This window comes from Mesorhizobium sp. M1396, from assembly GCF_040317725.1.
Lineage (GTDB): Bacteria > Pseudomonadota > Alphaproteobacteria > Rhizobiales > Rhizobiaceae > Mesorhizobium.
The window spans coordinates 1-56,409 of sequence record NZ_JAMYLA010000013.1; the positions used below are offsets into that span (position 1 = coordinate 1).

The window sequence follows — 56,409 nt, forward strand, 5'->3', positions numbered from 1 at the left end:
CCCCAACCCCACCCCCGCGAGCTCTGTTCTCCCCCCCCGCCGTTGCTCTTACTCTCATCCCCCGCGCGCGGGGGGGGGGGGCCCCCCCCCCGCGGGGGGGGGGGGGGCGCCTCTTCGGCGCCGCCCCCCACCCCGTCTCGCAATCTTCGCTTCGCTCCGACTGCGAGCCGACCCTCCCCACAAGGGGGAGGGTGAAGCAGAGCCTCTCTCCGCAGGAGCACCCTTGCCCGCCCCCCTCATCGAAATGCGCGGCATCACCAAACACTTCGGCGCCGTCAAGGCGAACGAGGCCGTTGACCTTAGCGTAGCGCCGGGCGAGATCCTTGGGCTGCTCGGCGAGAACGGCGCCGGCAAGACGACGCTGATGAATGTGCTGTTCGGTGCCTATGCGCCGGACGCCGGCGAAATCCTTATCCAGGGCCGGCCGGTGCGGATCACCAGTTCGGCCGATGCGCTGGCCGCCGGCATCGGCATGGTGCACCAGCATTTTCACCTCGCGCCACGGCTCACCGTGCTGGAAAATCTTCTAATAGGCATTCCCGGCAAGAGCGGCCGGATCGACCGTGCCGGCGGGCTGGCGCGGCTGGCCGAGATCGGCCGGCAGCATGGGCTCACACTTGACCCGGCCCTGCCGGTCTCGGCGCTATCGGTCGGCGAACAGCAGCGGCTCGAAATCGTCAAGGCGCTGTTTCGCGGCGCCAGGCTGCTGATCCTCGACGAACCGACGGCGGCGCTGGCGCCGAGCGAGGTCGACGGATTGTTTTCGGCATTGCGCTCGATGGCGGCGCAAGGCCTCGGCATCATCTTCATCTCGCACAAGCTCAACGAGGTGCGTGCGCTGACGCATCGCTGCACGGTGCTGCGGCACGGCCGCGTCGCCGGCCGGGTGGACGATCCCGCCAACACGACGTCGGCCGCAATGGCGCAACTGATGTGCGGCCACGAGATCGTGCCGCCGGCGCGGGGACCATCGACGCCTGGTGCTGATGTGCTTACCCTCAAGGGCATCTCGACATCGCATCATTCGGGCACGCCGCTGCGCGACGTGTCGGTTGCCGTTCGTGCCGGTGAGATCCTCGGCATTGCCGGTGTGTCAGGCAATGGCCAGCGTGCCTTGGCGGAGGTGATCTCCGGGACGCGTGTGCCTGACGCCGGCCAGATGACGATCGCCGGCAGCAAGGTCACACGCTTCTCGCCGCGCGAGGTGCAGGCGCTTGGCCTTGGTCGCATTCCGGAAGACCGCATGACCACCGGGCTGGTCACCAATTTGCCGCTCGCCGATTCGATGGTGCTGCCGCGCATCGGCACCGCCGCTTTCAGCAGCAGGGGCCTGCTCAAGCCGGATGCGATCCGCGCCTTCGCCGAGGCGCAGATCAAGGCCTATGATATCAGGTGCCCCGGGCCGATGACCCGCGCCGGAGCGCTATCCGGCGGCAATCTGCAGAAGGCGCTATTGGCGCGCGAACTCGCCTTCGATCCGAAGGTGCTTATTGTCTCGCAGCCGACGCGCGGCCTCGACATCGGGGCCGCGCGTTTCATCCACGAAAAGTTCCTCGACATGCGGGCCAAGGGCTGCGGCATCGTCGTCATTGGTGAGGATCTCGAGGAGCTGCTGGTGCTCTGCGACCGCATCGCGGTGATGTATGAGGGGCGCATCGTCGGCACGCTCGACAGCGCCGATGCAACGATCGCGCGGCTCGGGCTGATGATGACCGGCGCGGAGGGGAGAGTCTAGATGAACCTTCTGGCGGCGCTGACCCCCACCCCTAACCCCTCCCCACAAGGGGGAGGGGGATGCTGCCGCGCTCCGTTCACACAGCTTCCGAGCCCAAACTTCAGCCGTTTTGTCGTGGTCAGCGCCTCCGAGAGTTCCCCTCCCCCTTGTGGGGAGGGGCTAGGGGTGGGGGTCCCTCTTCGTCAGAATCCTTGTTCGACAGACCGAACAGAGGGTGCCGTCTAATGTTCCGCCTGGAAGTCCGTGCAAGCACTCCTGCCTGGTTCAACCTCGCTTTGCCATTGCTGGCGATCGGAGCAACGCTCATCTTGTGCAGCGGCCTCATCGCGCTGGCCGGCGCCGGCGTGCTCGAGGCCTATGGCGTGATGTTCACGGCCTCGCTGGGTGACAGCTATGCGATCACCGAAACGATGGTGCGTGCAGCACCGATGATCTTCACCGGGCTGGCGGTGGCCGTCGCCTTCCGGGCAAAATTCTGGAACATCGGCGCCGAGGGTCAATTGCTGGCCGGCGCGGTGGCCGGCTGCTTTGTCGGCGCCATCCCCATGCCGGGACCGCTTGCCATGGTGTTGATGGCGGTGGCCGGTGCCGCCGCTGGTGCGGCAGTGGCGCTCGTTCCCGCCACGCTACGGGTGAAGTTCAAGGTCGATGATGTCGTCAGTTCGCTGCTGCTCAACTCGGTCATCTACTATGCGCTGATGGCGCTGATCGAGGGGCCGTGGAAGGACAGTTTCAGCGGCTACCCGATCTCGCCGCCGATCGAGGATTCGGCGAATTTCCCGGTGCTGCTCGAAGGCACAAGGCTGCATCTCGGCGTCGTCGTGGCGCTGATCGCGGCACCCTTGATCTGGTTCCTGATCGTGCGCACGACGCTCGGTTTCAGGATCAGGGTCATCGGCGAGAATCCCGAAGCCGCCAGATATGGCGGCATCCATGTCGAGCGCGTGCTGATCTCTACGGCGCTGCTGTCCGGTGCGCTGGCCGGCCTCGCCGGTGTCGGCGAGGTCGGCGGCGTGCATTTCCAGGTGATGAGCGACATCTCGCCGGGCTACGGCTATTCCGGCATCGTCGTTGCCATGCTGGCGCGGCTCAACCCGCTTGGCGTCGTGCCGGCTGCGATCTTCCTTGCCGCCGTGATGACCGGCGCCGAGGCGATGTCGCGGGCGACCGGCGTGCCGGCCTTCCTCAGTGACGTCATCCAGGGCACCGCATTGCTTGCCATGCTGGTGGCGCTGCTGTTCACCGCTTATCGCATCCGCCGCGTGGGAGCCGCCCGATGAGCGCGGTGTTCGAACAGATCTTTCAGGTCGGCTTCCTCGCCGCCATCATCCGCATCGCCACGCCGCTGGCTTTTGCCACGCTCGGCGAGATGTTCTCCGAGCGGGCCGGCGTGCTCAACCTGGGCATCGAAGGCATCATGCTGTTGTCGGCGATGACCGGCTTCACCGCCGCCAGCCTCAGCGGCAGCCTGTGGCTCGGGGTGCTGGCGGCCGTGCTGACCGGCATGCTGATGGGCGCGCTGCATGCGCTGTTCACGGTGGTGCTCGGCCTCAGCCAGCATGTCTGCGGCATTGGCGTGACGCTGTTCTCTTCGGGCCTTGCCTATTTCCTCTACCGGCTGATCTTCGGCCAGCAATCGGTGCCGCCGAACATCAAGGGTTTTCAGACACTCCCGATCCCAATCCTCTCTGACATTCCGGTGCTCGGGCCGGCGGTGTTCAACCAGTTTGCGCTGGTCTACATGGCGATCCTTGCGATCCCACTGGCCGCCTTCGTGCTCTACCGCACGCCATGGGGCCTGTCGGTCCGCATGGTCGGCGAAAATCCGCGCGCCGCCGATTCGGCCGGCGTCAGCGTCATCGCCACGCGCTTCCAGGCGGTCATTCTCGGTGGCGCGCTGATGGGGCTGGCCGGCGCCTTCCTGTCGATGGCGCAGTTCAACGCCTTCACCTTCGGCGTCGTCTCCGGGCGCGGCTGGGTGGCGATCGCGCTGGTCGTGTTCGGCCGCTGGGATCCGTGGCGCTCGGCTGGTGCGGCGCTGCTGTTCGCCTTCGTCGATGCGTTGCAACTGCGCATGCAGGCGAGCGGGCTCGGGCACATCCCCTATGAGGCGTTCCTGATGCTGCCGTTCATTTTCACCATCGTCGCGATGGCGGTGATGTCACGCAACGCGGTGGCGCCGTCGGCGCTGCTCAAGCCGTTTCGGCGCGAGGAGCGGTAGACGAGCAGGACTTGGTGTCCCTTCCTCTCCCTCCGGAGGAGACGTCGATGCCGAGCCCGTCGAGATCGGCGACCTCGCGCAGACCATGCGGCGTGCGGATGAAGCCGGGGCAGACCGCGTTGCAGCGGATGTTGCGGTCGCGGAACTCGACGGCGATGGCGCGCGCGAACATGTGGCAGGCGCCCTTGGTGGTGTCGTAGAGCACCTCGTTCGGAGTCGCCGCCACCGCCGAGATCGATGAAGTGCAGACAATCGAGCCGCCGCCGGCCGCAATCATGCCGGGCAGCACGGCGCGTCATCAGGAACATCGAGCGGACGTTGACGGCATGCAGCCAGTCCCATTCCTGGACCGTCGTCTCCAGGAACGCTTTATCACGATGATGCCGGCGTGGTTGAACAGCACGGTGACCGGCCCGAGCTTTTCGATAGCACCCTTCACTGCCACTTCGGCCTGGGCTTCGGCGGAGACGTCGGCCACCCAGTGTTCGGCTATGTGCCCCGCGCGCGTATCGCCGCCACGGTGGCCGCGGCCGCCTCGCCATTGCGGTCGATGATCGCCACCCTGGCGCCCTCGGCGGCGAACAGCCCCGAGGCCGCTCCACCCATTCCCGTCGCGCCGTCCGAAATGATGGCCCTGCGGGCTCCCTCAGCAAGCAGGTACCAATTTGTAACGGCTCAGCAGAAAATTTTTCTGGCGAGGGGCTGAAAATAGCAATCGACAAAGTCTACAAGTTTTATAGATTAACCAGCGAGACGGAGGCCGATATGTCCTATATCCAGAACGCCCAGACGGATCGCAACGGCCAAAGGCTGGCCAATGCCCAGACCTTCCGCCCGGCCTATGCCGGCGCTTTCGCCTATGTGGTCTTTGCCCTTGCGTTTGTGTTCACCGGGGCAGTTGTTCTGGGCCTCATCCCCTAGAGTTCGTCAGATAGGCCGGGGTTGGCTGCCCCACCGCTTCCAGGCAATCGGAGTTGAATGAACCGAATCCTCGGTGCGCTTGCGCGCGCCCGACACAACGGAGGAGATGGCAATGCCGATCGAGTTCACGCATGTTCCTGGCAAGACCGCCGACGCCGCGGTTCCCTTTTTCTATGACTTTGCCGAGACCGCGACCAAGCTCGGACTGATCGAGGACGGCGGTTTCCGCAAGATCGTGGTCGACGATTCGGCCGGGCTGCTGACCAATATGGATCTTGCTGCCCAGGTGCTGGACCGGACTTTGTCGCTGGAAGTCGTGCTAACGCATTGGGCGGGCGTGGTTGAACCGACCGTGGCGGCCCGCCAGCTTGCGTCGATCGACAGAAAAAGCGGCGGGCGGCTGGCGCTGCGGATGATCAGCGAGCCGCTGAGCGACGCCGATGCCGAAACACGGCCGGTCGGGCACACCGTCATCTGGCAGCGTATCGACGAATATCTGGTGCTGCTCAAGCGGCTTTGGTCGAACGACCGGCCCTTCGACCATGAAGGCGCGTTCTACAGCATCAAGGGCGGTTATGTGCCGCGCAAGGGTCCGCACGGCGCCGACCTGATCATCCGCATGGGCGGGCAATCCGGAACGGCGGTCAAGGTGGCCGGCCGGCATGCCGATGTCTTCGAACTGGCGCCAGGCTCGATCGATGAGGTCCGGCAGCTGATGGAGCGGGTGCGCGGCGCCGCCGCCGAACATGGCCGGGCCGGCAAGCTGCGCTTTGCGCTTCCGGTCAGGATCCACCAGAGTGCTTCCGCCCCCGGCCTCAAGGCGGTCGACGTGGCCGGGCCGCCGGCCCAGGCCGCCCTGTCGCTGCTTGCCTATGCGGCTCTCGGGATCGACGAATTCATGATTGTCGGCGTCGACACGCCGCGTGAGATCGCAACCGTCGGCCGGGAAACGATCGCCCTGCTGCGCAACTCGCTGGCGCGCCGCGAAACGGACGCATTCCAGCCCGGGGCGTTTGCGCCGGGCGCGGGCATGGAAACGCGGGCAGCGGGCTGAGGAGCCTTCAGCCTTCGTTGCCTCAGGCCTGTCGCTAAGCTGCGACAGGCCTTTGATAACAGCGCTCGAATCTGCCAGCGCGCCGAAGACGCCGTCTTCGACCGTCACCATGTGAAGCGCGGCTTCGTGGGCTTGTCTGTCGCCGCTGGCGCAGACGTCCGAGATCGTCAGGCATTGAAAATTGCGGTCGCAGGCCTCGCGCAGCGTGGTGTGGACGCAGACATCCGTGGTGCATCCGGAAAACAGCAGATGCGTGATGCCTTGCGCACGCAGCACAAGCTCGAAATCCGTATAGGTGAAGGCGCTGTTGCAGGTCTTGTCGACTATGATGTCCTGCGGCGACCGCCGGCGCGGATCAGTTCGCTGTGCAAACTCGGTTCGACAACGACGCGGTCGCCACCGTTGTCCGGGCGGGACCTGTTTGCGGCAGTCGCATTGATTTGTTGATCGTTGTAGTCATCTTCAATCTTGACTAATAATATCATGTTTCATAGTCAACCGGCATCGGCTTGCCGAAACCCGGAATCTGCAAATGCGGGCGGCCGCACTGGAGAAAAGCCATGACCGTGGCTGGAATTGATGCCCAGACTGCCTTCCATATCGACGCGGTGCGCTTTGCCGTCGGCGAGCGAACGCTGCTCGGTCCGGTTTCGCTCGAACTGGAGCGCTCGCGCGTCTACGGGCTGATCGGCCACAATGGTTCGGGCAAGTCGACACTGATCAAGCTCATGGCGCGCCAGCAGCCGGCAAGCTCGGGCGCCATCACCTTCGCCAGGCGCCCGCTGCTGCAATGGGGCGCGCGAGAACTCGCCCGCGCGCTTGCCTATCTGCCGCAGACGACGCCGGCGGCGACAGGTCTTACGGTGCGCGAACTGGCGACGCTCGGGCGCTATCCCTGGCATGGCGCGCTTGGCCGTTTCCGCGCCGAGGACAGGCAGCATGTCGACGAGGCGCTGGTCCTGACCGACATGGAAGGTTTCGCGGATCGGCTGGTGGACGAATTGTCCGGCGGCGAACGCCAGCGCGCCTGGCTGGCCATGCTGGTGGCGCAGAATGCCGGTGTCATGCTGCTCGACGAACCGATCTCGGCGCTCGACATCGCCCATCAGGTCGAGGTGCTCGGGCTGGTCAAGGATCTCAGCCGCAAACGCGACCTCTGTGTCGTCGTGGTGCTGCATGATCCCAACATGGCGGCGCGCTACTGCGACGAACTGATCGCACTGAAGGATGGCAAGCTGCTGACGCGCGGCACGCCCCGCGAAATCATGCGCGGCGATGTGCTGAAGGGCATTTTCGGCGTCGAGATGGGCGTGTTCGCGCACCCCGTCACCGGCCAGCCTGTCGGATACGTGCAGTGACGAGATCTGATGCGGCGGTGGGAAACAGAAAGCGGCCGACCGCTGTGAGAACAAGGAAGAAGCTGTTGTCGAAAAGTGGTTTGTTGGCGGCGTTGGTCGCATCCGTCATCCTGTCGGTCGGCAGCGCGACCGCCCAGGAGCAACCGGCCGGAGCCGCCCCCGCGATCGAGGCACCCGCCGCGCCGGCAGTCGCGCCGCCCGCCCCCCGCGCCCCCCCGCCCCCCGCCCACCCGCCCCACACGACCCAGCCGGCCGAGGCCGGACCTTCGCCGGCAATGGAGCTGACCTTGCCGCATGATCTGTCGCCCTGGGGCATGTTCATGGCCGCCGATATCATCGTCAAGGCGGTGATGATCGGGCTCGCCTTCGCCTCCCTCGTCACCTGGACGATATGGCTGGCGAAATCGCTGGAGATTTTTGGTGGCAAGCTGCGCATCCGGCGCGCCGTCCGGGCGATCGGCGATGCCGCCACGCTGAAGCAGGCCAGCCGCGCGCTCGATCGCAGCGGCGGCCCCGGTGCGCTTCTGGTGCGGGCGGCCGAGGAGGAGACCGCGCTTTCGGCCGGCGCGCTCGATCATGTCTCCGGCGATGGGCTGAAGGAACGGGTGACGTCGCGCCTGTCGCGCATCGAGGCGGCGGCGTCGCGGCGCATGTCGCGAGGCACCGGCGTGCTGGCGACGATCGGCTCGACCGCGCCCTTCGTCGGCCTGTTCGGCACCGTCTGGGGCATCATGAACGCATTCATCGGCATCTCGCAGGCGCAGACCACCAATCTCGCCGTGGTCGCGCCGGGCATCGCCGAAGCGCTGTTGGCCACCGCAATGGGCCTTGTCGCGGCGATACCGGCCGTGGTCATCTACAATGTCTTTGCCCGCTCGATAGCCGGCTACCGGCAGATACTCGCCGATGCCTCGGCGGGCGTTGAACGGCTGGTCAGCCGCGACCTCGATTATCGCACGGTCGCGCCGGCAACGGCGCTGGCGGCGGAGTAGCGCCATGGGCAGCAGAATCCGACCGACCATGGATGACGATCTCGAGGAAAGCCACGAGATCAACGTCACCCCATTCATCGATGTCATCCTGGTGCTTTTGATCATCTTCATGGTCGCGGCACCGCTGGCGACCGTGGATGTCAATGTCGACCTGCCGGGCTCGACCGCAACGCCGGCACCACGGCCGGAAACGCCGCTGTTCCTGACTCTGAAGGACGATCTGACGCTGGCGATCGGCAACGACAGCGTGCCGCGCCCGGCTTTCGCCGCCACGCTGGACAGCAGGACAAAAGGCGACAAGCAGACGCGCATCTTCCTGCGCGCCGACAAGGCAGTCGCCTATGGCGACCTGATGGAGGCGATGAACCTGCTGCGCGGTGCCGGCTATCTGAAGATCGCGCTGGTCGGCCTGGAGGCGGCGCCGGCAGCCACTCGTGCAGCGGCGCCATGACGCAAGCGGCCGCCTTGCCCTCGGTCCAGTTGTCGCGCTTCGGCTGGCGCGACCTTGGCTTGTGGGCCGGTGCGGCCGCGCTGGTCCTCGGAGCCCATGTCGCGGTCGCCTATGCCGTGCAGAACTTCACGATGGTCACCGAAGCAGACGGCGGTCCGCCACCGGCCCAGGTGATCGAGATGGCGCCGATGGTGGTGATGCCGGCCGTGGAGGAACAGATTGCCGCGCTGGACGCGGTGAAGCCCGATCAGGCCGAGCCGACGCCCGAAGAGCCGGTCGAGGAGGCGGAGGAACAGCCGGAAGCCGTCCCGCCCGACGAGACCGAGCCCACCCAGACCGAGATGGCCGAGCAGGTCGACCAGCCACCGCCGGATGAGGTCGTCCCGGATATTGTCGAGGCTGTAGCGCCCGAGGTCGTCATTCCCTTGCCGCAGCCGAAACCGGTCGAGGTGATCAAGGACAAGAAACCGGCCGAGGCCAAGGCGAAAAAGCCTGTCGAGAAGCCCAAGCCGCGTCCGAAGAAGGAGAAGGCGGCGCCGCCAAGGACGGCAACCGTCGCCAGTGCCGATGCAAAGCCGGCGGCCAGGACCGCCGCGCCGAAGTCGGCACAATCGACGTCACGCTCCGGCGACGCCAGCAAATGGGACTCCCGTCTGGGCGCCTGGATCAGGCGGCACACGCGCTATCCCAGTTCGGCCAAGGCCAGAGGCGTGGAAGGCAAGCCGTATGTCGCCTTCACGGTCGACTCGTCCGGCCGGGTCCTGTCCGCCAGGCTCTCTCGCTCTTCCGGAGATGCGGATTTGGACCGCGCGGCACTGGCCGTGCTGCAAGGCGCCACGGTGCCGGCACCGCCGCCGGAACTCGGCTCACGCCAGAGCCGAACGGCGCCATTCGTATTCAGCCTGCGCAACTAGAGGCTAGGGCAAACCCGGGCCAATAGCTCAGCGACAGGCAAAGGGCCTCGACCTGCTCCAGATGGAAGCGGCATTTCGTGCGTCTGAGGTTCGGGTCGTCGGCGCCGTCAATCTCGATGGTCTGTATCATGAAGTCGAAATGGGCGTGGAAGGCGTCCACCGCCCCAGAGACTGTCTGCCTGACCGGTGATGCCGAGCCGGCAACCGCGCACGCGGTTGACGAGTGCATACCGCTACGCCCTTCGGGGCTGGGCGGCACGATTGTCTTTTGCCCGCGCCTGGGGGTGCAGCGGGTTGCCGCTGAGCTGCGTATGCCTGGCCGGCCGTGCGCCGCGAAGCACGTCGAAGGCTTCCGCATAGGCCATGCCCAGCAGATAGGAGATCATGGGAAAACGGCTTGCTTCGGCCATCTGCACGAGCTCATTGGTCATCGACGAAATATATTGAAGATTATCGATTTCCGACTGACGTAAGGATTGATTTGACATGTTCTGCTCCTGTCTCTGGTGGAACCTAGGGAACGCGTTACCGACCATACTGAGCCGACTAATTGATCGATTGACTCGCGGAATACGAGGCTTCTTCCGGAGCGGCGTTCACTTTCCTAGCCATTTTCATCCGTTTCCTGACCCCATCGGGATCCGTTGAAAGGCCCCTCAAACCGGACCCACGCCAAGAAAGGTAAGGTCGAAAGAGTTAATGGTATGTTAAAATCGTAGTAAATCCGCGCGCCAAGGCAGGCGGATGAATTATCTTTCCTCGCGCTGAAGTGTAAAATATCGATTTTATCCAGATACAGAGCAGACAATCGCTAGCATACGCTTTTTCGGCATCATGCTTATTCTTATTTAGCGTAAGCCACGGCGATCGAAGGGATTAACCCAGTCCTTCCCGAGTGAGGCTGGCCACCAGTTGATCGACGCTCGGATCGTCGAGCCTGATGACATGTGCCATGCTGATGGCATCCCTTGGGCGGATGTTGGCGATGTCGCGCCGCATGATGACGGACACGAATGCCGGCCCGGCCTCTGTCAGAAGCATGGCCTTGCCTATCAGCACCGGTTCGGAGATCGGAGCCCATTGCACGGAGATCAGCGGCGGCTCGCCAGTCTGGCGGCGATTGATGCCGCTGAAATAGATCCAGTTCAGGCGCGAGATCGCCACCCCATAGTGATTGCCGCGCGCCCGCCCGCCCATGTCGGCCCCCGGCGCTCCGACCACCCGGTGACCCTTCTGAAGGTGACCAGTTCGGCTTCGCGCCGCACGAAGGTTACCGAACGCATCAAGAGGTCGCCGGGCCGGGATCGAGAAATAAGTGAAATAGGTGCCTCCCGCGATCGATGGGCTGGGCGGCCGGATCATCTGGTTGAACAAGCTCTCGGAAACCGGCGGCAGGCCGGGGACACTGGGTTCGGGGACAACTGACCACGGTTTTGTCAGATATCGCGAGACGGGCGCGCAGTAGCGCGTGCGGCCTTCACAGGCGTGTTGGCACAACAAATATCGCCGGCAGGCGAGCGCGGTGCGTTTCTCCTGTCGTGGAAAGCAGAAATCGATTATTCCGCTGGTGGAGCTGAGGAGGATCGAACTCCTGACCTCGTCATTGCGAACGACGCGCTCTCCCAGCTGAGCTACAGCCCCGTCCAGCGGATGGGGCATTTATCGGGCGCCGTGGTTTCCTGTCAAGGCGGCGCTTTGCCGAAATCGGCGGCCGCCGACATCGGGCCGGCATGCGGCGGAAGGCGGCCCTTGCCGGTTTCGCCTGCAATGGCTACATGTCGGCAACAATTGGAGACCGGCATGCTCGCCCTCATTCAAACAATCGTCATGGCGCTAGACCTCTACTGGTGGATCATCATCGCCTCGGCGATCTTCTCCTGGCTCTACGCGTTCAACGTCGTCAATTCGAAAAACCAGTTCGTCGGCAGTATCGGCAACATGCTCTACCGCCTGACCGAGCCGGCATTGCGGCCGATCCGCCGTTTCATGCCGGACCTTGGCGGGATCGACATCTCGCCGATCATCCTGCTTCTGGTCCTGTTCTTCCTGCGGCAGTTCATACTCACCACGGTGGCGCCTCTGATCCTGTGAGCCCTTTCCGCCTGCGCGATGGTGGTGTCGACCTGTTTGTCCGGCTGACGCCAAAGGCTGCGCTTGACAGGCTCGAAGGCGTCGAGACATCAGCGGACGGACGAAGCCATTTCAAGGCCCGCGTCCGCGCCGTGCCGGAAAACGGTGCAGCCAACAAAGCGCTCGAAAAGTTGATCGCCAAGACGTTGGACGTGCCGGTGTCCGCTGTCTCGATTGTCGCCGGTGGCACCGCCCGGCTGAAGACGCTGCGTATCGCGGGTGATCCGGCGGCGTTGGTGAAAAGGATCGAAGGGCTCGGCAAGCAGTCCTGATGCCTTCGGTGGGGAGTCAATCCCCCAGCGGCAAACGGGGATCGTCGACTTTCAACGTGTTCACGCTCTGCTTGATGCGGCGCAGATTTTCGAGAACGCGTGGTCCGCGCGTCTCGGCGACCGACGTGACGATCATGTCGACGATCGACAGCAGCGCATACCGCGACGATGTCGGCTTGTAGATGTTGCCGTCTTCCAGCGACTGGAAATTGATGACCGTGTCGGCGACCTTGGCGAGTGCGGAGTCCGGCGGGGTGATGGCGATGGTGGTGGCGCCATATTGCTGGGCGACCTGCACCGCATCGATGACCGATCGCGCATAGCCAGAGACAGAGAAGGCGATCAGCGTGGTGTCGGGCGTGGCAACGGCTGCGTACATGCGCTGCAGCTGTCCGTCGATCTGCGCCAGCACCGACACGCCCAGCCTGAACAGCCGGTTCTGCATTTCGGTCGCCATCATCGACGAAATGCCGCCGGAACCGATGCACAGCACATTGCCGGAAACGGCGATGCGTGCGGCGACGGCGACCAGCGTCGTCATATCGAGGTTTTCGCTGGCGCGCTGGATGGCCGATATCGCCGCTTCGGTGATGGCGGACGCAATGCGCTGTTCGCGGGCATCGCGGCTCAACGGCTCTGGTGACAGATACTGGCCGCCGATGGCGATGGCTTGCGCCAGATAGAATTTGAAGTCGCGCAAGCCCTCGCAACCGAGGTTGCGGCAGAACCGCGTCACCGTCGGCTCGCTGACGCCGACGCGCGCGGCAATTTCCGAAATCGCCGCCTTGGAGACAAAGTCGAGGTCTGCCAGCACGAAGCCGGCCAGCTTGCGATCCGACTTCGTTCCATCCTGCAGCGTCAGTTGCAAGCGCGTGATGATGTCGGCCGGCGTCTTCATGCTGATGTTTTCATAGAGGCAGGCCCGTCGCCTTGTCGAACAGGTGGATGTTGCCGGGGTCGACGGTCACCGGCAGCAGGTCGCCCGGCCTGACCGGCACCCTGTCGCGGAACACGGCGCGCACTGTATCAGCGCCGATGGCGCCATAAACATGGGTTTCGGAGCCGGTCGGCTCGACGACATCCACCTTGATCGCCATCGCGTCGACAGCCTCGCCGATGACAAAGTGCTCGGGCCGGATGCCGGCCTCCACCGCACTGCCTGCCGGCACCTGTTTGCCGGCAAGCGCAAGCCGCCCGCCACCGGCCGATTCGAACCAGGTTTTCTCAGGCGATGTCCTGAGAGTGCCCGAGACGAAACTCATCGATGGGGAGCCGAGGAAGCTGGCGACGAACTTGTTGGCCGGCCGATCATAGAGTTCCAGCGGCGCCCCGACCTGCTGGATCCGCCCGCGGTCCATCACCACGATGCGGTCTGCCATGGTCATCGCTTCGATCTGGTCGTGGGTGACATAGACGATCGTCGATTTCAACCGCTGGTGCAGCGCCTTGATCTCGACGCGCATCTGCACGCGCAATTGCGCGTCGAGGTTGGACAAGGGCTCGTCGAATAGAAACACCGACGGCTCGCGCACGATGGCGCGGCCCATGGCGACGCGCTGGCGCTGGCCACCCGACAGCTGGCGGGGGTAGCGGTCGAGATAGGAGAAGAGATTGAGAACGCCGGACGCCTTCTTGACCTTATGGTCGACCGCCTCGCGCGCCTCGCCGCGTATCTTCGGGCCAAAGCCGATATTGTCCGCTGCCGTCAGATGCGGAAACAGCGCATAGGACTGGAACACCATGGCGATGTTGCGCTGCTGCGGCGGCAGCGCGTTGGCGCGCACGCCGCCGATCAACAGATCGCCGGAGGTGATCGTCTCCAGCCCGGCCAGCATGCGCAGCAAGGTCGACTTGCCGCAGCCGGATGGGCCGACCAGCACGACGAACTCGCCGCTCTTGATATCGAGGCTGATGTTTTCGAGGATCTTGTGCTGCCCGAAGGATTTCGACAGGTCGCGAAATTCGACGTCGGTCATGGTCACGCTCCCAGAATGTCGTCGATGAAGGGCAGGCAACCGGCGGTCAGCCCCGCGTCCACGGGCATCACCACGCCTGTTATTCCAGATGCGCGATCGGACGCAAGGAAAGCGACGGCTTCCGCCACTTCCGAAGCGTTGACGATGCGGCCAAGCGGATAGAGCCGCCGCAGCTTGCCGAGGATTTCGGGATCCTTGGCAAGGCGGTGGTCCCAGGCGGCGGTGCGGATCGATCCGGGGCAGACGACATTGGCGCGCAGGCCGCTCCGGCCGAGCTCGACGGCGATCGCCTTGGCATAGGCGTTGATGCCGGCCTTGGCCGCGGCATAGGCGGGATTGCCGAAATGCGCGATGGCGTTGACCGACGAGATGAAGACGACGCTACCGGAGCCTCGCCTGGCCATCGCCTTGACCAGCGGATCGGCGAAGTTCATCACGCCGGCCAGGTTGAGGCCGAGTTCCTGCTCTATTCTGTCGGGATCGAGCGCCGAAATCGTCTCGGCGCGCGTCCAGCCGGCATTGTTGATGAGAATGTCGGGCACGCCATCCCGCTCGAGGATCGCGGCGATCGCCGTGGCTATCGACGCCTTGTCGAGAAGATCGAAGACGTGGCGGGAAGCAAAATGCGGGCTTTTCAACGCCTCGCTCGACTGATCGCAGCCTATGACCCTGGCGCCTCTTTGCGCCATCAGCGCCACGATGGCGGTGCCGAGGCCGCCGCCAGCACCCGTCACCACGACAGTCTTGCCTTCGAACTCGGCCCTGCGTTCGAACTTGGGTCGCGAAACCACCGTGCGTCGTCCTCCGGGAGTCCTGACAGATCGTGCAATGCCTAGGCCTGCAAATGTAATTTTGCAACAGAATAATCTGCTTGCAAGCCTTCAAATCATCGATAATGTAGGAAAGTCACATAATCTTCAGCTCCGGCACGAAGAGCGCGCAGGCGCAAAATCAAAATGGGAGAGATCAAATGAGCCTTGCAAAATGGACTGTCGGCCTGATGGCCGGAATGAGCATGCTGGCAATCGCGGCGCAGGCGAATGCGGGCGAGGTGCGCGTCACGGTCGCCGAGTATAGCGCCAAGACTGCTCCCTATTTCGCCGACGTCAAGAAGGAATTCGAGGCGGCGAACCCGGGCATCACCGTCAAATTCGAGGTGGTGCCTTGGGATGTGCTGCTGCAGAAGTTGACCACCGACATCACCGCCGGCACCAATGCCGATCTGTCGATCATCGGCACGCGCTGGCTGATCGACTTCGTCCAGCAGGATGTCGCCGAACCGCTCGACAGCTACATCAAGCCCGACTTCAAGGACCGCTTCATCGACACCTTCCTGTCGCCCTCGATCATGGACGGCAAGACCTACGGCCTGCCGATCGCGGCCTCGGCGCGCGCCATGTACTACAACAAGGAGCTGTTCGAAAAAGCCGGCATCGCCAATCCGCCGGCAACCTGGACCGAACTGCAGGAAGACGCGCGCAAGATCAAGGCGCTCGGGTCCGGCACCTTCGGTTTCGGCCTGCAGGGCAAGGAGATCGAGACCGACGTCTATTACTACTACGCGATGTGGTCCTACGACACCGAAATTCTCAACAAGGACGGCACCTCCGGCCTCAGCACGCCAGGCGCGCTTGAAGCGGCCAAGCTCTACAAGTCGATGATCGACGAAGGGCTGACGGAGCCCGGCGTCACATCCAACAACCGCGAGGACGTGCAGAACCTGTTCAAGCAGGGCAAGGTCGGCATGATGATCACCGCACCCTTCCTGTCCAACCAGATCAAGGACGAGGCGCCGAACCTGAAGTATGGCGTGGCGGCCATTCCGGCCGGACCGACCGGCGCGCGCGGCACCTATGGCGTTACCGATTCCATCATCATGTTCAAGAACTCCAAGAACAAGGACGAGGCCTGGAAGCTGCTCGACTTCCTGTTCACCACGGAACAGCGTGCCAAGTTCACACAGGGCGAAGGCTTCCTGCCGGTGAACAAGGAAGAGGCGAAAATGGACTACTACGTCAACAATGCCGATCTGGCGGCATTCACGGCGCTGCTGCCCGACGCCCGCTTCGCGCCGGTCATTCCGGGCTGGGAAGAGGTTGCCCAGATCACGTCGGACGCCATGCAGAAGATCTATCTCGGCGGCGACCCCGAGGCAGGCTTGAAAGACGCAGCCGCCAAAGCCAACGCCGTGCTGAAGAAATAGGGCGTATCTCCCTGCGCCCGTGGCGCGTCCCACTCAGGCGGGGCGCGCCACACATCTCAGCGGAAAGACAGTTTCGTCGATGTCAGTGCCGCCCCTCATCGCCCTGCCGGGCATTTCTCTCCGTGACGGGGAGAAAGGGGCTGGCCGCTATGCCGGCAGGAAATTCAAAGCCTGAAGCGCTGCTCCAGACCAGGACTGATATGCGAGATTGACCCGAGCTGGCACGCCAGCACTACTGATGTCCAACACGGTATAAAGCCAGCCGATGCAAAACCGTTTCTTGCCCTATCTCCTGACCTTGCCCAGCCTGTTCCTGGCGGCGGTCGTTATCTTCTGGCCGGTCTGGGACCTGATCCAGATCTCGACGCATGATGTCAACCGCTTCGGCCAGCTTCGTGAATTCAACGACTTCGCCAATTTCGCGGCACTCACTGCCGATCCCGATTTCATGGCCGCGCTCTGGCGCACCGGCCAATGGACCGTGATGGTCGTCGGCGGTGCGCTGCTGCTGTCGATCCCGGTGGCGATGATCCTCAACACCGATTTCCATGGCCGGGGTATTGCCCGCGTCATCATCATGCTGCCCTGGGCGGTGTCGCTGACCATGACCGCGGTGGTCTGGCGCTGGGCGCTGAGCGGCGAAAGCGGCATGCTGAATTCGGCGCTGATCGGCCTCGGCCTTATCGACCACAACATCCAGTGGCTGGCGAGTGCCGAGACCGCCTTTCCGATGCAGGTGCTGATCGGCATCCTGGTGACGGTGCCGTTCACGACGACGATCTTCCTTGGCGGCCTGTCGTCGATCCCCGACGATCTCTACGAGGCGGCGGCGCTCGAAGGGGCGACGCCGCTGCAGCAGTTCCGCGAGATAACCTTTCCGCTCTTAAAACCGTTCATCAACATCGCCATCGTGCTCAACACCATCTACGTCTTCAATTCCTTCCCGATCATCTGGGTGATGACGCAAGGCGGGCCGGCCAACTCGACGGACATCCTGGTCACCCATCTCTACAAGCTGGCCTTCCGCATCGGCAAACTCGGCGAAGCGTCGGCGGTGTCGCTGGTGATGTTCGCCATATTGCTGGTCTTCACCATGATCTATGTGCGGCTGGCGATGTGGGAGCAACGCGCATGACAAATCGGCTCATGACGGGCAAGTTGAAGCGCTCGATCATCGCCTGGCTGCTACTGGCGCCGCTCATCGCGGTGACGCTCTTTCCCTTCGCCGTGATGTTCCTGACCGCGGTCAAGCCACGACAGGAAGTGCTGTCGCCGACCTGGTGGCCGAGCGAGTTCCGCTGGTCCAACTTCTCCGACATGTGGGTGGCGACCGGCTTCGGCCAGGCGCTGATGAATTCGCTCTACGTGTCCGTGACCGCCACCGTCGGCGCCATCCTGATCTCGGTTCCGGCGGCCTATGCGATGTCGCGCTTCCGCTTTGCCGGATACGGCGCCTTGCGCCAGTTCCTGCTGATTTCGCAGATGATCTCGCCGATCGTGCTGGTGCTCGGCCTGTTCCGGCTGATGGCCGCCTGGGGGCTGGTCGAGAGCACGACGGCGCTTGGCTTCATCTACATGGCCTTCAACGTCGCCTTCACGGTGTGGATGCTGCAGAGCTATTTCGACACCATTCCGCGCGATCTCGAGGAGGCGGCCTGGATGGAAGGCGCCGGCCGCTGGCTGACCTTGCGCAAGGTGTTCCTGCCGCTGTGCCTGCCGGCGATCGCGGTGACCGCGATCTTCACCTTCATCAATGCCTGGAACGAATTTGTCGTCGCGCTGACCATGCTGCGTAGCCAGGAAAGCTACACGCTGCCGATCCAGGTGTTCTCGCTGGTCGCCGGCCGCTACACCATCGAATGGCATCACGTCATGGCCGCGACGCTGCTGGCGACCTTGCCGGTCGCCATCCTGTTCATCTGGCTGCAACGCTACCTCGTTCGCGGGCTGGCGCTCGGAGCGGTCAAATAGCGCCTATTCACGACGGAGCTTTCATGCGCATTTTCACCGCCTCGCTGGCGACGGAAACCAACACCTTCTCGCCGGTGCCGACTGACCGGGCCTCGTTCGAGATGGCCTTCTATGCCGGGCCCGGCAAACATCCGGAAACACCGACGCTGTGCTCCTCGCCGATGGTCGCGCTGCGCCGGCGGGCAGTCGCCGAAGGCCTCGATGTCATCGAGGGCACCGCGACCTGGGCGGAGCCGGGCGGCCTGGTGCAGCGGCAGACCTACGAGGCGCTGCGCGACGAGATCCTGGGCCAGCTCAAGGCGGCGCGGCCGGTCGATGCGGTGATCCTCGGCCTGCATGGCGCCATGGTGGCGCAAGGCTATGACGACTGCGAAGGCGATCTGCTCGAGCGCGTCCGCGACATGGTCGGACCGGACGTGGTGATCGCGGTCGAACTCGATCCGCACAGCCATCTGACGCCGAAGCGCGTGGCGGCCTCGGACATCCTCGCCTACTTCCTCGAATTTCCGCACACCGATTTCTACGAGCGCGGCGAACATGTCGTCGAGCTCGGCCTGGCAGCAGCGCGCGGCGAGATCAAGCCTGTCATCTCGACCTTCGACTGCCGCATGATCCAGGTACTGCCGACCAGCCGCGAGCCGATGCGCTCCTTTGTCGACCGTATCAAGGCGCTGCACGGCAGGGACGGCGTGCTGTCGGTCTCGGTCATCCACGGCTTCATGGCGGCCGATGTGGCCGAGATGGGCACTCGCCTCCTTGTCGTCACCGACAATGACAAGGCCAAGGGCGACGCGCTGGCTGAGAAGCTGGGGCGGGAGCTCTACGCGCTGCGCGAGAAGACGGCGATGACCATGCTGAGCGCCGCCGACGGCATCGATCGGGCGCTGGCCGTGCGCGCTGAAAATCCGGGCAAGCCGGTGGTCATTGCCGATATCTGGGACAATCCTGGCGGCGGCGTTCCCGGCGACGGCACCTTCGTGCTGCGCCAGATGCTGGCGCGTGGCCTGAACAATGTCGGCGTTGCCACGATCTGGGATCCGATTGCCGTCACCTTTTGCCTGGCGGCCGGCGAGGGCGCGGTCATCGACCTGCGTTTCGGCGGCAAGGCCGGACCGCAGGCCGGTGAGCCGATCGACGCACGGATCAAGGTGCTGAGGGCGGTTGCGGAGGGTTGGCAAAGTTTCGGGCCAAGCCGGGTGACGCTTGGGCCGACGGCCTTGGTCCGCATCGAAGGCACCGAGGTCGATATCATCCTCAACACCAATCGCACGCAGACCTTCGAGCCGGATATCTTTTCCAATATCGGCGTCGATCCGCTGGCCAAGGACATGCTGCTGATCAAGTCGACCAATCATTTCTATGCCGGCTTCGAGCCGATCGCCGCCGAGATCATCTATGTCTCGGCGCCGAGTTCCTATCCGAGCAATCCGGCGGTGACCAACTACACCAAGCTGACGCGGCCGGTCTGGCCGCGGGTGGCGGATCCGTGGGAGGATGCTGGTAATCTCCCCCCTTGAGGGGGAGATGTCGCCGAAGGCGACAGAGGGGGTCGTCTCTCGTGAAGCGCCAACCTAAATCCGCGGCAATAGGTCCAGCCCGGTCGGACCGACCCCCTCTGGCCGCTTCGCGGCCATCTCCCCCTCGAGGGGGGAGATTACCCAGCGCTACACCAGCCCGCGCTTCACCATCATTGCTTCCGGCGACGGCATCTTGCCGCGAAACGCCGTATAGAGCTCTTCCGGGTCTTTCGAGCCGCCGGCGGCGTAGATGTTCTTGCGCAGCCGCTCGGCGAGTGCCGGGTTGAAGGGGTCGCCCGTCTCCTCGAAAGCGGCAAAGGCGTCGGCATCGAGCACTTCCGACCACATGTAGGAGTAATAGCCGGCGGAGTAGCCGTCACCGGAAAACACGTGGCCAAAATGGGGGGTGCGATGGCGCATCGCGATAGTGTCCGGCATGTCAAGCTTTTCGAGCGTTTCGGTTTCGAAACGAAGCGGCTCCTGCGGCGCATCCGGCCGCGCATGATAGGCCATGTCCATCAAGGCGGAAGCGGTGAATTCCACAGTTGCAAAGCCAGCGCCGAAAGTCCGCGCAGCCAGCATCTTATCGAGCAGCGCCTTGGGCATCGGCTTGCCGGTCTTCACATGCAAAGCGTGCTTTTCCAGCACCGCCGGCACGGTCAGCCAGTGTTCGTAGAGCTGCGAGGGCAGTTCGACGAAATCGCGGCTGACCGAGGTGCCCGCTACCGACGGCCAGGTGACGTCGGTCAGCATGCCGTGCAGCGCATGGCCGAACTCGTGGAACAGCGTCTTCGCCTCGTCGACCGACAGCAGAGCCGGCTCGCCGACCGGCGGCTTGGCGAAGTTCATGATGTTGTAGATCACCGGTTTCGAGCCGTGGCCAAGCCCATAGCCGGATTGCAGCGCGCTCATCCAGGCGCCGGAGCGCTTTGACGGCCGCGCGAAATAATCGGCGAGGAACAGGCCGCGCTCGCTGCCATCGGCATTTTTCACCACGAACACGCGCGCGTCGGGGTGCCAGGCGGCAATGCCCTTCTTCTCCTCGAAAGTGATGCCGAACAGCCGTGTCGCCACGTCGAAGCAAGCGTCGATGATCCGGTCGAGCTGCAAATAGGGTTTCAGCTCGGCCTCGTCGAAAGCGAACTTCTCCGCACGCAGTTTCTCCTGGTAAAAGCGCCAGTCCCAGGCGGCGATTTTTTCGTTGCTGCCTGCCTGCGTCGCCAGCCGCTGCAGGTCGGTCCGGTCGGCCGCGGCCTTTTCCAGCGCCTTCTCCCACACGGGATCAAGCAGCGCGTGCACCGCCTTCGGCGTCTTGGCCATGGTGTCGTCGAGCTTCAGCGCGGCGAAGGAGGGGTAGCCGAGCAGCTTCGCCTTTTCGGCGCGCAGCTTCAGCATGTCGCGTACTACGGATGTGTTGTCGGTGGCGCCGCCATTCTGGCCGCGCATGGTGAAGGCGCGGAAAGCGGTCTCGCGCAGGTCGCGGCGCTCCGAAAAGGTCGAGAACGGCTCATAGATCGAGCGCGACAGGGTGACGGCATAGCGACCCTTCTGGCCGCGCATTTCGGCGGCTTCGGCCATCGAGCTTTTCAGGAAGTCCGGCAGGCCGGCAAGGTCGGCCTCGTCGAGCAACAGCGCCCAGTCGCGCTCGTCGGCCAGCACATTCTGCCCGAAGCTGGTGCCGAGCGAGGACAGTTCCTCGTTGATTTTGGCCAGTCGCTTCTTGCCCTCGGCATCAAGCTTCGCGCCCGAGCGGACAAAGCCTTTCCAGGTCTTCTCCAGCACGCGCAGCGTCTCGGCGTCGAGCTTCAGGCTCTCGCGGCGCTGATAGAGATCGTCGATTCGGGCAAACAGCCTCTCATTCATCGAAATCGCCGAGAAATGCCGGGACATCTTCGGCGAGATGTCGCGTTCCAGCGCCTGGATCGTTTCATTGGTGTGGGCGCCGGCGCGGCACCAGAAGATCGACGAGACACGGTCGAGCGCCTCGCCGCCGAGTTCCAGCGCGGCAAGCGTGTTCTCGATGGTCGGCGTATCTTCATTGCCGGCGATCGCCTCGATCTCGGCCTCATGCGCCTTCAGCGCCGCATCAAGGACCGGGGAAAAATCGCCGTCGCCAATGCGCGTGAAATCAGGCAGGCCGAGCGGCCCTTGCCACGCGGTCAGCGGATGGGCGGCGAGATCAACGGCTTTCGTGGAATGCATGGACAGTCTTTCGCTGATGAAGGTGGCGGGGTGGGTCGGTACCGATGTAGGACGCGGCCGGCGGACCCGCAATATCACAGGTGGCCGATATCCGCCTCAGAAGCCGTCGCAGTTCTCGGCGATCGCCGCTTGCGAACTGGCGGTGATGCGGTTGTCGGCCACCGCGAAGGTTTCCTGCATCAGCATGTCGTTGTTGGGGAAATCGTAACAGGCGACCACCGTGGTGACGCCGCCTTCGCTCTTCTCGATCCTGTGCCGGATCGCAGCACCGGCAACCGCATCTTTCCATTCGTCGATGGAGGCAATGAATTCCTGCTTGCTTTGCACAATGCCGAGGTCGTCCAACTTGATGCGGACATCGTCGGCAAGCAGGTCGGACAGTTCCGTGCGGTCGGCGACCAGCAGCGCCGAATACCAGCGGCTGATGATGGCGCGATCATCGGCGCGGGCGGCAATAGTCGCGATCAGCAGCGCGGCCGCCGTAAAAACGGTCGACCGGAGGTTCACCACCTTGCGCGCCGCTGCGTTCATCCCAGCTCCGGCCGCTCGAAATCGCCGGTCTCCTTGTTCATCACCCAGAGTTCACCAGTCGAAATGTCGAACCAGGCGCCGTGCAGCGACAGCCGACCCTTGCCTTCGAGGATCGAGACGCAAGGGAAGGTCCGGAGATTGGCGATGGAATAGCGAATCGAAATCCGCTCCAGCGCGGTCTGACGCTCCGACGCCGTCATGAAGGTGCTGGAGGACACGGTTTCGGCGGCCGGTGCGATGAGACTCATCCATTTGCCGATGAAGTCGCCGGGAGACAGCGGTGCGAAATTGGTGTCGAGCGCGGCGCGGATGCCGCCGCAGCGGCCATGGCCCATGACGACGATGTTCTTGACCTTGAGGCTCTGCACGGCGAATTCGAGCGCGGCGGAGGTCGAGTGGAATTCGCCGTCCGGTGCGTAGGGCGGCACCAGATTGCCGACATTGCGCAGCACGAAGAGTTCGCCGGGCCCGGCGTCGAAGATCGCCTCGGGGGCTGCGCGGGAGTCGCAACAGGCGACGATCATCGTTTCCGGCGCCTGGCCTTCGCGGGCAAGCTCTCGATAGCGTCCGCTCTCGGTGAGATAGCGGCCGCTCATGAAATTGCGGTAGCCGGCGAGGAGATGGTCGGGAAGGTGAGGCATGGGCGGCTAAGGCCTTTCCGGGGTTGGAGGCGGCAGCTCGTTGCAGTCGAGAGAAGCCTCTAGCGGCAAAAGCCCGTCGCGAGCAATGCAGAATTGTAGGAGCTTGTCGTAAAAGCCAGGCACGAAGCGCGACTCTCGCAGGCACCCTCACGCCCAAATGGCAACCGGTATGCCAACACGATCGATGAGCGGCGGGTCGGGAAACGGACGTGCCTCGCCATCGGCGATGCGGCCGGCGATCAGCATCATCGCCGCTGCGTCAAGGAAGTCATCGGCGGCCGCACCGCGTGGTGGCGGCTGGTCGAGGAAGCCCATCTCATAGCCATGCCGGCAGAGCAGCGCCTTGCGTTCCGCCATGCCGTCCGGATTGATGCTGCCCTTGATCTTCTTCGGCAGCCGCATGGCCCGATCGCCATTCAGCCGGCAGAAGGCGACCTCCGGATGCGATTCGAACACACGGCCGCGCAGATCGGGTCGCGCGATCAGCAGTGCGTCGATCTCGCGGATCTTGGTAAAAATGCCGAACGCCTGGATCGAAACGCCGCGTGGCGGGTCGGATGTGGTTTTGGCCACCTCGCTTGCCCCGATATGCGCGGCATACCAGGCTTCCATGGTGGTGAAGTTGTTGGTGTCGGCATAGAGCGCGGCGCGGGACGGGATCGAGAAGACGCTGGATTGGCGTGCCCCGAGCAATGGCCGCACCAGCGCTTCCGGGCCACGTCCGCCTTTGCCCGAAAGCTCGGGCAGGCCGATCGGCATGTCGACAGCGATGATCGCATCGTCGGGGAGTGAGGCAAGCAGGGCAGCGAAGCTTGCAAAGACAGCGACGGAAGGTGCCATGCCAAACGCGCCCCGGACGGCAATCCAGCCGGCCTTGCAGCCGTCGACGCCGACAAGCAGGGCCTCAGTCGATGTCACGCCCGGCGGTCCCGCTCCGGATGCGTGAGGTGGCGAAGCTGCACCATCGCCATCGGGTGCGACAGGCTCTGCGCATCGGTTTCGAGTTGCAGTTCGTCGCCGCCGCGCTTGGCGGTTCGCGCCAGGATCTCGTAGACCGCCGCCGTCGTCGATTGCAGCGCCTTGATCGGCGGCTGGCCGGACAGGATGCGCGCCAGGTAGACGGCGGCCGTCAGGTCGCCCAGGCCATTCGGTGGCTTGTCGATCAGGCGATGCTCGGCAAGCAGCGCCTGGCTGCCGTCAAGCAGCAGGTTGCCGGTGCCGCCCGTCATCATCGACGGCGCCGAGGTGACCAGCATGGTCGATGGCCCGGCATGGAGGGCGGCCGCAATCACCGATTTCAGGTCGGGCAACGGGGCGCCGGCCATCCATTCCAGTTCGTAGCGGTTGGGGGTGGCGATGTCGGCGATCGGCATCAACCGGTCGCGCATGGCGATGGCGGTCGGTTCGGGCACATAGAGCCCGCCCGAATCACCCATCACCGGATCGCAGATATAGACGGCGTCAGGCGTCCTTGCCTTCACCGCGGCGACCAGCGAAGCGACGGCCTCGGCCTGGCCGGCCTCGCCGAGATAGCCGGACAGCACGGCGCCGACCTCACCCAGCCATGGCGCGCGCTCGAGATCGGCCATCAACGCCTTGAACTGGTCGAGCGGCGGCACGATGCGCGTCGCTCGACCATGGCCGGGATGCCAGGGCAGGATGACCGTCGGCACCGCCCAGACCGGAAAGCCCAATGTCTCCAGCGCGAACACGGCGGCACGGTTGCCGACCGAGCCGCGCGCGACATGGCTGGAAATGACGATGACCGCACGCGGCGCGTCGGTTTGTTCGGCGCTCATTGTTGTTTGATTCCTAACTGCCCTGGATGACGTAAAGCACGAGCCAGACCATCAGGCCCAGCGCCAGCAGCAGGCCGAGCGTCCGGCCAATGCGGGTGCCCCAGACTTCGATCGGATCGGTAGGATCGGCATCGGCCGCGGTGACGTGATCGTGCAGGCCTTTCGTGGCCCGCGCCACAAACGAGTTGCCGGCCGGATCCGTCTCGCGCGCCACGCGCTCGAGGATACGGCGCGATTCCTTCTCGCTGTCCTGGCGTTCCGCCATGATGATGTCCCGTTTCGACAGGACCTTATCGCGTTCGCACGGTCAATCACAGGGCCTTGCAACGGCATCGGGCGTGCCACGCAAGCGCCTGCCGGTCGAGCGTTTTCTTGCGCGCCGATTGTGGTAATGCTTCGCATGCAACTTCTACCGAGGGACCCCATCATGCTTGCCCAGCGCCTTGCCTCACCGTCCATGTTCCGCACGCTGCCCGCCTTCCTGATGATGGCGATCGTGCTGCCGCTGCTTGCCGGCTGCGGCTACAACACCATCCCGACGGCAGAGGAAAGCGCCAAGGCGGCATGGAGCGAGGTGCTGAACCAGTATCAGCGCCGCGCCGACCTCATCCCCAACCTGGTCGAGACGGTCAAGGGCTACGCCTCGCACGAAAAGGACACGCTCGACGCGGTGGTCGAAGCCCGCGCCAAGGCCACCCAGATCACGGTGACACCGGAAACGCTGAACGACCCCGAAGCCTTCAAGAAGTTCCAGGACAGCCAGGCCGGCCTGACCAGCGCGCTGTCGCGGCTCTTGGCCGTGGTCGAGAACTATCCCGACCTCAAGGCCAACCAGAATTTCCTGGCGCTGCAGGCGCAGCTCGAAGGCACCGAAAACCGCATCGCGGTGGCGCGACGCGACTACATCCTGGCGGTCAAGGACTACAATCTGACGCTGAGGACCTTCCCCTCGGTGCTGTGGGCGACCTTCTGGTTCCGTGGCAACCAGCCCTTCGCCAATTTCACCATCGAGGACGACAAGCTGCAGACGCCGAAGGTCGATTTCGGCACGAAGCAGGGCGGGTGATCGGCGGGCCAAACGTCGTGATCTTGCAGACCGATGAGGGGCGACGCGTCATTCGTCTTGTCGCCGTCGTGCTCCTCATCCTTGCGCTGCCATTCTCGGCCTTCGCCGCTGATCTCCCGGCGCTGACCGGCCGTGTCGTCGACAATGCGGGTATCATCGATGCGGCGACCAAGGCGGCGCTGACCCGGAAGCTTGCCGATTTCGAGACAAAAGGCTCCGACCAGATTGTTGTCGCGACGATTCCCAGCCTCGACGGCGAGGAGATCGAGCCTTACGCCAACCGGCTGTTCCGCTTCTGGAAACTCGGCCAAGCGAAGGAAAACAACGGCGTCCTGCTGCTGGTGGCGCCGAACGACCGCAAGATGCGCATCGAGGTCGGCTACGGCCTGGAAGGCACGCTGACCGACCTGCACACCAAGCTGATCATCGAAAACGACATGGTGCCGGCCTTCCGCGCCGGCGATTTCTCCGGCGGGATCAGCAAGGCCGTCGACGACATGATCATGGTGCTGGAAGGCAATCCGGAGGAGCTGGAGGCGCGCGGCGAGCGCAACCAGCAGGCGCCCTTCGATTCCGATGACCTGTTCTTCGCCGTCTTCGTCAGCATCTGGGCGATCATCTTCTTCGGCAGCATCGCGGTTTCCGTCCTGCCGCCGATCTTCGGCCGGAAGCTTGGGCCCGGCCGCTACCGCTGGCTCGGCATGACCTTCGAGCCAAGCCGGCGGTCTTCCCGTGGCGGCTGGTCCTCGGGTGGTTCCGGCGGTGGCTGGTCCTCGGGTGGTGGCGGCGGCGGCTTTTCCGGCGGCGGCGGTTCGTCCGGCGGCGGCGGCTCGTCGGGAGGCTGGTGACGGCATGACGATCCGCAGCATCAGCCTGTCGAGACCCGGCCGCTTCGCCTCGGCTGTCCTGATGGCTATGGCGGCGCTGTTCCTGGGGTTTGCGGCCCACGCCGCCGAGTTGCCGGCGCTGACCGGCCGTGTCGTCGACAATGCGGGTATCATCGATGCGGCGACCAAGGCGGCGCTGACGCGGAAGCTTGCCGATTTCGAGACAAAAGGCTCCGACCAGATCGTCGTCGCGACGATTCCCAGCCTCGATGGCGAAGAGATCGAGCCTTACGCCAACCGGCTGTTTCGCTTCTGGAAACTCGGCCAGGCGGGCGAGAACAATGGCGTGCTTTTGCTGGTGGCGAAGAACGACCGCAAGATGCGCATCGAGGTCGGCTACGGGCTGGAAGGCACGCTGACCGACCTGCACACCAAGCTGATCATCGAAAACGACATGGTGCCGGCGTTCCGGGCCGGCGATTTCTCGGGCGGCATAGAAAAGGCCGTCGACGACATGGTCATGGTGCTGGAAGGCAATCCGGAAGAACTGGAAGCGCGGGGCAAGCGCAATCCCGCCGATAACAGCACTTCCATCGATCCCATCGTGGGGGTGTTCCTGATCCTGTGGGCGACGATGTTCTTCGGCGGGCTGGCGATGGCGTTCCTGCCGCCGATGTTCGGCACAAAGCTGTCGCCGGGCGTGTACAAATGGCTGGGCATGACGTTTCGTTACGGCCGCGGACCGAGCGGGTCCTCGGGCCGCAGCGGCTGGACAACAGGTTCGTCGTCGAGCAGCGGCTGGTCGTCGGGAAGTTCGAGCAGTGGCTGGTCTTCGGGGTCAAGCAGCGGTGGCGGGTTTTCCGGCGGCGGCGGCTCATCCGGGGGTGGCGGTTCTTCAGGAAGCTGGTGAGACAGATCATGGCAACACGACCAATCAGCCCGCAGGATCATGAGCGCATCGCGACCGCGATCCGCGCCGCCGAATCGAAAACCGACGGCGAGATCTACTGCGTCGTGGCGCATGCCAGCGACGGCTATTTCTTCCCGGCCGCCTTCATGGCGACCATGGGCATGCTGATCGTCAGCCTGGCCGTCGGCTATGGGCTGGAAGCCTGGTGGCTGTCGATCCGGCTGCCGCATTTCGTCCTCGCCCAGCTCCTGGCGCTTGCCAGCGTGCTGGCCTTGTTGTGGGCGCTGCCCGGCCTGCGTATCCATCTGGTGCCAAGGCGGCTGCGCTATCAGGCGGCGCATGCCAACGCGATCAAGCAGTTCCTCGCCCGCAACGTCCACCGCACCACGGCGCGCACCGGGGTTCTGGTCTTCGTCTCCATCGCCGAGCGCTATGCCGAAGTGGTCGCCGACTCGGGCATCGACGCCAAGGTCGGCCAGCATGTCTGGGATGGCGTTGTGCGCGACCTTACGGCGCATGCCGGCGACGACCGGCTTGCCGACGGCTTCGTCAAGGCGATCGAGAGGGTGGGGGCGGTGCTGGCCGAGCATTTTCCGGTCACGGTGGGTGACAGCAACGAACTGGACGACCATCTGGTCGAAATCTGAGGGACTTCGAAGGCACCTCGCTGATGCGACGATCGCCTGTGAGAAAGCCGGCGGCGGGCCGCCCGGACTCTTGCAATCGGGCGATGCGGGTTTATGGTTAACAAATCATGAATACGCTGACCATCGACATCAGGAAGGCCGACCCGCGCGATGCCAGTGCCATCGCCGAGGTGCATCTGGAGGCCTGGCGCGGCGCCTATTCCGGCATTATTCCGCACCGCACCCTGACATCGATGATCAACCGCCGCGGCGCCGACTGGTGGGCGAATGCGATTCGCCGCGCCGCCACCGTTCTGGTGGTCGAAATCGGCGGCAAGATCGCCGGCTACGCGACGATCGGCAAGAACCGGGCCCGCGAACTGCGCCAGCAGGGCGAAATCTACGAATTGTACCTGCGTCCGGAATATCAGGGCATCGGGCTTGGCAGCCGGCTGTTCGCGGCGGCCAGGGCGCGTCTAGCCGATCATGGGCTGAAAGGCATGGTGGTGTGGGCGCTGGAAGACAACCAGAACGCGCTTGCTTTCTATGCCGGCGCCGGCGGCCGCGATGTCGCCGAGGGCGTCGAGATCTTCGAGCAGAAAGCGCTGAAGAAGGTCGCTTTCGTCTGGGAATGACAGCCCGGCTTTTCGGCCGCCCGCGTCTTCCGATCGTACCCAGCACCATTCGCCGCATTGCACCATGGCGCGCCGCCCGCTATCGATCTCTCATCAAAAGAGGGACAAAGCCATGCGCATTGAAGCCATAGCCAGCGGAAAGAATCCGCCTGAGGACGTCAACGTCATCATCGAGGTGCCGATCGGCGGCGAGCCGATCAAGTATGAGATGGACAAGGAGGCCGGCACGCTGTTCGTCGACCGCTTCCTGCACACCTCGATGCGTTACCCCGGCAATTACGGCTTCGTGCCGCACACGCTGTCGGGCGACGGCGATCCGATCGACGTGCTGGTCTGCAACACGCGCGCGCTGGTGCCGGGCTGCGTCATCAACGTGCGGCCGATCGGCGTGCTGATCATGGAAGACAATGCCGGCCAGGACGAGAAGATCATCGCCGTGCCGTCACCGAAGCTGACGCTGCGCTACGAGAACGTCACCGAATACACCCAGCTGCCCGACATCACTCGCCAGCAGGTGCAGCACTTCTTCGAGCACTACAAGGATCTCGAGCCCGGCAAATGGGTCAAGATCGAAGGCTGGCACGATTCCAAATATGCCAAGAAGATGATCGTCGACGCGATCGAGCGGGCCAAGGCGGGCAAGTAGCTACGGGCGCGATGGCCAATCCCCGCCGTGCTCAGTTATCCACCCGGCCGAAAGCCGGCACGTTGCCGATGACGGTGTGCCTGTCCTTGCCGCAGGCGAAGGTTCGCGCCTTGTCGTCGGCAAGCTTGCGCGCCTGATCGTTGGCGCCTGGATTGCCGGTGGCAAGCACCAGGCCGACAGTGCAGCCGTCGCGGGCCCCCATTTGGCCGACCTTGGCGACGAGCAGTACCTCGGTCGGTTTTTTTTCGTCATCCGCGTTGCTGATCGAGCGGCGATGGATGACGGCAAAGGGCACCGCGGTCTCGCCCTTGGTCTCGATGCGCCATTCGATCTTGGCTCCGGATGAATTGAAACCGGAAAAGCTCTCCCAGGCCGTCGTCATGTCGCCACCGGGCGGAAAACCGTAGAACAGCGATTCACGAGCATCGTCATAGGCAATCAGCACGGGATAGCCGCGGTAACCCGAACAGGCGAGTTGGGCCCAGTCGCCGTCGCCTTCCTCGGCCTGCGCGTAGGTCACGCAGTCCTTCTTCGAGTCGAGATCGGTGTAGGCGCTTGCAATGCCATCGGCGTGTGCAGCCTGGCAGAAGCCGGCGAGGGTGAGCAGAATCAGCAGGCTACGCATCGCGGACATCTCCGTTGCAGGGCATCGCAGCGTAGCGCCAAATGCTATTTCTTCAAGCTGGCTTCGATCAGCAGATCGGCGTTGCGGGCGACCGACTGGGCCGGGCCGCCGAGCCCGAACAACTGGCCGCTGATATAGGCGCCTTCGATCAGGAGCAGCAGGCCGTCGCCCAGCGTGTCAGGGTCTTGCGCGCCCATCGCAACCGCCATGGCGCGCAGGCGGCGGCGCAATTCCTGCTTGTTGGCCTCGCTGACCACGCGGGCCGGATGGCTGTGGTCGGGATATTCGACCGCCGCATTGGTCATGCCGCAGCCGCGATAGTCCGCCACTTGCGTGCGCTTGCCGATGCGGGTCAGGAAGGCCTTGAGCTGCGCGCGCGGGTCGCCGGGATGAGCGGCGACCGCCTCGTCGAAACGCTCCCAGTATTCAAGATCGTATTGCCTGAGATAGGAAGCGGCCAACTCATCCTTGGACGGAAAGCTGCGATAGAGGCTGGGCTTGGTGACGCCGGCGCGTTTGACGATCTCGTCGACGCCGATCGCCCTGATGCCGCGCCGGTAGAACAGATCATAGGCCACATCGAGTATCTTCTTGGCGGCTTTCGGCGGCGCCGATGCATGACCGTCGCTGATGGTCAGATCAATATTTTTGTCCGTTGGCATCGTGTGACTCGATTGACAATGTTACCGATCGGTACGTATACCTGTCCGCAACCTGTAACGTACCGGTCAGTAACATGATAACTCAATCTCGTCCCTTTGGCCAGCGCTACGCCTTCGTCGTGGTCGGAATCATCTTTCTCTGCCTGCTGGTCGCGGCCGGCCTGCGGTCCGCACCCGCCGTCATGATGCTGCCGCTGGAGAATAGCTTTGGCTGGCGGCGCGACGTCATCTCGCTGGCCGCTGGTGTCGGCATCCTGCTTTACGGTCTCACCGGTCCATTCGCCGCGGCGCTGATGGAGCGCATCGGGCTGCGGCGCACGCTGCTCGCCTCCCTGATGGTGATGTCGGGCTCTACCGCCCTCAGCCTGCTGATGACCAAGCCCTGGCATCTGTTCATCACCTGGGGCGTGTTCTCGGGCATCGGTTCCGGCGCTGTCGCCAGCGTGCTCGGCGCCACCATCGTCAATCGCTGGTTCAAGACCAATCGCGGCCTTGTCATGGGATTGATGTCGGCCTCCAGCGCATCGGGGATGCTGGTGTTCCTGCCGCTGATCGCCGCGTTGGCGCAGTCGGGCGGCTGGCAGCCGGTCGTCATTGCGGTGGCGATCGCCGCCGCGGCCCTGATACCGCTGGTCTGGCTGCTGGTGCCGGAGCGGCCGGCCTCGATCGGCATGGTGCGCTACGGCGCCGATGCCGACGACCTGCCGCCGGCTCCGCCCGCGTCACAGGGCAATTTCCTCGCGCATACGTTCTCGACGCTGCGCCGCGCCGCCGGCACGCGGGTGTTCTGGTATCTGTTCGCCACCTTCTTCGTCTGCGGCTTCACCACCAACGGGCTGGTCGGCACGCATCTGATCGCGTTCTGCGGCGACATGGGCATCGGCGAGGTGCAGGCCGCCGGCCTGCTGTCGATGATGGGCATTTTCGACCTGATCGGCACGACGCTGTCGGGCTGGCTCACCGACCGCTACGATCCGCGCAAGCTGCTTGGCGTCTATTACGGCATTCGCGGCCTGTCGCTGATCTACCTGCCCTATTCCGGCTTCTCGGCGACCAGCCTGATCATCTTCGCCGTGCTCTACGGCCTCGACTGGATCGCCACCGTGCCGCCGACGCTAAGGCTCGCCAACGAGGCGTTCGGCGATCGCAGCGGACCGATCGTGTTCGGCTGGATCGTCGCCGGCCACCAGATCGGTGCGGCGACCGCGGCGGCTTTCGGCGGCACCATGCGCGAATTGCAAGGCAATTACGAACTGGCCTTCCTGATTGCCGGCATGACGGCGATTGCCGCCGCCTGTATCTCGCTGCTGATCAATACAAATCGCCCGGCGTTTGATCCGGAGCCGCAAGCGGCTTGAGCTGCTCTTCCCTTCTCCCCTTGTGGGTCCCACAAGGGGAGAAGGGAAGATGTGGTTGTTACCAAAACTTCATCGTCCCGAGATGCGCCTGAAACATTGACGCTGGACCTTGGTGGCACCGTTCAAGCCATCCAGGAAACAGCCATGAACAAGCTTTCGATGACCCGCCGCGCCTTCGTCACGTCCGCCAGCGCCATTGGCCTGGCCGGGGTCTCGAGCCTGGCGCTGCCATACTATTCGCGTGCCAATCAGCGGCCGGCCTTCACCCATGGCGTCCAGTCGGGCGATGTCGACGCCATCAGCGGCATGGTGTGGACGCGCACCGACCGCCCGTCGCGCGTCATGTTCGAGGTGTCGTCGACGGAGAATTTCGCCAATGCGACGCGCCTGGCACCGCTCGATACATCACCGGCCAGCGACTATACGGTCAAGCGGCTTCTCACCGACCTCGCTTCCGATCAGGACATCTTCTACCGCATGACGTCAGCCGATCTAGCCGACATCAACGCCGTTTCCGAGCCGATCACAGGTCGCTTCAGGACGGCGCCGGCGTCGAAGCGCGACATCCGCTTTGCCTGGTCGGGCGACACAGCCGGCCAGGGCTGGGGCATCGACGAGACCGGCATGAAGACCTACGCCACGATCGGCAGGCACACGCCCGATTTCTTTCTGCATTCGGGCGACACCATCTATGCCGACGGCGCCATGAAGGACGAGGTCGACCTGCCCGGCGGCGGCAAGTGGAAGAACGCCGTGCTGATCGACGGCAAGCGCAAGGTCGCCGAGACGCTGGACGAATACCGGGACCAATGGAAATACAACATGATGGACAGGAACGTGCTCGGCCTGAGCGCCATCTGCCCGACCTTCTACCAGTGGGACGACCACGAAGTTCTGAACAACTGGTCGGACTCGAAGGACCTCAGCGCCGACAATCGCTACACGGAGAAGTCCATCCACGTGCTGGCGGCCCGTGCGGCGCGCGCCTTCCACGAGATGACGACGATCCGCTACGAGCCGTCCGAGCCCGGCCGCGTCTATCGCAAAATCGCTTACGGGCCGCTGCTCGACGTGTTCTTCCTCGACATGCGGTCCTATCGCGGCCCCAACGGTCCGGACATGCAAGATGAGATGACACCGCAATCGCGCATACTGGGCGAACAGCAGACGAAATGGCTGAAGCGCGAACTGGCGAATTCGAAGGCGACCTGGAAAATCATTGCCGCCGACATGCCGCTCGGCCTCGTCGTCTGGGACGACGGCGCCAAGAAAGTCGGTGCCGAAGCGGTCAGCAATGGCGATAGTGGCTTGCCAAAGGGACGCGAGCTCGAGATCGCCGACCTGCTGCGCTTCATCAAGAACGCCGGCATCAGCAACACAGTCTGGCTGACCGCCGACGTGCATTACACGGCCGCCCACCACTACAACCCGGACAAGGCGCGGTTCCAGGATTTCAATCCGTTCTGGGAATTCGTCTCGGGCCCGATCCATGCCGGCACGTTCGGCCCCAATGATTTTGACATGACATTCGGGCCGGAGCTGAAGTTCATCAAGGCGCCGACCGCCGAACAGGGTCAGAACCTGCCGCCATCGGCGGGCCTGCAATTCTTCGGGCTAGTCGATATTTCAGGCGCCAGCGAGCAGATGACGGTGCGGCTGATGGATCGCGACGACAACGAACTGTTCAAGGTGACGCTCGACCCGGTGCGGTCGGCGTAAGCGCGCGGTCTGTTGGAAAAGCGTCCCGGACGCCCGCCACGTCTTAGTCTGGGTAGCAGACCATTGGAATGTTCGGCCAGACGGCGCTGTCGCAGTTGGCGGTATCCTGCCTATGCTTGAAGGAGGCGCTGACCGGGCCGGTCACCATCGGGTCGACACCGTCGGGTGCGTCGGCGAAGACCTGCTCGGCTGTCTGCGTGCCGGACTGCGCGACGGGGCGCGTCTCGCGCAGCGTCGCGGCCGACTGCGCGGCGTTGGCGGCCAGCAGGATTGCAAAGGCCGCGGACGCGATGAGTGGCCAAAATCGGTTGAGCTTATCGGTCATGATTTTCGAACTGCCCGGGCCCGGAAAGGTTCCCGCCTTGGTTAACAAAATCATCTCACACGCGGATGCTTAAGATTTGATGAGTATTTGGTGGCGCGCCTCCTCTTTCGCAACTGCGAAAAACCCTGTATGAGCCGCGCAACCGAAAGAGGCAGCGCCTTTTGGCCTGCTGCCTGCAACGCTTCCGAGACCAGAACATGAAAATCCGTAATATCGCGATCATCGCGCACGTCGACCATGGAAAAACCACCCTCGTCGACCAATTGCTCCGCCAATCCGGCTCCTTCCGGGACAACCAGCGTGTCGCCGAACGCGCCATGGATTCCAACGACCTCGAAAAGGAACGCGGCATCACCATCCTGGCCAAGGCGACCTCGGTCGATTGGAAGGACACCCGCATCAACATCGTCGACACCCCCGGCCACGCCGATTTTGGCGGCGAGGTCGAACGCATCCTGTCGATGGTGGACTCAGCCATCGTGCTGGTCGACGCGGCCGAAGGGCCGATGCCGCAGACCAAATTCGTCGTCGGCAAGGCGCTCAAGGTCGGCCTGAAGCCGATTGTCGTCATCAACAAGATCGACCGTCCGGACGCCCGCCATGTCGAAGTGGTCAACGAGGTGTTCGACCTGTTCGCAGCGCTCGACGCCACCGACGAGCAGCTCGACTTCCCGATTCTGTACGGTTCGGGCCGTGACGGGTGGGTTTCGGAAAATCCAGAAGGACCGAAGGATCAGCAGTTGGCGCCGCTGTTCGACCTCGTCATCAAGCATGTGCCGGCGCCGACCGTGCATCCCGGCCCGTTCCGCATGATCGGCACCATCCTGGAAGCCAATCCGTTCCTCGGCCGCATCATCACCGGCCGCATCGAATCAGGCACGTTGAAGTCCAACCAGCCGGTCAAGGTGCTGCACCATGACGGCACGCTGGTCGAAACCGGCCGTATCTCCAAGATCCTCGCTTTCCGCGGCCTTGAGCGCCAGCCGATCGAAGAAGCCCAGGCGGGCGATATCGTCGCCATTGCCGGCCTGTCGAAAGGCACCGTCGCCGACACGTTCTGCGATCCGGCGGTGAGCGAGCCGCTGCATGCGCAGCCGATCGATCCGCCGACCGTGACCATGTCCTTCCTCGTCAATGACAGTCCGCTGGCCGGCACCGAAGGCGACAAGGTGACCAGCCGCGTCATCCGCGACCGCCTGCTGCGCGAGGCCGAAGGCAATGTCGCGCTGAAGATCGAGGAATCGCCCGACAAGGATTCGTTCTTCGTCTCCGGCCGCGGCGAATTGCAGCTGGCCGTGCTGATCGAGACGATGCGCCGCGAAGGCTTTGAGATCGCCGTGTCGCGTCCGCGCGTCGTCATGCAGAAGAGCGAAAATGGCGAGCTTCTCGAGCCGGTCGAGGAAGTCGTCATCGACGTCGACGAGGAGCATGCCGGCATCGTCGTGCAGAAGATGTCGGAGCGCAAGGCCGAGATGGTCGAACTGCGTCCGTCGGGCGGCAACCGCCAGCGCATCGTCTTCCACGCGCCGACGCGCGGCCTGATCGGCTACCAGTCGGAACTGTTGACCGACACGCGCGGCACGGCCGTGATGAACCGGCTGTTCCATGCCTATGAGCCCTACAAGGGCGAATTGCCTGGCCGCACCAACGGTGTGCTGATCTCCAACGAGCAGGGCGAGGCGGTGGCCTACGCCATGTGGAACCTGGAAGACCGCGGCCCGATGGTCATCGACCCGGGCGTCAAGGTCTATCAGGGCATGATCATCGGCATCCATTCCAGAGACAACGATCTCGAAGTGAACGTGCTCAAGGGCAAGAAGCTGACCAACATCCGCGCCGCCGGTAAGGACGAGGCGGTGAAGCTGACCCCGCCGATCCGCATGACGCTGGAGAAGGCCTTGGCCTGGATCCAGGACGACGAACTGGTCGAAGTGACGCCGAAGACGATCCGGCTGCGCAAGCTCTATCTCGACCCGAACGAGCGCAAGCGATTCGAGAAGTCGGCCAAGGCGGTCGGCGCGGCATAAGCTTCTTTATTTCCAAACGACTGAGAGGGGCGGAGCAAACCAATGCTCCGCCCCTCTTTCGTTCATCCACCGGCAGCCGACATAATGTCGTCCTGGTCTACTTCACCGGCCAGATCCATGCGGATGGTCATTCCCTGGCGGGCCGGCTTGCGCAAGGCTTTGGCACCGTCGGGATGAACGACCAGCAATCGTCGCTCTTCCAGCGCTTGAAGCCGTGATCGCGAGATGCCGAGTTCGCCGGCGAGCAGCCGATCGAGTCGCAGCGACGTCGGTATTTCGAGGCCAAGCTGGAGTTCCAGCGCGGTTGCCGTCTCCCTTGCGCCGCCAAGCCTGCGCTTGTGAACGGCGACATCGGGAAATTCCTCGAGGCGCCCGATCCGGTTTCGCAGCGCGACGACATCGAAGGCATGGCGGCGGGCCAGTCCCGGATCGTTGCTTTCGAGCGCCCGCAGCAAAGCAGGCTCGATGTCGCGGCGGTTACAGCGCTCGAAAATGCCGAAATTCCAGGAATTGTCGCAGTCGATGCAGCGGTAGATCAGCCAGACATCGATGCGCTTGCCGTTGGCGTTGACGCGGAATTTCCCGCTGCTGCAATAGGCTTTCACAGTGCCACAGCGATTGCAGTTGATGAGCGGTCGCGGTGCGATTTTGGGCGCGATCGCCCAGTGGATGCGCAGAAATCCAGACATGCCGATAAGCCCTTCCCGTCGGGAAGTTCATCAGACCGGCGATGTCGAGATGCCCATGCGGGCACGGCGTGGCGGTAGGCTGCGGTTTTTGGAAATCAGGTGTCACGGGCAACAGCCGCGCGACGCGGTTCAGCAGTGCCAAACCGGTCTCGAACCGCCGCCCAGAGGAACACATGAACATGAAAACAGACACCGCGAATGCGGCGTCATGCAGTGTGTCGGGGGAGTTGACGAGACCGGCGGTTACGTAGGCAAAGTGAAGCTCAAAATTGTTTCGCGGCAGCACTTCTAGCGGCGGGATGCAGGCCGGGCAAGGGGTTCGGCAGTTGATGCATAACAAGAGTCGCACAGTTGCTGATGTCGGCGCCGCCCCTCATCTGCCTGCCGGCATCTTCTCCCCGTATAGTGACCTATCGGATTCACACATCTTTCTGCGGCGGCTAAAGAGACGTGAAATCAAAGACTTAAGTGAGGGCGATGTTGTCATGATCTCTTGGCGGCGCTAGGATGCAGGCGTTGAAAATGCTGGCATTTTTGACCTACCGTCCATGAGCGGAAAGAGATGTGTGAATGCCATAGGTATAGTGACGGGGAGAAGGGGGCTGGCCGCAACCTTGGCACCCTTCCGCAACGTTGGAGATTGGCGAAATCCTTTGCGAAGGCGTCCTTCTCCCCGTCACTATACGGGGAGAAGATGCCGGCAGGCAGATGAGGGCGGCGCAAACGCCTCTTCAGAGGCGAAATTTCGCTGCCAAATCGCCGTCGATCGGCTATCTTTCGCTCTCCAACGTTGAAGACCCTGGCCATGCACCTCACATCGCTCCTGATCTTCGCCGCCGCCTTGTTCGTTGCCGCCGGCTCGCCCGGTCCATCGATCGCGGCGCTCGTCGCGCGCGTCATCTCGAAAGGTTTTCGCGACGTGTTCCCGTTCCTGCTCGCCATGTGGATCGGCGAGGGCATCTGGCTGTCGCTGGCGGTATTCGGGCTGGCCGTGGTGGCGCAGACCTTCCATTTCGCCTTTGTCGTCGTGAAATGGGTCGGCGTCGCCTACCTCGCCTACCTTGCCTGGAAGATGTGGACCGCACCTGTCGATGCGAAAGAGGGCGAGATGCCGCGCGAGGATTCTCCGGCAAAGCTGTTCTTCGCCGGCATGGCGGTGACGCTCGGCAATCCCAAGATTATGATGTTCTATCTGGCACTGCTGCCGACCATCATCGACCTCGCTTCCGTCAGCATCGTCGGCTGGGTCGAGTTGACGGCGACCATGGCCGTGGTGCTGGTCGCCATCGATCTGGCCTGGGTGCTCGCCGCATCACAGGCGCGCAAGCTCCTCAGGAGCAAGCGCGCCATGAAGATCGCCAACCGCATCAGTGCCACGACGATGGCCGGCGCGGCCGCGGCGATCGCGGGGCGGTCATAACCCGTCACATCATCTCAATGATGGGCGCGATCTCGACGCTGAAACCCGGGTCCATCAGGATCGGGCAATCCTTGGCCTTGGCTACGGCATCGTCGATATCTTTCGCTTCGACGATCGTGTAGCCGGCAGTCGGATTGCTGCCGCCATTGTTCTCGACCTTGCCGCCGGGTAGCACCATCTTCGACATGCCGACCGGATTGCCGCCGTCGACCACGGCCGAGCCGAGCTTGCCGTACCAGCCGTTCCAGGCGTCCATTGCCGCTTTCCGCTCGGCCTCGTCGGTCGGCATCTTGCCCGAGCCATGATAGACGTAGAGATACTTCGCCATGTTCTCCTCCCTTGGTGAGCGGCATCGAACCGGCATGCGGTCATGCCGCCTGCCGATCATCGGACCAAACCGGCAAACAAGCAATGAGAATGCGAGACAGCTAATATAAGGCCCAGTCGGGTTGCAGCCGCCAGCCTCACCGCGCCATAGCGTGATATTCGTCGTTTGGCCGCATATCGATCGCCGCGGCCACCCGGTTCGACATGTTGAAGAAGGCCGCGGTCGAGGCGATGTCCCAGATGTCGCGATCGGTGAAGCCGGCCTTGCGAAGTGCTGCCCGATCGGCCTCGACAATCTTCGCCGGCTCCTCGGTCAACTTGACGGCGAATTCGAGCATTGCGGTCTGCTTGGGCGAAAGATCGGCGGCGCGGAAATTCATCACCATCATTTCGCCGAGCGCCGGATCGCCGGACAACTGGCGTACCGCCGCGCCATGCGCGGTTAGGCAATAGTAGCAATGATTTATCGAAGAGACGGCGACCGCGATCATCTCGCGCTCCAGCTTCGACAGGCCCGAGTCTCCGAGCATCAGGTCGTTGTACATGTCGGTGAAAGCACGCAGCCTCTTGTCGTCGAAGGCGTAGGCGCGCAGCACGTTGGGGACGAGGCCGAGCTTCTCCTCGCATTTGGCGAAATAGTTTTTCGTCGCCTCGCTCAGCTCTCCCAGGGCAAGGTCGAGCGCGGTGATTTTGCCGGTCATGGCTCATTTCTCCTCGTTGGACGGCGTCTTGTTGCCGAATTCCGATATTTCTTTGCAAGCCGTCAAACCTTTGTCGCCAAACAGCGGTCATCTGCTACCATAGTCGTAAAAGCATTGACGGGAGGGAAGTGCCTCATGGCCAGCGTGAAATCCGCGAGCAAGCCGAAGAAAAAAACCACGGCAGCGACAAAAGCGGAGGAAAGGCCAGCCAGGCTCGCCGATTATCTGCTCGCCCGCGCGCCGGCTGAAGATCTCGCCGCCTATGAAATGGCCGATCTCGAACGCGCCGCCGATCTCGCCGGCCAGGCAATCGCCGTTCACAAAAAAGGCGAGTGCGTCGTCGCCGTCGATGCCGATTCCGGCGTTGTCCGAGACGGCCGCCCGGTGACGGTCATCACGGTCGTCAACGACAACATGCCGTTCCTGTTCGATTCCATCCTTGGCGAAATCACCGAGACATCAGGCGAGCCGATGCTGGTTACCCATCCGGTCATCGTGGTTCGTCACGGCAAAGGCGGTGTGGAAGAGATCCTCGGCGACGGCAATTTCGCCAAGGATGACGGCAGCCACGACCGGCTGAGCGTCATCCATGTCCACATACCGCGGCTGACCGCGGAGCAGGCGAGCGGATTGACCGAGCGGTTGCGCAAGACGCTCCGCCAGGTTCATGCCGCCGTCCACGACTGGAGACCGATGCTGGCCCGCCTCGATCAGGCGATTTCCGAATTCCGCTATTCGGCGGTGCCGCTCGACAAGAAGAGCGTTGCCGAGGCGATCGCTTTCCTCGAGTGGCTGCGCGACGACAATTTCACCTTCCTCGGCATGCGCGAGTTCAAATACACCGGCGGCGAGGAGAGCGGCACACTGGAGCGCGCCGACAAGGCCGGCCTCGGCATCCTCGCTGATCCCGATGTGCTGGTGCTCAGGCGCGGCACCGAAGCGGTGACGACAACGCCGGAGATCCGCGCCTTCCTGCATGGGCCGGAGCCGCTGATCGTCACCAAGGCCAATGCCAAGTCTTCCGTGCATCGCCGCATCTATCTCGATTACATTGGCGTCAAGACCTATACCGCCAAGGGCACTCTGGCGGGCGAATTGCGCATGGTCGGCCTGTTCACCTCGACCGCCTACACGCGCTCGGTGATGAAGATCCCTTATCTCCGGTCAAAGGCCGAAACCATCATCGCCAAGTCCGGCTTCGACCGGCACGACCACTCCGGCAAGGCGCTGATCAATGTGCTGGAAAGCTATCCGCGCGACGAATTGTTCCAGGTGCCGGTGCCGATCCTGAGGAAGCACGCCGCCGCCATTCTCGGCCTGGTCGAGCGACCGCGCGTGCGGGCGCTGGTGCGCGCCGACCAGTTCGACCGCTTCGTCTCGATCCTCGTCTTCGTGCCGCGCGACCGTTACGACAGCGTGGTGCGCGAGAAGATCGGCCTCTATCTGAAAACCGTGTTCGAAGGCCGGCTGTCGGCCTACTACCCGGCATTCCCCGAAGGCGGGCTGGCGCGCGTGCACTTCATCATCGGCCGTTCCGGCGGCAAGACGCCGAAGGTCGAGCAAGCGACGATCGAAGCCGCGATCCGCGACATCGTGCGTACTTGGGAAGATGCGCTTTCAGATGCGGCGGAGGCCAATGGCGCCGACCAGATGTTGAAGAGCATCGCCGCGCGGCTGCCGGAAAGCTACCGCGATTCGTTTAGCGCGGCGGTAGCGCTGGCCGATGCCGGGCGCATTGCCAAAATCAGCGCCGGCAATCCGATCGCCATCAACTATTATCGCCATGGCGAGCAGAAGCCGCACCAGGCAGCGCTGAAGATCTATCACCACGGCAGCCCGGTGGCGCTGTCGCGGCGCGTGCCGGTGCTGGAAAACATCGGCTTCCGCGTCATCAGCGAACGCACCTTCGAAGTCGGTGATGGCCAGTCCGGCCAGATCAGTAGCGATCAGCCCGGCATGATCATTAGTGATCAGCCCGGCATGATCAGTAGTGATCAGCCAAGCCGGGTCTTCATCCACGACATGGAGCTGGAGAACAGCTACGGCAAGCCAATCGATCTGACCGATGGTGGAGCGCTGTTCGAGGACGCGTTCTTGTCCGTCTGGCGCGGCGACGTCGACAATGACGGCTACAATGGCCTTGCCCAGACCGCGGGCCTGTGGTCGGGCGAGATCACCGTCCTGCGCGCCTATGGCCGCTATCTGCAGCAGGTTGGCATTCCGCAAAGCCAGGATTTCATCGCCGCCGCGCTCAATCGCTATCCCGATATCGCGCGCGGCCTGCATGCGCTGTTCATCGCCAGGCTTGGCCCGACAGCCGAGACCGAAGGCGTGGTGGCGGCAAAGCACCTCAAGGCAAAGATCAAGGACGCGCTGGAAGACGTTCCCAACATCGACGACGACACCATCATCCGGCGCTATCTCAATCTGATCGAAGCCTCGCTGCGCACTAATCATTTCGTTGCCGATACGAAAGAGAAAGGCCAGTCGCTGGCGATCAAGCTCGATTCGCATGCGGTGGAAGGATTGCCGGCGCCGCGGCCGTGGCGGGAGATCTTCGTCTACGGCTCCGAGGTCGAGGGCCTGCATCTGCGCTTCGGCCCGGTGGCGCGCGGCGGCCTGCGCTGGTCGGATCGCGCCCAGGACTATCGCACCGAGGTGCTCGGCCTGGTCAAGGCCCAGCAGGTCAAGAATGCCGTCATCGTGCCGGTCGGCGCCAAAGGCGGCTTCTACCCGAAGAAGCTGCCGATGACCGCCGGCCGTGACGCGATCTTCGAGGCCGGCACCTCGGCCTACAAGAACTTCGTCTCCAGCCTGCTGTCGATCACCGACAATATCGGCCTCGAGGGTGTCATCCCGCCGGCCGGCGTCGTGCGCCGCGACCCGGACGATCCGTATTTCGTCGTTGCCGCCGACAAGGGCACGGCGACCTTCTCCGACATCGCCAACGCCATCAGCGAGCGGCACGGCTTCTGGCTCGACGACGCTTTCGCCAGCGGCGGCTCGGCCGGCTACGACCACAAGAAGATGGGCATCACCGCCAAAGGCGCATGGGAAGCCGTCAAGCGGCATTTCCGAGAGATCAACCGCGATATCCAGACCTCGCCTTTCACTGTCGTCGGTGTCGGCGACATGTCGGGCGACGTGTTCGGCAACGGCATGCTGTTGTCGCCGAAGACCCGGCTGATCGCCGCCTTCGATCATCGCGACATCTTCATAGATCCCGATCCGGACATGGCCGCGTCGATGGCCGAACGCGAGCGCATGTTCGCTCTCCCCCGCTCGAGCTGGCAGGACTACGACAAGACCAAACTGTCGGAAGGCGGCATCATCGTCTCGCGCAACCAAAAGTCGATCACCCTGCCGGCTGCGGCGGCGGCAGCGATCAGCCTTGGCAAGACGACCGCCACGCCGGTCGAGATCATGACCGCCATCCTGAAGGCGCCGGTCGATCTTCTGTGGTTCGGCGGCATCGGCACGTATTTGCGAGCATCGACCGAGACCAATGCCGAGGTCGGCGACCGCGCCAACGATGCCATCCGCGTGACCGCGCTGGACGTGCGCGCCAAGGTGATCGGCGAGGGTGCCAATCTCGGCGTCACCCAGCGGGCGCGCATCGAGTTCGGCATGAACGGAGGCCGTTGCAATTCCGACGCCATCGACAATTCCGGCGGCGTCAACTGCTCCGACGTCGAGGTCAACATCAAGATCGCGCTGGCGTCAGCCATGCGCAAGGGATCGTTGACGCGCCCTGCTCGCAACAAGCTGCTGGCCGAGATGACGGACGAGGTCGGCTCGCTCGTCCTGTCCAACAACTACCAGCAGACGCTGGCACTTTCGATCGCCCGCAAGCGCGGCCTCGCCGACATCGCGCATCAGAGCCGTTTCATGACGGCGCTGGAGGCGCGCGGCCTGCTCGACCGCGCCGTCGAGACGCTGCCGTCGCCGGCGGCGCTCGCCGAGCGCGAAGCGCGCGGCGAACCGTTGACCAGGGCCGAGCTCGGCGTGCTGCTCGCCTATGCCAAGATCGTGCTGTTTTCCGACATCGTCGCCAGCGACGTGCCTGATGACGCGCATTTCGACCGCGACCTGATGGGTTATTTTCCCGATCGGATGGCGAAGAAATATGCCGCCGAAATCCACGGCCACCGGCTGCGCCGCGAGATCATTACGCGCGTCGTCGCCAACGATCTGGTCAATCGCGGCGGCCCGTCCTTCGTCAACCGGCTGCAGGAGGCCACGGGGCGCACCGCCGCCGACGTGGTGCGGACCTTCGCGGTGGTGCGCGACGGTTTTGCCTTGCCGGCGCTCTATCGCGAGATCGACGCGCTCGACAACCAGATCGATGGCCAGGTGCAGCTCGATCTCTATCAGATGGTCAGCCGGCTGATCTATGTGACCAGCGGCTGGTATCTGAAGAACGATGTCGGCACGGCAGCCCTTGGCCAGCGCATCGCCGAACTGCTGGAAGCCCGCAAGGCGCTGGAGCCCAAGCTCGTTTCGCTGCTGCCGGCCTTCTCGCGCGAGCGGATCGAGGAGAAGCGGCACGGGCTGTTCAAGAGCGGCGCGCCTGAAAGGCTGGCCGAGCAGCTGGCACTGAGCGAGGTGGCGGAACTCGTCCCCGACATCGCGCTGACGGCGCGCACCGCCGGCGCCGACATCGTCGCCGCGGCCAGGGCGTTCTTCGCGGTCAGCGATGCCTTCCGTATCCCGCGCGTCGAGGACGCGGCGCGCTCGATCACGCCGTCGGACTATTACGACCAGCTGGCGCTTTCGCGCGCCACCGACATGATCGGCGCCGCGCGGCGCGGCATCGCGGTGGCGGCGCTCACCGGTCATGCCAAGACGGCCGATCCGGTGGCGGCCTGGCTGGAAGCTGGCGGGGAGCGGGTGGCGCGCATCCGCGAGCGGCTGCAGGCGCTGACCGAAGGCGGCGACATCACCGTGTCGCGGCTGTCGGTCGCTTCCGGGTTGATGAGCGACTTGACGGGGATGTGAGTTGGTTTGTTTTCACCCGGCTGTCGCCACTTTTTCCCCGCATAGCGACGAGGGAAGGGATTCGGCCGCAATGCTGGCTTTCTCGCGACGCCGATGATTGGCGAAACCGTCAATGACGACGTCTTTCTGTCCGTCGCTATACCGGGAGAAATGCCCGGCAGAGCCATGAGGGCGGCGCAATGCTTGATATTTGCATGAATGCTGGAAAAATGCAGACATGGCGCCCGACAAGGGCACGGCCGGGGGAATCATCATGGCGGTAGAGGCGGTGCAGCGCGCGTCTGGACGTGGTATCTGGGGATGGATGCTGTTCGACTGGGCCGCGCAGCCGTTCTTCACGGTCATCACCACCTTCATCTTCGGGCCGTACTTCGTCTCACGCATGGCGAGCGATCCGGAAACCGGCCAGGCGGCCTGGGGTTACGGCATTGCCGCGGCGGGCCTGGTCATCGCCGTGCTGTCGCCGATCCTGGGCTCGATCGCCGATCAGACCGGCCCACGCAAGCCGTGGATTGCGTTCTTCGCCGCGGTCAAGGTCACCAGCCTTAGCCTGCTTTGGTTCGCGGCTCCCGGTTCGAACCTTTTCCTGGTCGTGTTCTTGTTCTCGCTGGCGTCGGTCGCGGCCGAGTTTTCGACCGTGTTCAACGATTCGATGATGCCGCGCCTGGTGCCGAAGAGCGAGATCGGCCGGATTTCCAACATGGCGTGGGGCCTTGGTTATCTCGGCGGCATGATCGCGCTGATCTTCGTGGTCGCCTGCATGGCCGGTTCGCCGGAGACGGGCAAGACGATCATCGGCATCGACCCGCTGTTCGGGCTCGACCCGAAACTCGGCGAGGACGCCCGCGCCACCGGGCCGCTGTCGGCCGGCTGGTACTTCCTGTTCATCCTGCCGATGTTCTTTTTCACGCCCGACGCCCTCAAGGGCCTGCCGATCGGCCCGGCGGTGCGAGAGGGGTTGGCTGAGCTGAAAGTAACACTGAGTGAGGTGCGCAAGCGCAGCGGTATCTTCCGCTTCCTTGTCGCCCGCATGATTTATCAGGACGGCGTCAACGCGCTGCTGGCGCTGGGTGGTACGTTTGCGGCTGCAATGTTCCACTGGTCGATCACCGAGATCGGCATTTTTGGCATCATTCTCAATGTCGTCGCCATCTTCGGCTGCCTGGTTGCAGCCCGTCTCGACACGGCGCTTGGCTCAAAAACCATCGTGATGATCTCACTGGTCCTGCTCGGCATCGCCACGATCGGCATCGTCTCGACCGGACCGGGCTACACGCTGTTCGGCCTCTGGATGATGCCCGGACCAGACAGCGGCGGCCTGTTCGGTACGGCGGCGGAAAAGGCCTACATCTTCTTCGGCCTGTTGATTGGCGTGGCTTTCGGGCCGGTGCAGGCGTCGTCGCGTTCCTACATGGCGCGCAGCGTTACCGCCGCCGAATCCGGCCGCTATTTCGGAATTTATGCGCTTGCCGGGCGGGCGACCAGTTTCCTGGCGCCGTTCATGGTCGCGTCCGTCACCTTGGCCAGTGGCTCGGCGCGCCTCGGAATGGCGGTGATCGTGCTGTTCCTTGGGCTCGGCATGGCGATCCTGGTCAAGACGCCCTATCCGGCGGATCGACCGGCGGAGTGAGTTTACCCTCCCCCTTGTGGGGAGGGTCGATCCGCGAAGCGGAGCGGGGTGGTGGTGCGGCGCCGCCCCCACCCCGTCTCACGAATTTTGCTTCGCAAAAATCGTTCACCGACCCTCCCCACAAGAGGGAGGGTAAGGTACTCAATGCCGGAAATGCCTCACGCCCGTAAAGACCATGGCGATGCCATGCTCGTCGGCGGCGGCGATGACGTCCTTGTCGTTCATCGAGCCGCCAGGCTGGATTACGGCAGTGGCGCCCGCGGCGATGGCGGCCAGCAGTCCGTCGGCGAAGGGGAAGAAGGCGTCGGAAGCGACGACCGAGCCCTTGGTCAGCGGTTCGGCAAGGCCCGCAGCCTCGGCGGCGTCGAGCGCCTTGCGCGCGGCGATGCGTGAGGAATCGACCCGGCTCATCTGGCCGGCGCCGATGCCGACGGTGGCGCCATCCTTGACGTAGACGATGGCGTTGGACTTGACGTGCTTGGCGATGCGGAAGGCGAATTTGAGGTCGGCCATTTCGCCCGATGTCGGCGCGCGCTTGGTCACCACCTTCAACTCAAGGTCGTCGACGACGGCATTGTCACGGCCCTGGACCAGCAGGCCGCCGGAGACGGATTTGACTGTCGTGCCTGATGTGCGCGGGTCCGGCAGGCCACCGGTGACCAGCAGGCGCAGGTTTTTCTTTGCCGCCACGATTGCCGCTGCCTCGTCGGTCGCGCCGGGCGCGATGATCACCTCGGTAAAGGTCTTGACGATTTCTCCGGCGGCCTCGGCGTCGAGGATCCGATTCACAGCGACGATGCCGCCGAAGGCCGAGACCGGATCGCAGGCCAGCGCCTTGGCGTAGGCCGCCTTCAGCGAGGTGCCTTCGGCGACGCCGCACGGGTTGGCGTGCTTGATGATGGCAACCGCGGCGGAACGGTCGGGATCGAATTCGCCGGCCAGTTCGAAGGCGGCGTCGGTGTCGTTGATGTTGTTGTAGGAGAGCTGCTTGCCCTGCAGCTGGCGCGCCGTGGCGACGCCCGGCCGCTTGTCGCCATTGAGGTAGAAGCCGGCGCTCTGATGCGGGTTCTCGCCGTAGCGCATGACCTCGACCAGCTTGCCGCCAAAGGCGCGCCAAGTCGGGTGCTCGATCTCGAGCGCTTCGGCAAACCAGCCGGAGATCGCCGCGTCATAGGTGGCGGTGCGAGCAAAGGCCTTGGCCGCCAGCTTCTTGCGGAAATCCAGCGACAGCGAGCCGATGTTCAGCTCCAGCGCGTTCAGCACCGAGGCGTAGTCGCCGGGATCGGTGACGATGGCGACATAGGCGTGGTTCTTGGCCGAGGCGCGGATCATTGCCGGTCCGCCAATGTCGATGTTCTCGACGATCGATGCGTAATCGGCGCCGGAGCGGCGGACCTCCTCGAACGGATAGAGATTGGAGACCACGAGATCGATCGGCTCGATGCCGTGTTTGCGCATTGCAGCCGCATGATCCGGGTCGTCGCGCACGCCAAGCAGCGCGCCATGCACGTTGGGATGCAAGGTCTTGACCCGTCCATCCATGATCTCGGGAAAACCGGTGAGCTCGGAGACGTCGCGCACAGCGAGGCCGGCTTCGGCGATTGCCTTTGCCGTGCCGCCGGTCGAGACCAGCTCGACGCCGGCCGCTGCCAGAGCCTTGGCGAAATCGATGAGGCCGGTCTTGTCGAAGACGGAGAGCAGGGCGCGACGCACCGGAACGAGGTCAGGTGCTGGAATGTTCTTGGCGGCGACGGCCATGGGCTGGCGGCCTTTCACGGCTGGTGTGATGGATGCCGCGCCCGTAGCACATGCCATCGGGAAATCAAACCGGAAGCGGCGCCTGTCTCTTTGTTTTGCCGCATGGTGTTTGTCCGAAAGGTCCGCAACTTTCGGCATCATGCTCGACACGATCAGTTGTTTTCCGGGTAACCGGCGATGCTGGTGCGCGTCAGTTGCCAGTGGACTTCGGCGACTTCCGAGGCCTTGAAGGCAAGCACGATCTGGCGGCTGCGGCGCGGGCCGCCAAGACCGGCGAAATAGATCGATTCCTCGACCTCCGGCACCACCTCGGTGCACGTAAATACCCAGGTGTCGGCCTGATCGGCGGTCATCACCAGGCGATCATGCTCGTCCTGCAGCAGGTTGATGTCGGGGTGGACGTGGAAGCGGACGGTGACGAAGTCGCGGCCGTTGTTGCGGATCGCCGCATTGCCGGGCCGCTGGAAGCGGTCCCTGCCGGCCAGCACATTGCCGTTCGAGGACAGTTTCAGTTCGCGCTCATGCAGGAAGCCGAAGCGCGGGACATAACCGTCATGGCGGGCGATGAACCCCTGAACGCCCTTCTGGTCGGTGCGCTTGCACTGCACATGCTGGGGGCCGCCGATCAGCGGCGAACCGAGCAGGTCGTTGACGCGCAGCGAATGGCTGAAACGCGCCGACGAGGTGTCGTTGATGGTGGCGGTCGAGTGCGCGGCGGTGGCGCGCGCCAGCGGCCGGAATTCAGCCGCGCCATAGGTGTCGATGCCGGCATTGACGATATAGTGCTGGCGCCCGGACGATAGTTCGAAGGCGAGGCAGCTGGCATGTGCGGCGTTGGACACGTCGATCGGCGGCGGCAGGCCGGTGTCGGCGATAACCGTCACGCCGCCCATCGACAGGCGCTCATAGCCGGAATGCGGCGCATGCAGCAGTGGCGCGCCGGCGGTGTCGTCGTGGCGCAGGATGGTGGCGATGCGGTCGTGGATGGTGGCTCCCATGCCGTTGAAGCGGGCGAGGCTGCCGTCCTGATGGCGAAAGAAGCGCAGCGCCGGCAGCATGCGGTCGATGGCGCCGATCAGCGCTTGCGGCGGCGTTTCCGCCTGGTTGGCATAGGTTTGCCGCAGCGGCAGAAGGTCGGCGAGGATTTCCAGGACGACCATCGGATTGCGCGAAATATGCCCGCCGTCGGCCAGGATCTGGCGGTCGAGCTCCGCGGCAAGGTTGCGGGTCGCGCCGCGCAGCGCCGATGCCGGTGCCGGCAGGGACAAAGCGGCGAAGGCGAGCGCGATGCGGGCGCGCAGCCTGTCCTTGCCGTCCGGCATCTCGCGCGCCATCGACCTGAGGTAGCGGATCTGGACGGCGAGCGATTTCAGGAAGGCGCGGTAGAAGGGGAACTCGGCCCCCTGCAGCACGACGGGGGAGTGCTGCAGCCAGGCGATGATGCGCTTGGCGGCGGTGCCGGGCTCCCAGGCGACGCCGGAAATGTGGCTACCATGCATGACGATCCAGTCGGAAACCAGGGCGCGGGCATTGGCGGCGGCAAGCTCCGTACCGGCGGCGCGCATGTGGCGCAGCCAGCGAAACCCGTGCAGCGTTTTCTGCCAGCCATGATTGGGCACGTTGATCTGGAAAGGTGACTTGCCGCCGGTTTCGACCAGATGCCCAGACAGGGGATAGCGACCGTAGTAGATTTCGAGTGCGATCTGTGGGTCGGCGAGGCGCAGGTCCGGCGGTGCGATCAGCACACGTTCCGGCGTGCGGCCGGAATAGCGCCAGCGGTAGACCGGCCCGGCACGCAGGCGCCGGCGCGTTTTGCGCCAGAACTCCTTCGCGACAAGCGTCCACAGACGCGTCGTGCTGCTGGCAGCAAGTGCCAAAACCCCTCCTGATCGTCCATTACCCCGACGCCGAGTTTACATGATTGCAGGACTCGTGCGAAGGCGAATTCCATGGGACGCCGCCGGTTCACCCGGTTTTGCCCCCGATCATCGCTAAAAAGCCAGTAAATCCGGGGGCGGTTAAATCAAAGCGCGTCGCGCCCGACCGGTTGAATGCAACGCGCTCTGGTCTTCTGTTTATGCATGTCGTTGTCCCAAAACCGCTGCACACTTTTGGGCGACATTCATTAGCCGGCTCGGCGGATGCGAGCCGCGAAGAAGCCGTCGAGGCCCGAGATCCCGGGCGAACCAAGGTCGAGGTCGGCGGGCGTGGTGCGCAGCGTGCCGTGCGGCGTCAGGAATGGATCGATGCCGGCGATCTCGCCCTGCAGCAGCGGATCGTTGGCTATGTCAGCCGTGCCGGCCAGAAAGGCGCGATAGAGGTCCTCGCCTTCGAGCGGGTCGAGCGAACAGTTGGAAAAGACGATTCTGCCGCCGGGTTTCACCAGCGTGACGGCGCGGGCGAGAAGCCTGCGTTGCAGGTCGGCGAGTTTCTCGACATCGGCGGCCGTCTTGGTCCATGGCACGTCGGGATGCCGCCGCACCGTTCCGGTGGACGAGCAGGGCGCGTCGAGGAGAACGGCGTCGAACAATTCCTTCGGCTCGTATTTGAGCAGGTCGGCCTGGACGATCTCGGCGGACAGACCGAGACGGTCGAGGTTCTGCGTCAGCCGCACCAGCCGGTTTTTCGAGGTGTCGACGGCAGTGACCCTGGCGCCGGCGAGAATGAGCTGCGCGGTCTTGCCGCCGGGGGCTGCGCAGAGATCGGCAACGCGAAGTCCCCTGACATCGCCGAATAGCCGGGCCGGCAGACTGGCCGCGGCATCCTGGACCCACCAGGCGCCTTCGGCGAAGCCTGGCAGTTCGGTGACGGGGCCAACGAGATTCTCCACCCGAATTGTGCCGGTCGGCAGGACGATGCCGCCGAGCTTTTCGGCCCACAGCTCGGGATCGGCTTTGACCGAAAAGTCGACCGGCGCCTCCACGCGGTGGGCTGCCAGGATCTTTCGGGCCTTGTCATTGCCGTAAGTGGCCTTCAGCCGGTCGGAAAACCATTTGGGCGCTTCGTCGGTAGCGGCGAGAGCGGCAGGAAGTTCCGTTTCCTTGGCCCGCGCCAACGTGCGCAGCACGCCGTTGACCAGGCCGGAGAATCGCACCGTGCGCGGATCGGACTTTGCATGGGTCACGGCCAGGTCGACTGCTGCGCTGTCGGGGATATCGAGGAACAGGATCTGCGCGGCCGCCACATGCAATATGTGCGACAGTGCGGTCGCGTTGGGCGGCAGCGGCTTCTCCAGGCGCCGCGCCAGCAGCCCTGAAATGGTCATGCGATAGCGCAGCGCGGTGACCAGAATGGCGCGGACCAGGCCACGATCACGCAAATCGAGCGCCTTGTATTGCGGATGGCCGTTCTCGTGGTCGGTCAGCCCGTCAAGCGGGGTCCTGGCATCGATGACGGCGGCAAGCAGGCGCGCCGCTGCCTTACGGGCGGCGAGGCCGGCAACGAGGTCGCCGCCGTCCCTGTGTTCCTGGTCACCTGAAACCGTACGTCGAGGTCCTCTGTCCGCCACGCTCACGACCACCGGCCCTTGGGTCCGGTCGGGTTGCGACCCCACGGGTTGGATTTCGGCTTGGCGGGTTCCGCCGGCATCTCGGGCTGTGCGACCTCGTCCCATGGCCCCGATGGCCGCTGTTCGTCTGCTCGCGGCGTCTGGGCCCGGCGCGGAACCTGAGCGCCGCCGCCTTGCATCTGCCGCGCCATCGCCTGGAGAGCAGCGATGCGGTTTTCTGTGTTCGGGTGGGTGGAAAACAGACTGTCCATATGCTCGCCGGAAAGAGGATTGATGATGAAGAGATGCGCGGTCGCCGGGTTGCGCTCGGCATCGGGGTTGCGGATGCGTTCGGCGCCGCGGGCGATCTTGTCAAGGGCCGATGCCAGCCAGAGCGGGTGTCCACAGATTTCGGCGCCGCGCCGGTCGGCCTCGTATTCGCGGGTGCGGCTGACCGCCATCTGCACGATCATCGCGGCAAAGGGCGCCACGATCATCGCCGCCAGCACGCCAACAAAGCCGAACGGGTTGTTGTTGTCGCGATTGCCGCCAAAAAAGAAGGCGAAATTGCCGAGCATCGAGATGGCGCCGGCGAAGGTGGCGACGATCGTCATGGTCAGCGTGTCGCGGTGCTGCACATGGGCGAGTTCGTGCGCCATGACAGCCGCGACCTCTTCGTGCGTCAGTGCCTGCAAAAGACCGGTGGAGGCGGCGACCGCCGCGTTCTGCGGATTGCGACCGGTGGCGAAGGCATTCGGCTGTGGGTTGTCGATCAGATAGGTCTTCGGCATCGGCAGGCCGGCCTGTTTGGCCAGCGACTGGACGATGGCGTAATATTCGGGGGCGGTCCTTTCGTCGACCTCGACGGCGCGGTTCATCGACAGCACCATCTTGTCGGCGTTCCAGTAGCTGAACAGATTGGTGCCGGCGGCGATCAGCAGAGCGATCATCATGCCGCCGGTTCCGCCGATCAAAAAGCCGACGCCCATGAACAGTGCCGTCATCGCCGCAAGAAGCATGGCGGTGCGAAGTGTGTTCATCGTCTGCTCCTGTCCAGATGGTAGCGAAAAAGGGTCGATCGTTGTGGGTTCATCGCTATATGATGGGAAACGCCAGTTCCTGTTTCAATCCGCCGGAAATATCGCATGAACGACGAAACCAGTAAAACCGATGCCGACCCTGGTCGTGACGTTGGGCCAAAGGCACTGACGCCGGAAGCCAGACGTGCGCTCGCAGAAGCCGAAGCAAGACGCATAAGATATCTGGAGAAGGAAGCAGCGGCGCCGAAGGAAATCGGCGGCCGCGGCGGCAAGGAGCCCGGTCGCTATGGCGATTGGGAGGTCAAGGGCCTGACCAGCGACTTCTAAGGTGTGTTGATATTCAGGTGATGCTGGTCTGCAAGCCTGACCTGAATCTCAACACACCTTTAGACGGCGTCGCGCTAGATATTTAGGCGGCGCTGCGCTGCGGCTCGAGCGCGATCCAGCCACGCTCGTCCACGGTGATGCCGATCATGTCGTAGCCGGCGATCGCGGCATGCTGCGTTGGCAAAGGATGCTGGTGCGTGGCGTTGACGACCATGACCGCAGACCCCGCCGCCTCGGCGGCCGCGATGCCAGCCGGAGCATCCTCGAACACAAGGCAGTCGCGCGCATCGAAGCCGAGCCGTTCAGCGCCAAGCCGGAAGCAATCGGGCGCCGGCTTGCCGCGGGAAACATCTTCCGCCGCGACGATGACAGCCGGGACAGGGATGCCGGCGGCCTTCATGCGCAACAGCGCCAGCTCGCGTGGCGCTGAGGTCACGATCGCCCAGCGCTCGGGCGGCAGCGCGTCGAGAAACGCCACGGCGCCGGAGATCTGGAGAATGCCATCCAGATCGGCCGCCTCGGCCTTCAGCAGCAGATCAGCTTCGTGCGCCGGGTCGACGCCTGGAAGTGCCAGGCTGGTGATGGTCTCGATCGCCCGCACGCCATGGATCGTCGGCAGGAAGGCGGCGACGTCCAGGCCCTGACGGCGTGCCCATTCGCTCCACACCCGTTCCGCCGAGGCGATGGAATTGATGAGCGTGCCATCCATATCGAAGAGGAAGGCCGCGAATTTTCTGCCTGAGTACATGATTTTCCTTGAGTCTTTGGGGGAGCGCCTGTGGCGATCCCGAACCTAACGCCTCGCTCACGGCAGGGGAAGACACGGGTCGGGCTTTTCAATCGGCCAGGGAACCACGGCAACCCCCCCGGCGTTTGAACAAGACTGCTTTCCACGACGATCGAAGGGGGACCGCGATGCTGATCCGGCTCGGCTACGAAATCGCCATCGAATGTAACGCGGCCACCCCGGTGATTTCGCTGCTCGAGATCCACAAGGACAGACAGGCCGACATCAAGCGGCAGACGCGGGTGCTGACATCGCCTGCCGTGCCGACCAGGCTCTATCACGATCCATACGGCAATGCCTGCCGCCGCTTCACCGCGCCCGCTGACGGCTTTCGCATTCTTTACGACGCGGTCGTCGAGGACAGCGGCGAGACCGACGAGGTCAACACGTTGGCCAGGGAGGTGCCGGTGGCGGACCTGCCGGACGAGGTGCTCGGTTATCTCCTGGGCAGCCGCTATTGCGAGACGGATCATCTGAGTGACCTGGCTTGGCAGCTCTTCGGCGACATCCCGCCTGGTTGGGCGCGCGTGCAAGCCATCGTCGACTATGTCCACAACCGGTTGTCGTTCGGCTATGGCTATGCGCGCTCGACCCGCACCGCGGCCCAGGCGCATGAGGAGCGCGTCGGCGTCTGCCGCGATTACGCCCACCTGGCGATTACGCTGTGCCGCTGCATGAACATTCCGGCGCGCTATGTGAACGGCTATCTCGGCGACATCGGCGTGCCGATCGATCCGGCGCCGATGGATTTCTCGGCATGGCTGGAAGTGTTCCTCGACGGCAAGTGGTACACGTTCGATCCCCGCCACAACATGCCGAGGATCGGCCGCGTCGTCATCGCGCGCGGCCGCGACGCCACCGACGTGCCGCTGCTGCATAGCTTCGGTCCGCACCGGCTCAGCCTGTTCAAGGTGTGGACCTACGAACAGGAAGGCAATCTGTTCAACCCGCCCTATCACGGCATCGACAGGACGGTCAGCGCGCGGATGCTGGCCTAGTAGTCGTGAGGCGTCCGATCAGACCATTTCGCGTTCTGTGGTTTCGAGACAGCTGGTCCTGTTGCGGCACAGAAGCCCTGTGCCGCAACAGGACGTCGTTGAGCTTTCTTCGATCGCTTCGTCTTGACCATGGTAACCAGCTCGTAAACGCAGTCGCGGCCCGCGTTGTTCTGTTTACCAGTCATTCACCTTCGCAAAGGGCGAAATCAAGCAAAAACAACGTGTTGCTGATGGGGTAATGTGCTTTCGGAGGCCGAGCGGCGTCGTCCGGCGGGAATCCTGCATTGCCTTGTCCGCGGCGACGAGGCCGAGGCAAGCGGAGGCTGTAGGATGCGGAATTACGGGGGTCTTGTTCACGCGGTCGGCGGGTTCGCCAGGGATCGCGGTGGAAATTTCGCGGTCCTGTTCGGGCTTGCTACATCGGTCCTGGCGCTGGGCGTTGGCTTTTCCGTCAACGTCTCTCAACTGTACAATGCCAGATCGAGCCTGCAGGGCGTGGTCGACGCCGCGGTTACGTCGACGGCGCGCGACCTGACGACCGGCGTCATCGGGGAAGGCGACGCCAACAGATCGGTGCAGGCCTTTCTTGACGCCAACAGCACGGCGGGCATCCTGCAGGCCGACCAGATCGTGCTGGACAGGCTGATTGTCGACAGGACGGCCAAGACGGTCGAGGCGGACGTGCATGCCGATGTCGCCCTGTATTTCCCGATTCTTGGCATGGGCGACATGAAGCGCGTCACCGCTTCCACGACGGCGCTCTATTCGGACAAGACCATCGAAGTGGCGATGATGCTCGATGTGACCGGGTCGATGGGGCCGAACGCATGGGCCAAGACCAACAAGATCGCAGATCTGCAAAGTGCCGCTTCTGGAGCTGTCAGTGATCTGCTGGACAACAACATGGATGCGAAAAACCCACGTGTGCGCGTGGCGATTGTTCCCTATGCCGAGGCGGTGAATACCGGTGGTCTCGCTGACAGCGTCTTCGCCGAGACGAGAGGCGGGCCGAATCTGCCGCCGCCTGTGGATGCTCCCGTTTCGGCGTCGGTGACACCCGCGCCGGACAAATGTGCCAACGAGCGCAAGGACAAGGATGGCTATGCCGACACGTCATCCGACGGGCCTTACACGTCGCGGTGGGACAACAACGGCAAAGAGTATCTGGCTAGAATCAATCGGGATGATCGCATGAGAACGTGCCCGACGCCGGAGCTCATCCCGTTGTCGGCCGACGAGGAGAAACTGCTCGACACGATCGACGATTTCAGCGCGGCAGGCGTGACCGCCGGCGGCATCGCCGTGCAGTGGGGCTACTACATGCTTTCGCCGTCGTGGCGCCCGACGATCGTCAATGCCGGGCTCGGTGCGGGTCCCGCCAATTTCGACAAGAGGAAGGTCGCCAAGGTCGCCATCCTGATGACGGACGGCCAGTTCAACACAGCGTTCGCCGGCGGTAGCGGAGCGTCAAAATCACAGAACGCGGGCCAGATGTCGCGTGGCAATGCCGAAGGTATCTGCGATGCCATGAAGCGCGACGGCATCGAGATCTTCACGATAGGCTTCGACCTGAACGATCCGACCATGACGGCGACCGAACGGGACCAGGCGAAAAGCGTGCTCCAGGATTGCTCCACGGCGGACACATCCTCGCTGAAGCATTATTACGAGGCCGCAACCGGTGCGGAACTGAAGCAGGCGTTCGATGACATCGTCCGGAACATCGAGAAGGTCACCGTTGCCAAATAAGCTCTCAAGAACTGCGGTTCAGTCGTGATCGCCCAAACGGAAAAGGCCGCCGCTTCTCGCGAAGCTGGCGGCCTTCCGTGTTTCCGTCCGTGGCGCGGCCCTATGGCGATGACACAGGTCACCCGCCGCGCATCTCGCGCCTTAACGGGAAGACTGCTTCCCGAAAGTGCAATCCGCTGAGGCC

Annotated in this window: 51 protein-coding genes, 1 tRNA gene and 4 pseudogenes; 31 read left to right on the forward strand and 25 right to left on the reverse strand. The window is 63.9% G+C overall.

Translation table 11 applies throughout. The features are described from left to right. Positions 1–223: 223 nt before the first annotated feature. From NKH02_RS10560 to NKH02_RS10570, 3 genes are all read left to right on the forward strand, one after another. Positions 224–1,735, forward strand: a complete 1,512-nt coding sequence (locus tag NKH02_RS10560) for an ABC transporter ATP-binding protein (RefSeq protein ID WP_352878475.1) — start codon at positions 224–226, stop codon at positions 1,733–1,735. A gap of 224 nt (positions 1,736–1,959) precedes the next feature. Then, the gene (locus NKH02_RS10565; RefSeq protein ID WP_352866156.1) at positions 1,960–3,015 is read left to right on the forward strand and encodes an ABC transporter permease; all 1,056 of its coding nucleotides are present in this window, start codon (positions 1,960–1,962) and stop codon (positions 3,013–3,015) included. Beyond that, positions 3,012–3,956: an ABC transporter permease gene (locus NKH02_RS10570; RefSeq protein WP_352878478.1), complete on the forward strand. Its 945-nt coding sequence runs from the start codon at positions 3,012–3,014 to the stop codon at positions 3,954–3,956. The genes NKH02_RS10565 and NKH02_RS10570 overlap by 4 nt, the downstream gene beginning before the upstream one ends. Before the next feature lie 37 nt (positions 3,957–3,993). Here the strand turns inward: NKH02_RS10570 and NKH02_RS10575 are convergent. Beyond that, positions 3,994–4,562, reverse strand: a pseudogene (locus NKH02_RS10575) (SDR family NAD(P)-dependent oxidoreductase); the annotation flags it as partial. A 159-nt stretch (positions 4,563–4,721) separates the two neighbouring features. Between NKH02_RS10575 and NKH02_RS10580 the strand changes: the two are divergent. Beyond that, positions 4,722–4,877 (forward strand): hypothetical protein, encoded by a 156-nt coding sequence (locus tag NKH02_RS10580; protein ID WP_352866152.1) that lies wholly within the window; start codon positions 4,722–4,724, stop codon positions 4,875–4,877. A 112-nt stretch (positions 4,878–4,989) separates the two neighbouring features. Continuing rightward, the gene (locus NKH02_RS10585) at positions 4,990–5,931 is read left to right on the forward strand and encodes an LLM class flavin-dependent oxidoreductase (RefSeq protein WP_352878480.1); all 942 of its coding nucleotides are present in this window, start codon (positions 4,990–4,992) and stop codon (positions 5,929–5,931) included. A gap of 27 nt (positions 5,932–5,958) precedes the next feature. Here NKH02_RS10585 and NKH02_RS10590 read toward each other — a convergent pair. After that, positions 5,959–6,273, reverse strand: a pseudogene (locus NKH02_RS10590) (cysteine hydrolase family protein); the annotation flags it as partial. 218 nt (positions 6,274–6,491) lie between these two features. Here NKH02_RS10590 and NKH02_RS10595 point away from each other — a divergent pair. From NKH02_RS10595 to NKH02_RS10610, 4 genes are all read left to right on the forward strand, one after another. Then, positions 6,492–7,289 (forward strand): ATP-binding cassette domain-containing protein, encoded by a 798-nt coding sequence (locus NKH02_RS10595; protein ID WP_352878483.1) that lies wholly within the window; start codon positions 6,492–6,494, stop codon positions 7,287–7,289. A gap of 65 nt (positions 7,290–7,354) precedes the next feature. Next, complete coding sequence (gene exbB / locus NKH02_RS10600; protein WP_352878484.1) at positions 7,355–8,281, forward strand: tonB-system energizer ExbB; 927 nt, start codon at positions 7,355–7,357, stop codon at positions 8,279–8,281. 4 nt (positions 8,282–8,285) lie between these two features. Then, positions 8,286–8,732, forward strand: a complete 447-nt coding sequence (exbD, locus tag NKH02_RS10605) for a TonB system transport protein ExbD (protein ID WP_352878486.1) — start codon at positions 8,286–8,288, stop codon at positions 8,730–8,732. Continuing rightward, positions 8,729–9,646: a TonB family protein gene (locus NKH02_RS10610; protein WP_352878488.1), complete on the forward strand. Its 918-nt coding sequence runs from the start codon at positions 8,729–8,731 to the stop codon at positions 9,644–9,646. The genes exbD and NKH02_RS10610 overlap by 4 nt, the downstream gene beginning before the upstream one ends. Positions 9,647–9,879: 233 nt before the next feature. Here NKH02_RS10610 and NKH02_RS10615 read toward each other — a convergent pair whose 3' ends face one another. After that, positions 9,880–10,134, reverse strand: a complete 255-nt coding sequence (locus NKH02_RS10615; RefSeq protein WP_352866140.1) for a hypothetical protein — start codon at positions 10,132–10,134, stop codon at positions 9,880–9,882. Positions 10,135–10,420: 286 nt separating this feature from the next. Here NKH02_RS10615 and NKH02_RS10620 point away from each other — a divergent pair. Then, positions 10,421–10,498, forward strand: a pseudogene (locus NKH02_RS10620) (helix-turn-helix domain-containing protein); the annotation flags it as partial. A 24-nt stretch (positions 10,499–10,522) separates the two neighbouring features. Here NKH02_RS10620 and NKH02_RS10625 read toward each other — a convergent pair. After that, positions 10,523–11,062, reverse strand: a pseudogene (locus NKH02_RS10625) (XRE family transcriptional regulator); the annotation flags it as partial. Positions 11,063–11,211: 149 nt separating this feature from the next. Then, positions 11,212–11,287 (reverse strand) — tRNA-Ala (locus tag NKH02_RS10630). A 159-nt stretch (positions 11,288–11,446) separates the two neighbouring features. On the opposite strand from NKH02_RS10630, the gene NKH02_RS10635 reads away from it, so the two are divergent. After that, positions 11,447–11,737, forward strand: a complete 291-nt coding sequence (locus NKH02_RS10635) for a YggT family protein (protein WP_352866137.1) — start codon at positions 11,447–11,449, stop codon at positions 11,735–11,737. Then, positions 11,734–12,048, forward strand: a complete 315-nt coding sequence (locus NKH02_RS10640) for a DUF167 family protein (protein ID WP_352878491.1) — start codon at positions 11,734–11,736, stop codon at positions 12,046–12,048. The genes NKH02_RS10635 and NKH02_RS10640 overlap by 4 nt, the downstream gene beginning before the upstream one ends. A 16-nt stretch (positions 12,049–12,064) precedes the next feature. Here NKH02_RS10640 and NKH02_RS10645 read toward each other — a convergent pair whose 3' ends face one another. The 3 genes from NKH02_RS10645 to NKH02_RS10655 are packed head-to-tail and all read right to left on the reverse strand — an operon-like array spanning position 12,065 to position 14,815. Beyond that, positions 12,065–12,946 carry a MurR/RpiR family transcriptional regulator gene (locus NKH02_RS10645; protein ID WP_352878494.1) on the reverse strand — a complete coding sequence of 294 codons (882 nt, stop codon included), beginning with the start codon at positions 12,944–12,946 and terminating at the stop codon, positions 12,065–12,067. Between the two features lie 10 nt (positions 12,947–12,956). Continuing rightward, complete coding sequence (locus NKH02_RS10650; protein WP_352878496.1) at positions 12,957–14,024, reverse strand: ABC transporter ATP-binding protein; 1,068 nt, start codon at positions 14,022–14,024, stop codon at positions 12,957–12,959. A gap of 2 nt (positions 14,025–14,026) precedes the next feature. Beyond that, the gene (locus tag NKH02_RS10655; protein ID WP_352878499.1) at positions 14,027–14,815 is read right to left on the reverse strand and encodes an SDR family oxidoreductase; all 789 of its coding nucleotides are present in this window, start codon (positions 14,813–14,815) and stop codon (positions 14,027–14,029) included. 179 nt (positions 14,816–14,994) lie between these two features. Here NKH02_RS10655 and NKH02_RS10660 point away from each other — a divergent pair, with 179 nt between their 5' ends. The 4 genes from NKH02_RS10660 to NKH02_RS10675 all read left to right on the forward strand — a co-directional run bounded on the left by NKH02_RS10660 (position 14,995) and on the right by NKH02_RS10675 (position 19,715). Continuing rightward, positions 14,995–16,227, forward strand: a complete 1,233-nt coding sequence (locus NKH02_RS10660; protein WP_352878501.1) for an ABC transporter substrate-binding protein — start codon at positions 14,995–14,997, stop codon at positions 16,225–16,227. A 265-nt stretch (positions 16,228–16,492) separates the two neighbouring features. Next, positions 16,493–17,362 (forward strand): carbohydrate ABC transporter permease, encoded by an 870-nt coding sequence (locus tag NKH02_RS10665; RefSeq protein WP_352878502.1) that lies wholly within the window; start codon positions 16,493–16,495, stop codon positions 17,360–17,362. Positions 17,363–17,373: 11 nt separating this feature from the next. Next, positions 17,374–18,198, forward strand: coding sequence for a carbohydrate ABC transporter permease (locus NKH02_RS10670; RefSeq protein ID WP_352878676.1), 825 nt, complete (start codon positions 17,374–17,376; stop codon positions 18,196–18,198). Between the two features lie 23 nt (positions 18,199–18,221). Beyond that, positions 18,222–19,715, forward strand: coding sequence for a M81 family metallopeptidase (locus NKH02_RS10675; RefSeq protein WP_352878505.1), 1,494 nt, complete (start codon positions 18,222–18,224; stop codon positions 19,713–19,715). A 147-nt stretch (positions 19,716–19,862) separates the two neighbouring features. Here the strand turns inward: NKH02_RS10675 and NKH02_RS10680 are convergent, their stop codons facing one another. From NKH02_RS10680 to NKH02_RS10705, 6 genes are all read right to left on the reverse strand, one after another. Continuing rightward, entirely contained in the window at positions 19,863–21,917 is a 2,055-nt protein-coding gene (locus NKH02_RS10680; protein WP_352878507.1) for a M3 family metallopeptidase, read from the reverse strand. 96 nt (positions 21,918–22,013) lie between these two features. Further along, positions 22,014–22,448, reverse strand: coding sequence for a nuclear transport factor 2 family protein (locus NKH02_RS10685; RefSeq protein WP_352866115.1), 435 nt, complete (start codon positions 22,446–22,448; stop codon positions 22,014–22,016). After that, positions 22,445–23,089, reverse strand: a complete 645-nt coding sequence (locus tag NKH02_RS10690) for a carbonic anhydrase (protein ID WP_352866113.1) — start codon at positions 23,087–23,089, stop codon at positions 22,445–22,447. The genes NKH02_RS10685 and NKH02_RS10690 overlap by 4 nt, the downstream gene beginning before the upstream one ends. A 147-nt stretch (positions 23,090–23,236) precedes the next feature. Continuing rightward, positions 23,237–24,007, reverse strand: a complete 771-nt coding sequence (locus tag NKH02_RS10695; protein WP_352878509.1) for a DUF429 domain-containing protein — start codon at positions 24,005–24,007, stop codon at positions 23,237–23,239. After that, positions 24,004–24,888, reverse strand: coding sequence for a pyridoxal kinase PdxY (gene pdxY / locus NKH02_RS10700; RefSeq protein WP_352878510.1), 885 nt, complete (start codon positions 24,886–24,888; stop codon positions 24,004–24,006). Before pdxY ends, NKH02_RS10695 begins: the two co-directional genes overlap by 4 nt. A 13-nt stretch (positions 24,889–24,901) precedes the next feature. Further along, complete coding sequence (locus tag NKH02_RS10705; RefSeq protein ID WP_352878512.1) at positions 24,902–25,153, reverse strand: hypothetical protein; 252 nt, start codon at positions 25,151–25,153, stop codon at positions 24,902–24,904. 162 nt (positions 25,154–25,315) lie between these two features. Between NKH02_RS10705 and NKH02_RS10710 the strand changes: the two genes are divergently transcribed. From NKH02_RS10710 to ppa, 6 genes are all read left to right on the forward strand, one after another. After that, entirely contained in the window at positions 25,316–25,954 is a 639-nt protein-coding gene (locus NKH02_RS10710) for a LemA family protein (RefSeq protein ID WP_352878514.1), read from the forward strand. Positions 25,955–26,004: 50 nt separating this feature from the next. Continuing rightward, positions 26,005–26,802, forward strand: coding sequence for a TPM domain-containing protein (locus NKH02_RS10715; RefSeq protein ID WP_352878679.1), 798 nt, complete (start codon positions 26,005–26,007; stop codon positions 26,800–26,802). 4 nt (positions 26,803–26,806) lie between these two features. Next, positions 26,807–27,691, forward strand: coding sequence for a TPM domain-containing protein (locus NKH02_RS10720; protein ID WP_352878516.1), 885 nt, complete (start codon positions 26,807–26,809; stop codon positions 27,689–27,691). Between the two features lie 8 nt (positions 27,692–27,699). Then, a complete protein-coding gene (locus NKH02_RS10725; protein ID WP_352878519.1) occupies positions 27,700–28,338 on the forward strand; it encodes a TPM domain-containing protein in 639 nt (212 codons plus the stop codon). Between the two features lie 107 nt (positions 28,339–28,445). Next, positions 28,446–28,952, forward strand: a complete 507-nt coding sequence (locus NKH02_RS10730) for a GNAT family N-acetyltransferase (RefSeq protein ID WP_056586049.1) — start codon at positions 28,446–28,448, stop codon at positions 28,950–28,952. A gap of 112 nt (positions 28,953–29,064) precedes the next feature. Then, positions 29,065–29,598: an inorganic diphosphatase gene (gene ppa / locus NKH02_RS10735; protein ID WP_352865116.1), complete on the forward strand. Its 534-nt coding sequence runs from the start codon at positions 29,065–29,067 to the stop codon at positions 29,596–29,598. A 31-nt stretch (positions 29,599–29,629) separates the two neighbouring features. Here ppa and NKH02_RS10740 read toward each other — a convergent pair whose 3' ends face one another. Together NKH02_RS10740 and NKH02_RS10745 are read right to left on the reverse strand one after the other, a co-directional pair. Then, positions 29,630–30,223: a hypothetical protein gene (locus NKH02_RS10740; protein ID WP_352878522.1), complete on the reverse strand. Its 594-nt coding sequence runs from the start codon at positions 30,221–30,223 to the stop codon at positions 29,630–29,632. A 44-nt stretch (positions 30,224–30,267) separates the two neighbouring features. Further along, positions 30,268–30,885 carry a TetR/AcrR family transcriptional regulator gene (locus tag NKH02_RS10745; protein WP_352865112.1) on the reverse strand — a complete coding sequence of 206 codons (618 nt, stop codon included), beginning with the start codon at positions 30,883–30,885 and terminating at the stop codon, positions 30,268–30,270. Positions 30,886–30,959: 74 nt separating this feature from the next. On the opposite strand from NKH02_RS10745, the gene NKH02_RS10750 reads away from it, so the two are divergent. Beyond that, positions 30,960–32,243: an MFS transporter gene (locus NKH02_RS10750; RefSeq protein ID WP_352878525.1), complete on the forward strand. Its 1,284-nt coding sequence runs from the start codon at positions 30,960–30,962 to the stop codon at positions 32,241–32,243. Between the two features lie 144 nt (positions 32,244–32,387). After that, the gene (locus tag NKH02_RS10755; protein ID WP_352878526.1) at positions 32,388–33,962 is read left to right on the forward strand and encodes an alkaline phosphatase D family protein; all 1,575 of its coding nucleotides are present in this window, start codon (positions 32,388–32,390) and stop codon (positions 33,960–33,962) included. Positions 33,963–34,005: 43 nt separating this feature from the next. Here the strand turns inward: NKH02_RS10755 and NKH02_RS10760 are convergent, their stop codons facing one another. Then, positions 34,006–34,287, reverse strand: a complete 282-nt coding sequence (locus tag NKH02_RS10760; protein WP_352865104.1) for a hypothetical protein — start codon at positions 34,285–34,287, stop codon at positions 34,006–34,008. A gap of 197 nt (positions 34,288–34,484) precedes the next feature. Here NKH02_RS10760 and typA point away from each other — a divergent pair, with 197 nt between their 5' ends. Next, on the forward strand, positions 34,485–36,314 hold the full coding sequence (gene typA / locus NKH02_RS10765; protein ID WP_352878529.1) for a translational GTPase TypA: 1,830 nt from the start codon (positions 34,485–34,487) through the stop codon (positions 36,312–36,314). A 62-nt stretch (positions 36,315–36,376) separates the two neighbouring features. Here the strand turns inward: typA and NKH02_RS10770 are convergent, their stop codons facing one another. After that, the gene (locus NKH02_RS10770; protein WP_352878532.1) at positions 36,377–37,003 is read right to left on the reverse strand and encodes a DUF1062 domain-containing protein; all 627 of its coding nucleotides are present in this window, start codon (positions 37,001–37,003) and stop codon (positions 36,377–36,379) included. An 805-nt stretch (positions 37,004–37,808) separates the two neighbouring features. On the opposite strand from NKH02_RS10770, the gene NKH02_RS10775 reads away from it, so the two are divergent. Continuing rightward, entirely contained in the window at positions 37,809–38,423 is a 615-nt protein-coding gene (locus NKH02_RS10775) for a LysE family translocator (protein WP_352878535.1), read from the forward strand. 4 nt (positions 38,424–38,427) lie between these two features. On the opposite strand, the gene NKH02_RS10780 is transcribed toward NKH02_RS10775, so the two are convergent. Together NKH02_RS10780 and NKH02_RS10785 are read right to left on the reverse strand one after the other, a co-directional pair. Next, positions 38,428–38,751, reverse strand: a complete 324-nt coding sequence (locus NKH02_RS10780) for a YciI family protein (protein ID WP_352865095.1) — start codon at positions 38,749–38,751, stop codon at positions 38,428–38,430. A gap of 136 nt (positions 38,752–38,887) precedes the next feature. Then, complete coding sequence (locus NKH02_RS10785; RefSeq protein ID WP_352878538.1) at positions 38,888–39,451, reverse strand: peroxidase-related enzyme; 564 nt, start codon at positions 39,449–39,451, stop codon at positions 38,888–38,890. A gap of 135 nt (positions 39,452–39,586) precedes the next feature. On the opposite strand from NKH02_RS10785, the gene NKH02_RS10790 reads away from it, so the two are divergent. Then, entirely contained in the window at positions 39,587–44,449 is a 4,863-nt protein-coding gene (locus NKH02_RS10790) for an NAD-glutamate dehydrogenase (protein ID WP_352878541.1), read from the forward strand. 253 nt (positions 44,450–44,702) lie between these two features. Then, positions 44,703–46,079 carry an MFS transporter gene (locus tag NKH02_RS10795; RefSeq protein ID WP_352878681.1) on the forward strand — a complete coding sequence of 459 codons (1,377 nt, stop codon included), beginning with the start codon at positions 44,703–44,705 and terminating at the stop codon, positions 46,077–46,079. Between the two features lie 141 nt (positions 46,080–46,220). Here the strand turns inward: NKH02_RS10795 and purH are convergent, their stop codons facing one another. From purH to htpX, 4 genes are all read right to left on the reverse strand, one after another. Further along, the gene (purH, locus tag NKH02_RS10800; RefSeq protein WP_352878544.1) at positions 46,221–47,837 is read right to left on the reverse strand and encodes a bifunctional phosphoribosylaminoimidazolecarboxamide formyltransferase/IMP cyclohydrolase; all 1,617 of its coding nucleotides are present in this window, start codon (positions 47,835–47,837) and stop codon (positions 46,221–46,223) included. A gap of 152 nt (positions 47,838–47,989) precedes the next feature. Beyond that, on the reverse strand, positions 47,990–49,714 hold the full coding sequence (locus NKH02_RS10805; RefSeq protein WP_352878547.1) for a heparinase II/III family protein: 1,725 nt from the start codon (positions 49,712–49,714) through the stop codon (positions 47,990–47,992). 248 nt (positions 49,715–49,962) lie between these two features. Continuing rightward, positions 49,963–51,351: an RsmB/NOP family class I SAM-dependent RNA methyltransferase gene (locus NKH02_RS10810; protein WP_352878550.1), complete on the reverse strand. Its 1,389-nt coding sequence runs from the start codon at positions 51,349–51,351 to the stop codon at positions 49,963–49,965. Further along, positions 51,348–52,364 (reverse strand): zinc metalloprotease HtpX, encoded by a 1,017-nt coding sequence (gene htpX, locus NKH02_RS10815; RefSeq protein WP_352865078.1) that lies wholly within the window; start codon positions 52,362–52,364, stop codon positions 51,348–51,350. Before htpX ends, NKH02_RS10810 begins: the two co-directional genes overlap by 4 nt. Positions 52,365–52,469: 105 nt before the next feature. Between htpX and NKH02_RS10820 the strand changes: the two genes are divergently transcribed. Continuing rightward, complete coding sequence (locus NKH02_RS10820) at positions 52,470–52,691, forward strand: DUF1674 domain-containing protein (protein WP_352865076.1); 222 nt, start codon at positions 52,470–52,472, stop codon at positions 52,689–52,691. 82 nt (positions 52,692–52,773) lie between these two features. Here NKH02_RS10820 and NKH02_RS10825 read toward each other — a convergent pair whose 3' ends face one another. Then, positions 52,774–53,439, reverse strand: coding sequence for an HAD-IA family hydrolase (locus tag NKH02_RS10825; RefSeq protein WP_352878553.1), 666 nt, complete (start codon positions 53,437–53,439; stop codon positions 52,774–52,776). Between the two features lie 167 nt (positions 53,440–53,606). Between NKH02_RS10825 and NKH02_RS10830 the strand changes: the two genes are divergently transcribed. Together NKH02_RS10830 and NKH02_RS10835 are read left to right on the forward strand one after the other, a co-directional pair. Continuing rightward, the gene (locus tag NKH02_RS10830; RefSeq protein WP_352878556.1) at positions 53,607–54,476 is read left to right on the forward strand and encodes a transglutaminase-like domain-containing protein; all 870 of its coding nucleotides are present in this window, start codon (positions 53,607–53,609) and stop codon (positions 54,474–54,476) included. A 330-nt stretch (positions 54,477–54,806) separates the two neighbouring features. Further along, positions 54,807–56,225 (forward strand): pilus assembly protein TadG-related protein, encoded by a 1,419-nt coding sequence (locus NKH02_RS10835; RefSeq protein ID WP_352878558.1) that lies wholly within the window; start codon positions 54,807–54,809, stop codon positions 56,223–56,225. Positions 56,226–56,409: the final 184 nt, after the last annotated feature.

Excerpts from the sequence above, each read along its gene's own strand:
- NKH02_RS10565 (WP_352866156.1), top strand. The coding sequence starts at position 1,960 with ATGTTCCGCCTGGAAGTCCGTGCAAGCACTCCTGCCTGGTTCAACCTC.
- NKH02_RS10570 (WP_352878478.1), top strand. The coding sequence starts at position 3,012 with ATGAGCGCGGTGTTCGAACAGATCTTTCAGGTCGGCTTCCTCGCCGCC.
- NKH02_RS10580 (WP_352866152.1), top strand. The coding sequence starts at position 4,722 with ATGTCCTATATCCAGAACGCCCAGACGGATCGCAACGGCCAAAGGCTG.
- NKH02_RS10585 (WP_352878480.1), top strand. The coding sequence starts at position 4,990 with ATGCCGATCGAGTTCACGCATGTTCCTGGCAAGACCGCCGACGCCGCG.
- NKH02_RS10595 (WP_352878483.1), top strand. The coding sequence starts at position 6,492 with ATGACCGTGGCTGGAATTGATGCCCAGACTGCCTTCCATATCGACGCG.
- exbD (WP_352878486.1), top strand. The coding sequence starts at position 8,286 with ATGGGCAGCAGAATCCGACCGACCATGGATGACGATCTCGAGGAAAGC.
- NKH02_RS10610 (WP_352878488.1), top strand. The coding sequence starts at position 8,729 with ATGACGCAAGCGGCCGCCTTGCCCTCGGTCCAGTTGTCGCGCTTCGGC.
- NKH02_RS10615 (WP_352866140.1), bottom strand. The coding sequence starts at position 10,134 with ATGTCAAATCAATCCTTACGTCAGTCGGAAATCGATAATCTTCAATAT.
- NKH02_RS10635 (WP_352866137.1), top strand. The coding sequence starts at position 11,447 with ATGCTCGCCCTCATTCAAACAATCGTCATGGCGCTAGACCTCTACTGG.
- NKH02_RS10645 (WP_352878494.1), bottom strand. The coding sequence starts at position 12,946 with ATGAAGACGCCGGCCGACATCATCACGCGCTTGCAACTGACGCTGCAG.
- NKH02_RS10650 (WP_352878496.1), bottom strand. The coding sequence starts at position 14,024 with ATGACCGACGTCGAATTTCGCGACCTGTCGAAATCCTTCGGGCAGCAC.
- NKH02_RS10660 (WP_352878501.1), top strand. The coding sequence starts at position 14,995 with ATGAGCCTTGCAAAATGGACTGTCGGCCTGATGGCCGGAATGAGCATG.
- NKH02_RS10665 (WP_352878502.1), top strand. The coding sequence starts at position 16,493 with ATGCAAAACCGTTTCTTGCCCTATCTCCTGACCTTGCCCAGCCTGTTC.
- NKH02_RS10670 (WP_352878676.1), top strand. The coding sequence starts at position 17,374 with ATGACGGGCAAGTTGAAGCGCTCGATCATCGCCTGGCTGCTACTGGCG.
- NKH02_RS10675 (WP_352878505.1), top strand. The coding sequence starts at position 18,222 with ATGCGCATTTTCACCGCCTCGCTGGCGACGGAAACCAACACCTTCTCG.
- NKH02_RS10680 (WP_352878507.1), bottom strand. The coding sequence starts at position 21,917 with ATGCATTCCACGAAAGCCGTTGATCTCGCCGCCCATCCGCTGACCGCG.
- NKH02_RS10685 (WP_352866115.1), bottom strand. The coding sequence starts at position 22,448 with ATGAACGCAGCGGCGCGCAAGGTGGTGAACCTCCGGTCGACCGTTTTT.
- NKH02_RS10690 (WP_352866113.1), bottom strand. The coding sequence starts at position 23,089 with ATGCCTCACCTTCCCGACCATCTCCTCGCCGGCTACCGCAATTTCATG.
- pdxY (WP_352878510.1), bottom strand. The coding sequence starts at position 24,888 with ATGAGCGCCGAACAAACCGACGCGCCGCGTGCGGTCATCGTCATTTCC.
- NKH02_RS10705 (WP_352878512.1), bottom strand. The coding sequence starts at position 25,153 with ATGGCGGAACGCCAGGACAGCGAGAAGGAATCGCGCCGTATCCTCGAG.
- NKH02_RS10710 (WP_352878514.1), top strand. The coding sequence starts at position 25,316 with ATGCTTGCCCAGCGCCTTGCCTCACCGTCCATGTTCCGCACGCTGCCC.
- NKH02_RS10720 (WP_352878516.1), top strand. The coding sequence starts at position 26,807 with ATGACGATCCGCAGCATCAGCCTGTCGAGACCCGGCCGCTTCGCCTCG.
- NKH02_RS10725 (WP_352878519.1), top strand. The coding sequence starts at position 27,700 with ATGGCAACACGACCAATCAGCCCGCAGGATCATGAGCGCATCGCGACC.
- NKH02_RS10730 (WP_056586049.1), top strand. The coding sequence starts at position 28,446 with ATGAATACGCTGACCATCGACATCAGGAAGGCCGACCCGCGCGATGCC.
- ppa (WP_352865116.1), top strand. The coding sequence starts at position 29,065 with ATGCGCATTGAAGCCATAGCCAGCGGAAAGAATCCGCCTGAGGACGTC.
- NKH02_RS10740 (WP_352878522.1), bottom strand. The coding sequence starts at position 30,223 with ATGCGTAGCCTGCTGATTCTGCTCACCCTCGCCGGCTTCTGCCAGGCT.
- NKH02_RS10745 (WP_352865112.1), bottom strand. The coding sequence starts at position 30,885 with ATGCCAACGGACAAAAATATTGATCTGACCATCAGCGACGGTCATGCA.
- NKH02_RS10750 (WP_352878525.1), top strand. The coding sequence starts at position 30,960 with ATGATAACTCAATCTCGTCCCTTTGGCCAGCGCTACGCCTTCGTCGTG.
- NKH02_RS10755 (WP_352878526.1), top strand. The coding sequence starts at position 32,388 with ATGAACAAGCTTTCGATGACCCGCCGCGCCTTCGTCACGTCCGCCAGC.
- NKH02_RS10760 (WP_352865104.1), bottom strand. The coding sequence starts at position 34,287 with ATGACCGATAAGCTCAACCGATTTTGGCCACTCATCGCGTCCGCGGCC.
- typA (WP_352878529.1), top strand. The coding sequence starts at position 34,485 with ATGAAAATCCGTAATATCGCGATCATCGCGCACGTCGACCATGGAAAA.
- NKH02_RS10770 (WP_352878532.1), bottom strand. The coding sequence starts at position 37,003 with ATGTCTGGATTTCTGCGCATCCACTGGGCGATCGCGCCCAAAATCGCA.
- NKH02_RS10775 (WP_352878535.1), top strand. The coding sequence starts at position 37,809 with ATGCACCTCACATCGCTCCTGATCTTCGCCGCCGCCTTGTTCGTTGCC.
- NKH02_RS10780 (WP_352865095.1), bottom strand. The coding sequence starts at position 38,751 with ATGGCGAAGTATCTCTACGTCTATCATGGCTCGGGCAAGATGCCGACC.
- NKH02_RS10785 (WP_352878538.1), bottom strand. The coding sequence starts at position 39,451 with ATGACCGGCAAAATCACCGCGCTCGACCTTGCCCTGGGAGAGCTGAGC.
- NKH02_RS10790 (WP_352878541.1), top strand. The coding sequence starts at position 39,587 with ATGGCCAGCGTGAAATCCGCGAGCAAGCCGAAGAAAAAAACCACGGCA.
- NKH02_RS10795 (WP_352878681.1), top strand. The coding sequence starts at position 44,703 with ATGGCGGTAGAGGCGGTGCAGCGCGCGTCTGGACGTGGTATCTGGGGA.
- purH (WP_352878544.1), bottom strand. The coding sequence starts at position 47,837 with ATGGCCGTCGCCGCCAAGAACATTCCAGCACCTGACCTCGTTCCGGTG.
- htpX (WP_352865078.1), bottom strand. The coding sequence starts at position 52,364 with ATGAACACACTTCGCACCGCCATGCTTCTTGCGGCGATGACGGCACTG.
- NKH02_RS10820 (WP_352865076.1), top strand. The coding sequence starts at position 52,470 with ATGAACGACGAAACCAGTAAAACCGATGCCGACCCTGGTCGTGACGTT.
- NKH02_RS10825 (WP_352878553.1), bottom strand. The coding sequence starts at position 53,439 with ATGTACTCAGGCAGAAAATTCGCGGCCTTCCTCTTCGATATGGATGGC.
- NKH02_RS10830 (WP_352878556.1), top strand. The coding sequence starts at position 53,607 with ATGCTGATCCGGCTCGGCTACGAAATCGCCATCGAATGTAACGCGGCC.
- NKH02_RS10835 (WP_352878558.1), top strand. The coding sequence starts at position 54,807 with ATGCGGAATTACGGGGGTCTTGTTCACGCGGTCGGCGGGTTCGCCAGG.